This is a genomic window from Deltaproteobacteria bacterium, from assembly GCA_029210625.1.
Taxonomy (GTDB): domain Bacteria; phylum Myxococcota; class Myxococcia; order SLRQ01; family SLRQ01; genus JARGFU01.
In genome coordinates, this window is sequence record JARGFU010000004.1 from 194,876 (window position 1) to 252,278 (window position 57,403).

At 71.3% G+C, this 57,403-nt stretch carries 43 protein-coding genes and 4 pseudogenes; 19 read left to right on the plus strand and 28 right to left on the minus strand.

Translation table 11 applies throughout. The annotated features are described in order from the left end of the window. Positions 1–93: 93 nt before the first annotated feature. Entirely contained in the window at positions 94–1,206 is a 1,113-nt protein-coding gene (locus P1V51_05475; protein ID MDF1562473.1) for a M23 family metallopeptidase, read from the minus strand. Between the two features lie 106 nt (positions 1,207–1,312). Between P1V51_05475 and P1V51_05480 the strand changes: the two genes are divergently transcribed. After that, positions 1,313–1,954: a glutathione S-transferase family protein gene (locus P1V51_05480; GenBank protein ID MDF1562474.1), complete on the plus strand. Its 642-nt coding sequence runs from the start codon at positions 1,313–1,315 to the stop codon at positions 1,952–1,954. A 939-nt stretch (positions 1,955–2,893) separates the two neighbouring features. Further along, positions 2,894–4,237: pseudogene (locus tag P1V51_05485) on the plus strand (RecQ family ATP-dependent DNA helicase). 461 nt (positions 4,238–4,698) lie between these two features. Here P1V51_05485 and P1V51_05490 read toward each other — a convergent pair. The 5 genes and pseudogenes from P1V51_05490 to P1V51_05510 form a co-directional block, all read right to left on the minus strand. Continuing rightward, positions 4,699–4,962 (minus strand): annotated as a pseudogene (locus P1V51_05490) (hypothetical protein). A gap of 18 nt (positions 4,963–4,980) precedes the next feature. Then, complete coding sequence (locus P1V51_05495; GenBank protein MDF1562475.1) at positions 4,981–6,477, minus strand: DUF4340 domain-containing protein; 1,497 nt, start codon at positions 6,475–6,477, stop codon at positions 4,981–4,983. An 11-nt stretch (positions 6,478–6,488) separates the two neighbouring features. Next, positions 6,489–8,132 (minus strand): GldG family protein, encoded by a 1,644-nt coding sequence (locus P1V51_05500; GenBank protein MDF1562476.1) that lies wholly within the window; start codon positions 8,130–8,132, stop codon positions 6,489–6,491. Between the two features lie 15 nt (positions 8,133–8,147). Continuing rightward, positions 8,148–8,870 (minus strand): ABC transporter permease, encoded by a 723-nt coding sequence (locus P1V51_05505; GenBank protein ID MDF1562477.1) that lies wholly within the window; start codon positions 8,868–8,870, stop codon positions 8,148–8,150. A gap of 3 nt (positions 8,871–8,873) precedes the next feature. Continuing rightward, on the minus strand, positions 8,874–9,851 hold the full coding sequence (locus tag P1V51_05510) for an ATP-binding cassette domain-containing protein (protein MDF1562478.1): 978 nt from the start codon (positions 9,849–9,851) through the stop codon (positions 8,874–8,876). Between the two features lie 207 nt (positions 9,852–10,058). Here P1V51_05510 and P1V51_05515 point away from each other — a divergent pair, with 207 nt between their 5' ends. Then, positions 10,059–11,198, plus strand: a complete 1,140-nt coding sequence (locus P1V51_05515) for an iron-containing alcohol dehydrogenase (protein ID MDF1562479.1) — start codon at positions 10,059–10,061, stop codon at positions 11,196–11,198. 8 nt (positions 11,199–11,206) lie between these two features. Here P1V51_05515 and P1V51_05520 read toward each other — a convergent pair whose 3' ends face one another. From P1V51_05520 to P1V51_05530, 3 genes and pseudogenes are all read right to left on the minus strand, one after another. Beyond that, positions 11,207–12,016 (minus strand): hypothetical protein, encoded by an 810-nt coding sequence (locus P1V51_05520; protein ID MDF1562480.1) that lies wholly within the window; start codon positions 12,014–12,016, stop codon positions 11,207–11,209. Positions 12,017–12,022: 6 nt separating this feature from the next. Then, positions 12,023–12,082 (minus strand): annotated as a pseudogene (locus P1V51_05525) (hypothetical protein). A 250-nt stretch (positions 12,083–12,332) separates the two neighbouring features. Then, positions 12,333–12,731 (minus strand): response regulator, encoded by a 399-nt coding sequence (locus P1V51_05530; protein ID MDF1562481.1) that lies wholly within the window; start codon positions 12,729–12,731, stop codon positions 12,333–12,335. Positions 12,732–13,006: 275 nt separating this feature from the next. On the opposite strand from P1V51_05530, the gene P1V51_05535 reads away from it, so the two are divergent. Continuing rightward, the gene (locus tag P1V51_05535; protein ID MDF1562482.1) at positions 13,007–15,004 is read left to right on the plus strand and encodes a hypothetical protein; all 1,998 of its coding nucleotides are present in this window, start codon (positions 13,007–13,009) and stop codon (positions 15,002–15,004) included. A 30-nt stretch (positions 15,005–15,034) separates the two neighbouring features. Here the strand turns inward: P1V51_05535 and P1V51_05540 are convergent, their stop codons facing one another. Continuing rightward, positions 15,035–16,378, minus strand: a complete 1,344-nt coding sequence (locus P1V51_05540; GenBank protein ID MDF1562483.1) for a glutamine synthetase family protein — start codon at positions 16,376–16,378, stop codon at positions 15,035–15,037. A 66-nt stretch (positions 16,379–16,444) separates the two neighbouring features. Between P1V51_05540 and P1V51_05545 the strand changes: the two genes are divergently transcribed. After that, positions 16,445–16,837: a hypothetical protein gene (locus P1V51_05545; protein MDF1562484.1), complete on the plus strand. Its 393-nt coding sequence runs from the start codon at positions 16,445–16,447 to the stop codon at positions 16,835–16,837. Position 16,838: 1 nt separating this feature from the next. On the opposite strand, the gene P1V51_05550 is transcribed toward P1V51_05545, so the two are convergent. Further along, a complete protein-coding gene (locus P1V51_05550; protein ID MDF1562485.1) occupies positions 16,839–19,394 on the minus strand; it encodes a carboxypeptidase regulatory-like domain-containing protein in 2,556 nt (851 codons plus the stop codon). A gap of 396 nt (positions 19,395–19,790) precedes the next feature. Between P1V51_05550 and P1V51_05555 the strand changes: the two genes are divergently transcribed. Continuing rightward, positions 19,791–22,316, plus strand: a complete 2,526-nt coding sequence (locus P1V51_05555; protein ID MDF1562486.1) for a hypothetical protein — start codon at positions 19,791–19,793, stop codon at positions 22,314–22,316. A gap of 1 nt (position 22,317) precedes the next feature. On the opposite strand, the gene P1V51_05560 is transcribed toward P1V51_05555, so the two are convergent. Further along, positions 22,318–23,766 (minus strand): DASS family sodium-coupled anion symporter, encoded by a 1,449-nt coding sequence (locus P1V51_05560; GenBank protein MDF1562487.1) that lies wholly within the window; start codon positions 23,764–23,766, stop codon positions 22,318–22,320. Positions 23,767–24,085: 319 nt separating this feature from the next. Here P1V51_05560 and P1V51_05565 point away from each other — a divergent pair, with 319 nt between their 5' ends. The 3 genes and pseudogenes from P1V51_05565 (at position 24,086) to P1V51_05575 (ending at position 28,174) form a co-directional block, all read left to right on the plus strand. Further along, complete coding sequence (locus P1V51_05565) at positions 24,086–26,404, plus strand: hypothetical protein (protein MDF1562488.1); 2,319 nt, start codon at positions 24,086–24,088, stop codon at positions 26,402–26,404. Positions 26,405–26,454: 50 nt separating this feature from the next. Beyond that, positions 26,455–27,489: a class 1 fructose-bisphosphatase gene (gene fbp / locus P1V51_05570; protein ID MDF1562489.1), complete on the plus strand. Its 1,035-nt coding sequence runs from the start codon at positions 26,455–26,457 to the stop codon at positions 27,487–27,489. Between the two features lie 136 nt (positions 27,490–27,625). Next, positions 27,626–28,174 (plus strand): annotated as a pseudogene (locus P1V51_05575) (ADP-ribosylation factor-like protein). A 421-nt stretch (positions 28,175–28,595) separates the two neighbouring features. Here the strand turns inward: P1V51_05575 and P1V51_05580 are convergent. Continuing rightward, a complete protein-coding gene (locus P1V51_05580) occupies positions 28,596–29,273 on the minus strand; it encodes an LON peptidase substrate-binding domain-containing protein (GenBank protein MDF1562490.1) in 678 nt (225 codons plus the stop codon). Between the two features lie 88 nt (positions 29,274–29,361). Here P1V51_05580 and P1V51_05585 point away from each other — a divergent pair, with 88 nt between their 5' ends. Next, positions 29,362–30,330 carry an ornithine cyclodeaminase family protein gene (locus P1V51_05585; protein MDF1562491.1) on the plus strand — a complete coding sequence of 323 codons (969 nt, stop codon included), beginning with the start codon at positions 29,362–29,364 and terminating at the stop codon, positions 30,328–30,330. Between the two features lie 4 nt (positions 30,331–30,334). Here the strand turns inward: P1V51_05585 and P1V51_05590 are convergent, their stop codons facing one another. From P1V51_05590 to P1V51_05615, 6 genes are all read right to left on the minus strand, one after another. Then, a complete protein-coding gene (locus P1V51_05590) occupies positions 30,335–32,941 on the minus strand; it encodes a fused MFS/spermidine synthase (GenBank protein ID MDF1562492.1) in 2,607 nt (868 codons plus the stop codon). 2 nt (positions 32,942–32,943) lie between these two features. Next, entirely contained in the window at positions 32,944–33,951 is a 1,008-nt protein-coding gene (locus tag P1V51_05595) for a WYL domain-containing protein (GenBank protein ID MDF1562493.1), read from the minus strand. After that, positions 33,948–34,946: a WYL domain-containing protein gene (locus P1V51_05600; GenBank protein MDF1562494.1), complete on the minus strand. Its 999-nt coding sequence runs from the start codon at positions 34,944–34,946 to the stop codon at positions 33,948–33,950. Before P1V51_05600 ends, P1V51_05595 begins: the two co-directional genes overlap by 4 nt. 33 nt (positions 34,947–34,979) lie before the next feature. Next, positions 34,980–35,504: a hypothetical protein gene (locus tag P1V51_05605; GenBank protein ID MDF1562495.1), complete on the minus strand. Its 525-nt coding sequence runs from the start codon at positions 35,502–35,504 to the stop codon at positions 34,980–34,982. A gap of 70 nt (positions 35,505–35,574) precedes the next feature. Then, on the minus strand, positions 35,575–36,108 hold the full coding sequence (locus tag P1V51_05610) for an archaemetzincin family Zn-dependent metalloprotease (GenBank protein ID MDF1562496.1): 534 nt from the start codon (positions 36,106–36,108) through the stop codon (positions 35,575–35,577). A gap of 55 nt (positions 36,109–36,163) precedes the next feature. Then, positions 36,164–38,506, minus strand: a complete 2,343-nt coding sequence (locus P1V51_05615) for a kelch repeat-containing protein (GenBank protein MDF1562497.1) — start codon at positions 38,504–38,506, stop codon at positions 36,164–36,166. Between the two features lie 118 nt (positions 38,507–38,624). Here P1V51_05615 and P1V51_05620 point away from each other — a divergent pair, with 118 nt between their 5' ends. Next, on the plus strand, positions 38,625–38,870 hold the full coding sequence (locus tag P1V51_05620; protein MDF1562498.1) for a hypothetical protein: 246 nt from the start codon (positions 38,625–38,627) through the stop codon (positions 38,868–38,870). A 60-nt stretch (positions 38,871–38,930) separates the two neighbouring features. Here the strand turns inward: P1V51_05620 and P1V51_05625 are convergent, their stop codons facing one another. Beyond that, the gene (locus P1V51_05625) at positions 38,931–39,929 is read right to left on the minus strand and encodes a ketoacyl-ACP synthase III (protein MDF1562499.1); all 999 of its coding nucleotides are present in this window, start codon (positions 39,927–39,929) and stop codon (positions 38,931–38,933) included. Positions 39,930–40,129: 200 nt separating this feature from the next. On the opposite strand from P1V51_05625, the gene P1V51_05630 reads away from it, so the two are divergent. From P1V51_05630 to P1V51_05650, 5 genes are read left to right on the plus strand one after another with little or no spacing between them, the layout of a single operon-like run. Continuing rightward, positions 40,130–40,954: a pilus assembly protein gene (locus P1V51_05630; protein MDF1562500.1), complete on the plus strand. Its 825-nt coding sequence runs from the start codon at positions 40,130–40,132 to the stop codon at positions 40,952–40,954. A gap of 12 nt (positions 40,955–40,966) precedes the next feature. After that, positions 40,967–42,613, plus strand: coding sequence for a pilus assembly protein TadG-related protein (locus P1V51_05635; protein ID MDF1562501.1), 1,647 nt, complete (start codon positions 40,967–40,969; stop codon positions 42,611–42,613). Positions 42,614–42,627: 14 nt separating this feature from the next. After that, complete coding sequence (locus P1V51_05640) at positions 42,628–43,932, plus strand: hypothetical protein (protein ID MDF1562502.1); 1,305 nt, start codon at positions 42,628–42,630, stop codon at positions 43,930–43,932. Positions 43,933–43,935: 3 nt separating this feature from the next. Then, entirely contained in the window at positions 43,936–44,736 is an 801-nt protein-coding gene (locus P1V51_05645; GenBank protein MDF1562503.1) for a hypothetical protein, read from the plus strand. Continuing rightward, complete coding sequence (locus P1V51_05650; protein MDF1562504.1) at positions 44,733–44,936, plus strand: hypothetical protein; 204 nt, start codon at positions 44,733–44,735, stop codon at positions 44,934–44,936. The genes P1V51_05645 and P1V51_05650 overlap by 4 nt, the downstream gene beginning before the upstream one ends. A gap of 60 nt (positions 44,937–44,996) precedes the next feature. On the opposite strand, the gene P1V51_05655 is transcribed toward P1V51_05650, so the two are convergent. After that, on the minus strand, positions 44,997–45,851 hold the full coding sequence (locus P1V51_05655) for a hypothetical protein (GenBank protein ID MDF1562505.1): 855 nt from the start codon (positions 45,849–45,851) through the stop codon (positions 44,997–44,999). Between the two features lie 25 nt (positions 45,852–45,876). Here P1V51_05655 and P1V51_05660 point away from each other — a divergent pair, with 25 nt between their 5' ends. Both P1V51_05660 and P1V51_05665 read left to right on the plus strand, forming a co-directional pair. After that, on the plus strand, positions 45,877–46,641 hold the full coding sequence (locus P1V51_05660; GenBank protein MDF1562506.1) for a hypothetical protein: 765 nt from the start codon (positions 45,877–45,879) through the stop codon (positions 46,639–46,641). A gap of 9 nt (positions 46,642–46,650) precedes the next feature. Then, positions 46,651–47,175 carry a hypothetical protein gene (locus tag P1V51_05665; GenBank protein ID MDF1562507.1) on the plus strand — a complete coding sequence of 175 codons (525 nt, stop codon included), beginning with the start codon at positions 46,651–46,653 and terminating at the stop codon, positions 47,173–47,175. Positions 47,176–47,203: 28 nt separating this feature from the next. On the opposite strand, the gene gyrB is transcribed toward P1V51_05665, so the two are convergent. From gyrB to P1V51_05690, 5 genes are all read right to left on the minus strand, one after another. Further along, complete coding sequence (gene gyrB, locus P1V51_05670) at positions 47,204–49,648, minus strand: DNA topoisomerase (ATP-hydrolyzing) subunit B (GenBank protein ID MDF1562508.1); 2,445 nt, start codon at positions 49,646–49,648, stop codon at positions 47,204–47,206. A 157-nt stretch (positions 49,649–49,805) separates the two neighbouring features. Next, on the minus strand, positions 49,806–50,945 hold the full coding sequence (locus P1V51_05675) for a DNA replication/repair protein RecF (GenBank protein ID MDF1562509.1): 1,140 nt from the start codon (positions 50,943–50,945) through the stop codon (positions 49,806–49,808). Beyond that, on the minus strand, positions 50,942–51,613 hold the full coding sequence (locus P1V51_05680) for a hypothetical protein (protein ID MDF1562510.1): 672 nt from the start codon (positions 51,611–51,613) through the stop codon (positions 50,942–50,944). Before P1V51_05680 ends, P1V51_05675 begins: the two co-directional genes overlap by 4 nt. 34 nt (positions 51,614–51,647) lie before the next feature. Further along, positions 51,648–52,748 (minus strand): DNA polymerase III subunit beta, encoded by a 1,101-nt coding sequence (gene dnaN, locus P1V51_05685; GenBank protein MDF1562511.1) that lies wholly within the window; start codon positions 52,746–52,748, stop codon positions 51,648–51,650. 274 nt (positions 52,749–53,022) lie between these two features. Beyond that, positions 53,023–53,685, minus strand: a complete 663-nt coding sequence (locus P1V51_05690; protein ID MDF1562512.1) for a response regulator transcription factor — start codon at positions 53,683–53,685, stop codon at positions 53,023–53,025. A gap of 143 nt (positions 53,686–53,828) precedes the next feature. On the opposite strand from P1V51_05690, the gene P1V51_05695 reads away from it, so the two are divergent. Beyond that, entirely contained in the window at positions 53,829–54,689 is an 861-nt protein-coding gene (locus tag P1V51_05695; protein MDF1562513.1) for a hypothetical protein, read from the plus strand. 65 nt (positions 54,690–54,754) lie between these two features. Here the strand turns inward: P1V51_05695 and P1V51_05700 are convergent, their stop codons facing one another. Continuing rightward, on the minus strand, positions 54,755–55,225 hold the full coding sequence (locus P1V51_05700; protein ID MDF1562514.1) for a hypothetical protein: 471 nt from the start codon (positions 55,223–55,225) through the stop codon (positions 54,755–54,757). 200 nt (positions 55,226–55,425) lie between these two features. After that, complete coding sequence (gene dnaA / locus P1V51_05705; GenBank protein MDF1562515.1) at positions 55,426–56,766, minus strand: chromosomal replication initiator protein DnaA; 1,341 nt, start codon at positions 56,764–56,766, stop codon at positions 55,426–55,428. Positions 56,767–57,403: the final 637 nt, after the last annotated feature.

The window sequence follows — 57,403 nt, forward strand, 5'->3', positions numbered from 1 at the left end:
CGCCCGGCCGCGGCGCGCACAGCGCCGCAGGGCGCGGTCCCGTGACCCCCGAGCTCGAGCTGGGGGGTTCGGGGGGAGCGGTGCTCCCCCCGACTACTTGGACGCAACTTTGCCGCCGACGCCGATCGAGAGCTGATCGAAGAGCCGCTCGCGCTCCCGCTGGAACGCCGCCTGCTGCGCCTCCGGCAGCCGATCGTGCCGGGTGCGGTGGTGCTCGAAGGGATCGACGATCTTCTTGCCCTTCTGGAGCTGGTAGTGGAGGTGGGGCGCCGTGCTGCGGCCGGTGTTGCCCGAGTAGGCCACCACCTCGCCCTGCTTCACCTTCTGACCCGGGCGGAGGCCCTCGGCCATCCGATCGAGGTGGAGGAAGAGGACGTGGACGCCGTCGGGCCCGGCGAGGTCGAGGCAGTTGCCGTTGCGGCGGGTCGACCAGTTGATGCGGCTGACGGTGACGTCGAAGGGCGCCTTCACCGGCGTGCCGATCGGCGCCTTGAAGTCCACGCCCTGGTGACCCCGGCCGTCCTTCAGCAGCGAGGTGATCTGCTCGTAGGTGTCGATGGGGCTGCCCTCGAGGCGGGCCTCGATCTCGACCCCCTGCCGGTCGAAGTAGCGCAGGGGCCCCTCGGCGTCGGGGCGGAACGCGTAGGCCTCGAAGGTCTGGCCCGCCTTGCCGCTCTTGAAGCGCAGGGCGAGGATCTTCGGCTCGGGCTCCCCCGGGAGGTAGAGGAGCTCGATGGCGTCCCCCGCCCGCAGGTCGCGGGCCGGGTCGAGCCACCAGACCAGCAGCCGCCCGGTGACGGCCGTGAGGGGATCGGCGAGGTCGCGCGGCAGGCGGCCGGCGAAGGTCTGATAGAGCGAGCGGTCGATGGGGCCACCGAAGGCCCGCGGACCGACCGGCTCCCCCGCGGAGCCCGCGGTCTGGGCCGCGGCCTCGGGCGCCGGCGCCGGATCCACCGGGATGGGGCGCGACCCCGCCGCCGCGGCGTGCTCGTCGACCTCCACCGGGGGGAGCGCGGCCTCGGGGGCCGGGGCGGGCTCGGGCTCGGGCTCGGCCACCGCCGGCGCGGGGACGGGCGCCTCGCTCTCGGGCGCGATCACCTCGGCGGGATCGTCGTCCCCGGAGCCGAGGAGCAGGGGGGAATAGGCGACGGCGGCGGTGACCAGCGCGGCGACGATCAAAATCGGCAGGACGATCTTGCTACTCATGGGGCGTCCTTCATAGACGAAGGCGCCGACGGATCCAAAGAGAATGCAATCTTTCCTCGTGGTCCATGGCTGGGATTTTCCGGACGCATGGAGTAGATCGACCCCCATGCGGCTCTACGATCTTCCGCGCTCACCCTGGAGTCAGCAGGTGCGCATCGTCCTGGCCGAGAAGGGCCTGGCTCACGAGCGCCACATCGTCCTGCCGGGGCAGGAGCTGGAGAGCTGGTACCAGGAGCTCAACCCCCTGGCCCGCACCCCCACCCTGGTCGACCGCGACCTGGTGCTGCGGGAGTCGAGCGTGATCGCCGAGTACCTGGAGGAGGCCTACCCGGACCACCCCCTGATGCCCGAGTCTCCGGCCGAGCGCGCGGTGGTGCGGATGGTGGTGAGCTTCGTCGAGCAGTACCTCGGCCCGCCGATGGAGGACCTCGCCCTCGCCCTGGCCGCGGGTGACGAGGTGGACCCCCACGACCTGGAGGAGCTGCGGGCCGACTGCGAGCTGGCCTTCGAGCTCCTCTCCGAGATCCTGGTCGCCGGGCAGACCCACGCCGCCGGTGAGCGCTACTCCCTCGCCGACGTGGCGCTGGCCCCCTTCCTCCTGGGGATGGTCGAGCCCCTCGACCTCGGCGAGACCCTGGCCGCCCAGGAGAACGTCGCGGCCTACTGCACCCGCCTCTCCCAGCGGACCTCCTCCCGGGTCGTCGAGCAGAGCCTCGCCGAGTGGGCGGAGATGATCTCGAACCTCTAGGGTTCGAGACGCGCTCGCGCCGCCCACCCGGACAAAGCCCGCTTGCATCGGCGCGCCCGGCCTGCTACCAATTTCCTCACGAGCAGGACGTGAGCGTACCCCTCGCGGAACTCACCCCTGCTCTCCTTCGCTGGTCCCGCTGTGAGAGGTGAAATCCGCTCACGTCTCGTGGACCTCGCCAGACGTCAATTTGACCGGAGCGCAGCGCAGCCCCGCAGGGCGCGAGAACGTCGCTTCGGGAGGGACCAGTCCAAGCCGATGGGTGAGACTCCTCAGACCGCCTCCAAGGCCAAGGCCGCCAAGACCACCAAGACGGTCCGCAAGGCCAAGACGGCCAAGGCGGTGACCAAGAAGAAGACCAAGAAGGCCGCGGCCGAGGCCGAGGCCTCTGCGCCCGAGCCGGGCCCCGCCCCGGAGGGGGAGGGAGCGCCCGCCCGGAAGGCGGCCAGGAAGGCCACGAAGACCGCGAAGGCCGCCACCGAGAAGACGGTGAAGAAGGCGGCGAAGAAGACGACCCGCAAGACCTCCCGGAAGGCGGCCGAGGAGGCTGCCCCCGAGCCCGCCGTGGCCGCCGAGTCGGCGGCCGAGGCCCCGGCGCCGGTGAAGGCCAACGGCGTCGAGGAGGGCGCCGGCGAGGCGCCGGCGAAGAAGCCGGCCCGCAAGAAGCGCCCGCGCCGGGAGAAGGCCGCCGCGTCCGCGGACGCGGCCGAGGCCGGCACCGAAGCGGTCGCCGCGGAGAGCGCCGCGCCGGCTGGCGAGCCGGCCGCCGGATCACCGGCGGGCGAGGCCGGCGAGGAGGGCGAGCGCCCCCGCAAGCGCAAGCGCCGCCGCCGTCGGGGCGGAGACGCCCTCAAGATCTCCAACGACCTCGAGGGCTGCAAGACCGTCGCCCGCAAGCGCTATGGCATCGACCGGCTGCACCCCGAGCAGGAGGTCGCCATGGCCTCGGTCCTCGAGGGCCGCGACACGGTGGTCGTCCTCCCCACGGGCTTCGGCAAGTCGCTGATCTACCAGGTGCCGGCGATGATGGTGGACCGCCCCACCATCGTCATCTCGCCCCTGATCGCGCTGATGTCCGATCAGGAGAGCGCGCTCAAGCGCCGCGGCATCCCCGTCGTCCGCCTCGACTCCACCCTCAAGGTGGCCGAGCGGCGCGAGGCCCTCGATCGCATCGCCCAGGGGGGGCGGCTGGTGATCCTCACCACGCCCGAGACCCTCGAGTCGATCGCCGCCCGCCCCTACTTCGCCCAGGCCAAGCCCGCGATCCTCTGCATCGACGAGGCCCACTGCATCTCGGAGTGGGGCCACGACTTCCGGCCGGCCTACCTGCGCCTGGGCACCGAGCGGCGCTTCCTGGGCACCCCGGTGGTGCTGGCCCTCACGGCCACCGCGACCCCCAAGGTGCGCGAGGACATCTCTCGCCAGCTGCGCCTCACCGACCCGAAGGTCGTGACGGCGCCGCCCCACCGCCCGAACCTGCGCCTCGGCGTCGAGGTGGTGCCGGGCAACCTCAAGCCCGAGGCCGCAGGCCGCCTGCTCAAGCGCCTGCAGCGGCCTGGCATCGTCTACTGCTCCACCACCGTCGAGGTGGACAACATCTGGGTCGCCCTCAACCGCGCCCGGATCCCGGCGGCCCGCTACCACGGGAAGATGGGCACCGCCGACCGCAACGCAGCGCAGCGGCGCTACATGAAGCCCTCCAAGCGCCTGGTGATGGTGGCGACCAGCGCCTTCGGCATGGGCATCGACAAGCCCAACATCCGCTACATCCTCCACTACCAGGCGCCGGGCTCCCTCGAGCAGTACGTGCAGGAGTTCGGGCGGGCGGGCCGCGACGGCCACCCCTCCCACTGCACCTTCCTCTTCGACGAGGCCGACCTGCGCACCCAGGACCACCTCCAGCGCCAGAGCCGGGCCAACGCCCGCCAGCTGATGCGGGTGGCCCACGCGCTGAAGGCCTGGGCCGAGGACGGGAAGCGGGTGAACGCCTCGGACCTCGCCCTCTCGGCGGAGATCCCGGCCTCGACCTGCCGCTCCCTCTGCGCCCAGCTCGAGGAGGTGGGCCTGGTCGAGCTCGACGAGGAGCGCAACTACTTCCCCCTCTGCGACCCCTCCGAGCTCATCGACGGCGCCAAGGACCTGGCCGGCCGCTTCGAGACGATGCGCACCGAGGACGCCAAGCGCCTCGCCGCGGTCAAGGAGTACGCCCTGACCGAGGAGTGCCGCAGCGTCTTCATCCGGCGCTACTTCGGTGAGGACGATCCCCCCAAGTGCGGCAAGTGCGACCGCTGCCGGGCGGAGCGCCGCCACGACCAGTCGATGGAGCGCTTCTCGCGCGCCGTCGAGGGGGTCGAGCGGGGCGAGCAGCCCCCCGCCGGCACCTCGAAGCGCCGCCGCCGCCGCCGCAAGCGCCGCCGGGGCGGCGAGGGCCGGGAGCAGGAGCAGCGGCAGGAGGCCCACCCCCGCCGGGGCCGGAGGCCCGAGGTGGAGCGGGACGAGGGGCCCTCGATCGACATCGACATGAACGGGCCGCCCGTCTCGCCCCACGACCCGAAGCCGAAGGCCGTGGTCGAGGCCCGGGTGAGGCCGATGGTCCGCAAGCGCAAGGAGAAGGACGCCGGGGGCGCCGCCGCCCAGGCCAGCGCCTCCCCGCAGGGCGGGGCCGCCACCGCGCCGCCCGCCGCGCCCCGGGTGGTGGCCGCCCGCCGGGTCGTCGAGTTCAAGCGGGACGAGGGCCCGCGGGGCTACGTGGCCGGGGGCCAGCGCCCCCGCCCGGCGCCGCAGCAGACCGAGCTCGCCCTGAAGCCCACGCCCGCGCCCGCTCCTGCGCCCGAGGAGAAGGCCGCGCCGGCCGCGAAGAAGAAGGCCGCCAAGAAGGTGGCGAAGAAGGCCACCGCCAAGAAGACGGCCGGCCAGCAGGCCGGCAGCAAGAAGGTGGCGAAGAAGGCCCCGGCCAAGAAGGCGACCAAGAAGACGGCCGCGAAGAAGGCGACCAAGAAGGCCGCCGAATAGCCGGGGCTCCCCGCCTACTCGCCGGCGGGGATCTTCGCCTGGAGCTGTTGCAGCTGCTGCTGCTCCATCATCTTCTTCATCAGCGCCTCGCGGACCTCGGGCGGGAGGTTCTTCAGCGTCTCGGGGTCGAGGCCGCCCATCGGGCCCATGCCCGGCCCGGCCGGCGCCTCGACCTTCTCGAAGCTCTTCCCGCCGCCGGCGAGCGAGCGCCGCAGGAAGGGCGAGAGGCGATAGACGCCGGCGTCGATGTTCCCCCGCGCGGGGATCCACTTCTGCTCCTCGCTCTCCTGCTCGGCGCCGAGGTCCAGCTCGGCCTGCTGGCCGGACTCGAAGGTGAGGACCACCCGCGCCACCGGCTTCTTCAGGGCCTGCTCGGCGGCGGCGAGCTGCTCGCCCTCGGCGAGGCCGAGGGCCCGGGCGTTCTTCAGCGCCGCGAGGCGCTGATCGACCCGGGCCGGATCGAAGACGAAGTCGTCGGCCAGCGCCGGGCGGCTCTCGGTGATCGCCCAGCCCGCCTCGCCCTTCTCGAGCAGGGTGCGCTCGGCGCCGTCGACGATCTCGAGGCTGCGGACGATGGAGGGATCGAAGTCCATCAGGTCGAGGAGGCGCAGGCTCTCCACCGGCGCGAGGAAGGCCTCGGCGTTGGAGGCGTGGAGGAGGTAGAGGGTGTCGCCGCCCTCGACCTGCCCGTAGACGGCGCCGCCCTCCCCGGCGGCCTGGCCGAGGCGCAGGGTGCGGGTCTGCTCGCCGGCGGTGAAGCTCACCCGGGCCGCGCCCTCCCCCAGGCCGGTGACCGCCACGCCGGGATCCTCGGTGACGAGCTCCTTGGCCCGCAGGTTCACGAGGGCCGCCACCCGGCTCTTCGCCGCCGCCGGATCGAAGCGGAAGCCCTCGGGGAGGTCCGGGGCCGGCTCGGCCGCCAGCCGCCAGGCCTCCTCGGCCTTCTCGAGGGCAAAGGGCGCGCCGACCGGGCCGAGGGCGACCCGGGAGAGCGCGTCGATCTTCTCCTCGAAGACCTTCAGCTCGTACCACTGCGGGGTCTTGCGCACGAAGGTGTAGGCGTAGATGCCCGAGACCGAGAAGACCTCGTCGCCCACCCTGACGTGCGTGCCGCCCTCGGCGGCCTTGCCCACCACGAACTCGGCGACGACCTTCCCGCCGGCCGAGGCCTTCACCCGGTTGCCCTTCTCGGCGTCCACCTCGTAGTCGGCGAAGCGCTCGGGGTTGGCGGTGATCAGCGCCGAGGAGGTGATCTTCGGGATCACCGAGAGGGCGGAGTCGACGGCGCTCTTCGAGGCCCGGTGCTTGCCGTCCACCTTCCACCCCTCCCCCGACCGGATCAGGGTGACGGCCTCGGGGCCCTCGACCTCCAGGCGATCGATGGCGTCGGGGTCGACCTTGGCGAAGGAGATCCGGGAGATGCCCTTCTCGGCGGGCTGCTGGTTGACCAGCCAGACGCCGCCGAGGAGGAGGGCGAAGACCGCGATCGCGATGAGGCTCTGCTTGCTCATGATCTGCTCCCCTAGAGGGTGGCCCGGGCGCGGCGCGCCTCACGCAGCCGCCAGCGCACGACCCCGAAGCCCACGAAGAGCAGGGGCAGGCCGAGGATGTTGAGGTACTTGGCCGCCGCGCGCTGACCGCTGCTGACCTTGTCCAGGGGCGCCGCCGAGAGGCCGCGGCTGCGCACGGCCAGGAGGGCGTCGTCCTGGGCCAGCCAGTCGACGAGGTTCAGGGCGAAGACCTGGTTGGAGCGGGAGAGGTAGTCGTCCTTCACGATCAGGTGACCGCCGGAGACGAGCACCCGGGCGTTCGCCGCCCGCGAGAGCGGCGCCGGGGCCGCCGGATCCTGGCTCTGGAGCTCGGCGCCCTCGCCGACGAAGGCGCTCGGGATGGCCCCGGAGAGGGCGACGATCAGGGCCTGCTCGGAGCCCTCGCCCAGGTCCGCCGAGCCCCAGCGCTGCAGCGGGTTGAGGTCGTAGGGGGCGCTGCGCACCCAGCTCTTCTCCGAGCTCTTCACCAGCACCTCGGCCTTCACGCCCTCGGGCAGCCCGGGGAGCACCGAGAGGGGGCTCATGAAGGGGAAGACCACCTGGGCCAGCCCCTGGGTGAGGGGGTGGTCGGGGTCGAGGGCCCGGGGCACGGGGATGAAGGGGTAGCGCACCTGCTGCTGGATCATCATCGCGCCGCGCTGCTGGGCGACCGACATCGGCGCGCACTCGGCGTCGATGACCAGGCCCTTCTCGACGCGCACCCCGTACTTCTCGAGCATGGCGGTGAGGCCGTGATCGAGGGGGTTGGGCTGGAGTTGCTGGAGCTCGGGGTCGACCTCACCGAGGAGGAAGGCCACCGACTTGCCCTGCATGATGAACTGGTCGAGGGCCCGCTGCTCGGCGTCGGAGAGCGGCGTCTTCGGGCCGGCGACGATGATCGCCGCGATGTCCGCCGGGATCTCGGGGGTGGTGGTGAGGTCGAGCTCGGCGAGCTCGTACATCTCGTCGAGGAGCGACGCGAGGCGGGAGAGCCCGGCCGCGGGGGAAGCCCCCTGGTGGCCGCCGAGCAGCGCGATCTTCGGGGCGTCCTTGCGGGCCATCTTGCGGATGAGGGTGGTCAGCTCGTACTCGAGGCCCTCGATCTGGGGGACCTGCGGCAGGACCTCCTTCTGCTCGCCGTAGGAGAGGGCCAGCGCCCGGTAGGCGCGCCGGCTGGAGGGCTCGTCGTTCTCGATGACCGGCACCTCGGTCGCCCGGATGCCCTGGGCCATCAGCTCCTGCTCGACGCTGGTCGCCTCGCGCAAGGCCCGGCCGAAGATGTCGACCTTGACCTCCTTCTTCTTCTCCTTGTCCTCGTCGGTCTCCTGCGCCAGGGGATCGATGAACTCGTAGCGGATCTTCCCCTTCGAGGCGGCGTGGTAGGCGTCGAGGAGGTCCTTCACGTCCCGGTTGAGGTTGTTGGCCGGCGGCGGGAGGTCGGCGGTGAAGTAGGCGCGGATCGTCAGGGGATCCTCGAGGTCGGCGAGGGAGTCGAGGGTGGCCCGGGAGAGGGAGAAGCGCCCCTCACGGGTCAGGTCGAGCCGGCCGAAGATCGAGATGCCCAGGACGTTGAGGAGCACGAGGCTCCCCACCACGAAGGCGCCGAGGACGAAGGGATCGAGGGTCTTCTTCTTCATGATCGTCTCCTTCCTTCAGGCGTGCCGCCGGCCGAGCGAGAGCACCGAGAGGTAGAGGGCGCCGCCGCAGAGGGAGAGGTAGTAGAGGACGTCCCGGCTATCGAGGACGCCCCGGGAGATGCTCTCGAGGTGGGCGCCGAGGCTGATGGCGTCCAGCACCGGGGCCAGCGAGGGGAAGAGGCCGGCCAGCCAGGAGATCACGAAGAGCACCGAGCCGATGATGAAGGCCAGGATGAAGGCCACGATCTGGTTGTCGGTGAGGGTCGAGCAGTAGATGCCGATCGCCACCAGCGCCCCGACGAAGAGCACCAGCCCGACGTAGCCGGCGACGACCGGGCCCCAGTCGAGGTCCCCCAGGAAGCTGACGGTGATCGCGTAGACCACCGTGAGGCCGACCGCGGTGAGCATCAGGCCCATGGCCCCCAGGAACTTGCCCAGGATCACCTGGGTGTCGCTGACCGGCAGGGTGGTCAGGAGCTCGAAGGTGCCCGACTTCCGCTCCTCGGCCACCAGCCGCATCGTCACCGCCGGGGTGAGGATCGCCAGCAGCATCGGCGGCGAGAGGGTGAAGGCCGAGGGCTGGAAGAAGCCCCGGAGGTCGGCCCGGCCGAAGAGGAAGAGGGTCGAGAAGAAGAGGCCGCCGGAGACCAGCAGGTAGACGGCGACCACGATGTAGGCGATGGGCGAGTCGAAGTAGCTCTTCAGCTCGCGGCGGGCGATGGCCAGCACGCTGTTCATGGGTCAGTCCTCCCCCTGGGTGAGCTTGCGGAAGGTGTCCTCGAGGGAGACCTGCTCGCGGTGGAGATCGAGGAGCACCAGGTCGTTCTTCACGGCGGCCTGGAAGATGGCCTCCCGGGGGTCGTCGCTCCCCTGGGTGGTCAGGCGGAAGGCCAGGGCCCCGTTGGGCTCGCCGTTCTCGGCGTCGGCGTGGCGGCGCGCCTCGCGGACGCCGGGCAGCGCGGCCAGCAGGCCCTGGACCGAGCCCGCCTCAGCGGGCGTGCCGTTGACGGCCTTGAGCACCACGGTGACCACCGCGCCGCCCTCGCGGTCGGTGAGCCCGTCCGGGGTGTCGTCGGCGACGAGCTTGCCCTCGTTGATGATCAGCACCCGGGAGCAGGTGGCCTGCACCTCCGGGAGGATGTGGGTGGAGAGGAGGACCGTCTTGTCCTTGCCCAGCTCCCGGATGAGGTCGCGGATCTCGACGATCTGGTTGGGGTCGAGGCCGCTGGTGGGCTCGTCGAGGACCAGCAGGTCCGGGTCGTGGAGCATGGCCTGGGCCAGGCCCACCCGCTGCCGGTAGCCCTTGGAGAGCTTGCCGATGTCCTTGCCCAGCACGCCGAGGATCCCGCAGCGGTCGGCGATCTCCTTGAGGCGCTTCGGGTCGTCCACCCCCCGCATCCGGGAGACGAAGTGGAGGAAGTCGACGACCATCATCTCGTCGTAGAGGGGCGCGGACTCGGGCAGGTAGCCGATCTTCCTGCGGGCCTCGAGGGGCCGCTCACCCACGTCGAGGCCGCCGATCCGGACGCTGCCGCCGCTCGGGGCCAGGAAGCCGGTGAGCATCCGCATGGTGGTGGTCTTCCCGGCGCCGTTGGGGCCCAGGAAGCCGACCACCTCACCTCTCGCCACGGAGAAGGAGATGCCCTGCACGGCCCGGGTGGTGCCGAAGGTCTTCTCGAGCTTCTCGACGCCGATCATGGCGTTGGAGCTATCCGTCATCGCGTTTCCTCCCAGATGCGCTGCTTGGCGGGTCCCGGGGCCTCGTTCAAGGCCGCTGCCCCATCACGGGGTTCGCACAACCCGAAGGCCGGTCTTCTTATTTCGAGTGGGCCCGGGATTTCAAGGGGCCGGCCCGACCCGCCGCGGCGACCGCGTCGATTGCCCGATCCCGGGCCCGGTGCTATCGGATGCGCCATGATCTCGACCATGGATTTCCCCACGCGGGTCCGCATCGGAGAGGGGGCCGTGGGCGCCCTCGTCGAGGAGGTGGCCGATCACCAGCTTCGCCGGGCTCTGGTGGTCTCGGACAAGGGCGTCGTCGAGGCGGGCCTCGTCGCCCGGGTGGCGCGGATCCTGGAGGGGGCCCAGGTCGAGTGGCACCTCTTCGACAAGGTCCAGACCAACCCCGAGGAGGAGGACGTCCTCGCCGGGGTCGAGGCCTACCGCCAGTCCGGCGCCGACCACCTGGTCGCCGTGGGCGGCGGGGCGGCCATCGACACGGCCAAGGGCATCCGCCTGCTGGTGAACCACCCGGGGCCCCTCTCCCGCTACGACGACGCGCTGGGCGGGGGCAAGCACGTCACCGGCGAGCTGCCGCCCCTCTTCGCGGTGCCGACCACCGCCGGGACCGGCAGCGAGGTCGGCCGGGCCTTCGTGGTGACCCTCGAGGGCCGCAAGGCGGTGATCTTCTCCCCCCGCCTGATCCCCACCGCCGCGATCTGCGATCCGGTGCTCACCCTGGGCCTGCCCCCGGAGATCACCGCCGCCACCGGCATGGACGCCCTCTCCCACAACGTCGAGGCCTACCTGGCCCGGGGCTTCCACCCCCTGGCCGACGCCATCGCCATCCGGGGCATCTCCCTGGTGGCCCGCTTCCTGCCCCGGGCGGTGAAGTCCGGCGCCGAGGACCTCGACGCCCGCACGGCCATGATGAGCGCCGCCCTGATGGGCGCCGTCGCCTTCCAGAAGGGGCTGGGGGGCATCCACTCCCTGGCCCACGCCCTGGGCAGCGAGTGCGGCCTCCACCACGGCCTGGCCAACGCCCTGGTGATGCCGACGATGCTGCGCTTCAACGCCGAGGCCGTCCCGGACCGGATGCTCGACGTGGCCACCGCCCTGGGCGCCTCCGGCGCGGGCTACGGCTCCGAGCCCGGCGAGCGGGCCGCCCAGCGGGTGATGAGCCTCTGCAAGGACATCGGCCTGCCGGCGAGCCTCGGCGAGCTGAAGATCGGCCCCGGGATGGCCGAGGCCCTGGTCGACGCCGCCCACGCCGACGGCTGCCATCAGTCGAACCCGCGGCCGGTGACCCGCAGCGACTTCGTGCGCCTCGTCGAGTCGCTCTTCTGAGCCGGGGATCAGGGCACGCAGAGACCGAAGAGGGTCGAGGCGAAGAGATCCGTGCAGGTGTCGGTGGGCGCCGGGCAGTCGGGATGGGAGGTCGTGCCGAGGGCCCCTTGCGAGGTCATGCAGACGAACTCGCAGGTCACGCTCGTCGCGGCGGGCAGCGTCGTGCAGTAGGCGCCAGCTCCGCAGCTCTCACCCTCCGAGAGCCCGGCCGCGCTGCAGCCGTCGTGGGGAGCGAGGATCGCCTGGGGCGTGGGCAGGCAGGGATCGAAGGGGCTGAGGTAGATCTCGCCGGGCTGGCAGAGCTGGCCCGGATCGCTGCAGGCGGCCTCCGGCGCGTGGAAGGAGCAGCTGGGCTCGCAGATCCCGTAGCTCGATCGGGTGCCGTCGGAGAGCCCGAGTGGCGTGCAGCCCTCCCCGGCGACGCAGGCGCCCGGGTCGCCGGGCCCGGAGCCCGAGGCGCAGAGGGTCCGGCAGACCGCATCCACCGCGTTCACCATGATGCAGATCAGCCCCGCACCGCAGTCCTCGCTGCCCGTGCCGCAGGGATCACCCTCCGCGAGGGTGCCCGCCGGCAGGCAATAGTTGGATTGGTTGGGTTGGAAGGCCGGGAAGCACCTGAGCCCCTCGGCGCAGCCCGAATCCGCCGCCGGTCCCCAGGGCAGGCAGCCCCGCGCGCAGACGCTGCCGAAGCAGGTCTCCCCGGCCGCGCAGGCCGGATCGCAGAGGGTGCAGGTCGCCGAGCAGCCGTCTCCGGCGAGCGTGTTGCCATCATCACACTCCTCGACGCAGGAGAGGACGCCGTCGCCGCAGACCTCCACGCCGCAGGCGCTCGAGCAACCCTCGCAGTCCAGGGTGTTCCCGTCGTCGCAGGCCTCGGCGGCCTGCCGGACGCCGTCACCTCAGACCGGGTCGGGGTCGGTCTCGGCCGGGCAGGCGATGGAGCCGACCAGCAGGCCGGCGGCGAGAGCGAGCACGGAGCGAGGGAGCGAGGTCATGGCGTCTCTCCTGGGTGTGGAGTCCTGGTGTGCGCGGCAGCCGCTCCCTGACTTCCGCCCGAGGCGGATCCTACCACGCAGCGCGGCGGCCCCGCGGAAGATCCAGGCCTGCTCGACCTCCTCGAGGGACCCGGGCGGTTCAGGTCTTGGCGAAGCGGAGCAGCGCCAGGAGCTGGGCGAACTGGATCGGCTTGGGCATGTAGTAGGCCGCGCCCGCTCGCAGCAGGCGGTCGGCCAGATCCGGGTCCTGGGAGGCAGACATCACGATCACCGGCACGTTCCGGTGGGCGACCTGCGCGTGGATCTGCTCGAGCAGCTGCCCACCGTGCATCATCGGCATGTTGTAGTCGGTGACGACCATGTCGAAGCGCTCGCGCTCCACGGCGTCGATGGCCTGCAGGGCGTCACTGACCGTGACGACCGTGAGGCCCTCCCGCTCCAGGAAGTCGGTGAGCAGCTTCAGGACGAAGGTGTCGTCGTCCACGAGCAGCACTCGCAGGCCGACCTCGTTGGACGTGTTCTGCTCCGGATCCCACACCCGGACAATCTACCCCACCGCCTCGGGATACCCAGAAGAACGGGGACGGATTTCCTCCCCGCAGGCGGGTGCGGCCTGCAAGCCAGAGGCGATCGGGAATCGTGGGTTCTGGTCTAGGCTCGGGCGAGCCGAAGAGGTAGGCGCGAGCTCGTGATCGTGCCAGTGAGCCGAGGATCGCATCGCCGCGACGGGGTCGATACCAACAGGGGGTGTGCCGGATGGGCTGGTCCAGCAAACTGATCGCGCTGTGCATCGCCGCAGCCACGACGGCCGTCGTGGCCAGGGCGGAGACCCGGCCGCCGGCGGTCGTCGATCACCTCGACCTCGCGGCGGACCACGACCGGGGCCGGGTCTTTCTCGACGGAGAGGACGCGCTGGTGCTCGACGGCAACAACCCCTTCTTCCTGCGGTGGAGGGCCGGCCGCTGGGTGCGCGCCGAGGCCTCGCTGCGGGGTGCCCCCTCCCTGCGGCCCGGCGCCTGGTATGGCGCCCTGGCCCGGGGGCGCGCCCTGCTGGCCGGGAACAACGCGGCCTACGCCGTGGAGGCCCACCAGGGCCGGTGGACCTACGCGGGCCTCGTCGAGCCCCCCGCGGGATGGCGGAGCATCCACGGTGTCGCGTTGTCGCCGGACGGTACCCGGGGGATGATCCTCCACGACCTGGCGCTCAGCGCGCTCGCGCGAACGGCCGAGGGGGCCTGGCGGGCGACCCGGATCGAGCTCGAGGGCAAGGCCCGCGGCGTCGCGCTGAACGACGAGCGCGCGGCCGTGCTCACCGACGACGCGGTCGTGGTCTTCGAGCGAAGCGGGGAGCGGTGGGTACAGCGTCAGGTGCTCACGCTGGTCCCCGATGCGCCGCTGCCCGGCAGGGAGGAGCACCTGCGTCCGACCGGGGTGGCCGCCCTCGACCAGGAGATCCTCGCGGTGGTGGGGTTCGCCCGCTTCAACGTGAGGCAGATCCACGTCTTCGAAGCGGCGCGCGAGGGGTGGCGCCAGACCGCCGTCCTCCACCCCCCGCCGCGCACCACCGGCGAGCCACCGCGTTTCGCCGAGGAGCTCGACCTCGATCGCGGACGCCTGCTCGTCGGCGCGCCCTCCGCGCCCGCGGCGCGCCGCTGCGGCGACGCCTACCTCTACGAGCGGGGGGCGGCCGGCGACTGGACCAGGGTGCACCTGCCCGATCCCTCGGCCTGCACCGCCCACGCCTTCGGCGCCGGGGTCGCCATCGCCGGGGAGCGGGCGCTCGTCTTCGCCCCACAGGCCGGCGGCATCTACCTGGACGGACGCAACCATCCCGGCCGGGCCCGGCGGCTCTATGCCTACGCCTTCGTCGGGCCGGCGCCAGCGCCCTTCGCGAGGCTCGGGGTCGGCGCGGCGGGGCCGGCCGACTGGGTGGGCGAGCTCGTGGGGGAACGGCGCCGCGACGGCCGCCTCGAGCGGGCGAGGCTCGGCGTGTTCCTGCGAATCTCCCGGCGGCCGGACGGGGTCGAGGCGAGCGAGTGCAGCGACGCCGAGTGCAGCCACCCGGTCTCCCTCGGCCGGCTGGAGGAGCCCGCGGATCGAATCTCCCTGACCAGCGCCGGCCTGGCCCGGCGCTTCGCCGGGGGGGGCGCTCCCCTGGGGGTGGCACGGGGCACGCTCTCGAGGAGCGGTGACCGGCTCGTCGCGGACCTGACCTTCGCCACCGGCGAGGCGGAGCTGCCGCGCGCCCGCCTGGAGCTGACGCCTCGCCAGGCGGAGACCGACATCGTGGCCCTGCTGAGCCGGGAGGAGGTCGTCATCCTGGAGCGCGCGCCCGCTCACACCTGGGTCGGCGAGTGGGCCGGCCGGGCGTGGGAGGGCGAAGGCCGGGTCCCGCTGCTGCTGCGCTTCACCGTGGAGGAGGATCGCCTGCGTGGAGAGCTCTGCTGGGAAGCGACGCGCTGCGCGGCCCTGCCGCGGATCGAGGAGGAGCTCGAGGGGCTGGCCCTGCAGCTCCCGCGCACCCCGCGAGCGGGAAGGTGGAGGGCCGGACCGGCGCCGGCCACGCTCCGCCGGGCGGGGCCCACGCTGAGCGGCGAGGTGGCCGGGCAGCCCTGGACGCTCCATCCGATCGGCCAGCGCTCGCCGGCCTCCTTCTTCGAGCTGGAGGCGCGTCGAGGCGATGAGCTGCGCGAGTCGCTGCCGCCCGCGCGCGACTGCGTCTGCGCCTGCTACTGCGGCGCCGCCCAGCCGCCCGACGCCTGCCCGTGGGACCAGTGCGGCTGCGCGCCCTGCCCGGAGGGGATCCCCTGACGCGGGCGCGGGCGCGTCGGGTCCGAAACGTCAGGCCAGCTCGAAGTAGCGCTTCAGCTCCCAGTCGGTGACGGCCTTCTGGGCCTCGCGGACCTCCCACTCCCGGGTGCGCACGAAGTGGTCGACCAGCCCCTCGCCCAGCAGCTGGGGCGCGAGGCGGGAGCCCTTCAGGCGCTCGGTGGCCTTCTGTAGGTTCTCGGGCAGAGGCGGAGCCTCGTCGGCCTCGTAGCCGTTGCCCCTGGTCTCGGGCATCAGCACCGCCTGGGTGCGCACCCCCTGCAGGCCCGAGGCGAGGGAGGCCGAGAGGGCCAGGTAGGGGTTGGTGTCCGAGCCGGGCAGGCGCATCTCGACCCGCATGGCCTTCGGGCCGGGGCCGGTGATCACCCGCGCGGCGCAGGTGCGGTTCTCCAGGCCCCAGGTGACGGAGGTGGGCGCCCAGGTGCCCGGCACCAGGCGCTTGTAGCTGTTGATGTTCGGCGCGTAGAAGACGGTGAGCTCGGGCATCAGCGCCAGCTGGCCGGCCAGGAAGTGCATCATCGTCTTGCTCATGCCGTAGAGCTCGTCGGGGTCGTCTCCGACGAAGGCGTTCTCCCCCTCCCGCCACAGCGACTGGTGGATGTGCCCGCTGCAGCCCGGGTAGGCGTTCGACCACTTGGCCATGAAGCAGGCGGTCACCCCGTGGTGGGAGCAGATCTCCTTCACCGCGGTCTTGAAGAGGGCCGCCTTGTCGGCGGCGGCGAGGGCGTCGTCGGCGCCGATGGCCGCCTCGTAGACCCCGGGCCCGGTCTCGGTGTGGAAGCCCTCGAGGTCGATGTCGAAGGCCTCGAGGCCGTCCATCAGATCGTGCACCAGCTCGGACTGCTGGGAAGAACGCAGCCAGGAGTAGCCGAACATCCCGGGGGTCAGGCTCCGGAGCTCCCGGAAGCCCTTCGCGTGCAGCTCGTGGGGCTGCTCGTCGAAGAGGAAGAACTCGTACTCGAAGCCGACCTTCGGCGTGTAGCCCTCCTTCTCGATCTCGGCGATGACGCGCTTGAGCCCCTGCCGGGGGCAGACCTCGGGGTCGAAGTCGAGCAGGAAGGCCGCGACCCCCTCCTCCCAGGGGACGATCCGCATCGTGTCCAGATCGATGCGGGCGTCGAGGTCGGGGTAGCCCGAGTGCCAGCCGGTGAACTTCGTGTTGTCGTAGAGCTGGTCGTTGCTGTCCCAGCCGAAGATCACGTCGCAGTAGCCCAGGCCCTTCTCGGCCGCCGAGAAGAACTTCTCCGGGCGCACGTACTTCCCTCTGAGGATGCCATCGACGTCGAAGCCACCGAGCTTCACCCGCCGGATGCCCTCGGCCTCGAAGAGCTGTCGGATCTCGTCGATCTTCGTCATGCTCGACCCCCTTGTCGTCGACGGGTGGAGCCTACCACGGCCCCTTGGGATAGAGTGTCGGAGGTCATGACGGGCACACCTCAACGCTGGTCGGGTCTCGCTGCGAGCTTCCTCTCCCTCCTCCTGCTGGGCTCCCTCGCCTGCGGGGGCGAGGCTCCGCGGGTGAGGGTGGACGTCTCGCCGGCGGTGATCGACGCCGACGGGCGCTCGACCGCGCGGGTGACGGTGAACCTCGAGGGCTACGAGGGGTCCGTGCTCCTCTCGACCAGCCGCGGCACCTTCCAGGACAGCGGCGCCGAGCGCTTCCCGACGACGATGTCCGCCGGCCAGGCCGTGGCCGTGCTCGTCGCCTGCGACGAGGCCCTCGATCCCGACTGCCCGGGCAACGCCTCGGTGGTGGCGGACTGCGAGGGCGAGATCGGCTTCGGCATCGCCACCTTCGCCTCGACGAACCCCTAGCTCACTCGGGGAAGGCGGGCTCGACCTCGGTGGTGCGGCCGGCGTCGACGACCAGATCCTGAGCCTCGCGCTCGGCGATCTGCCCGAGGTTGGTGCGCACCGCGCGCAGGTGGTAGCCGCCGGGCTCGACCCCGTCGAAGACCACCGGGCAGGGCCCCGAGCCCAGGCCGTAGGCGGCCGAGGCGTTGGCGCGGGGGTGGGGGCCGTCCATCCGCTGGAGGACCACCCAGCCCTCGCTGCCGGGGGCGCAGAGGTAGCGCACGACGCCCCGGGAGGGGTCGTCGAAGTCGTAGCGCCGCTCCTCGCCCGGCTCGAGGGTGAGGTTGGGGCTGCGCCGCGCGCTGCGGGTGCCGCCGGGCCCGACGAGCTCGAGCTGGAGATCGACCTGCCGGGCCGAGAAGGGGCCGATGCGGTAGCTGCCGTCGGGCCCGGAGCGGGTGCTGTTGCGTCCAGGGCTCCCGACGATGAGCCGGCCGGGGCCGCCCGCCTGGCCGAAGATCCAGGCGCCGGCCACGAGCTTCAGCTCGATCGTCTCGCCGCCGCTGATCTCGCGGGCGACGTCGGCCTCGTTCTCACCGAAGCGGGGGTGGGTGGCGGAGAAGACGTAGTTGCCCGGGGGGAGGATCAGCTGCACCCAGCCCTCGCGGTCGGTGCCGGGGGAGTCCATGACCCTCCCCAGGTGCCCGGGCCCTCCCCGGGCGATCACCCGGGCGCCCACCGCCGGCGCGCCGGTGGGATCGAAGACCCGCACCTGCACCGGCCGGGAGGCGGAGAGGACCACCTCGCCGAGGTCGACGTCGCCCGGGCCGGGGGTCAGCTCGCGCACGACCTCGGCGCGGCCGTAGCCGGCGATCGTCACCCGGTCGGCGGTCACCGGCAGCGCCTCGTCGAAGGCGCCGTCCGAGGACTCGAGGTGCTCGCCGTTCAGGAAGAACTCCATCAGGGGCAGGCGCTTCTCGTCGACCACCCTACCGCGCACCCGGCGGGCGGGCGTCAGCTCGATGACGTGGAGCTCGGCGGGCTCGGGCCCCTCGGGGAAGGCCTGGGTGAAGCGCGGCTGGTAGCCCTCGGCGACGATGCCGAGCATCCGGTCCTCTTCGTCCACGGCCTCGAAGAGGAAGTTCCCCTCGGCGTCGGTGAGGGTGCCGCGCGAGTGGATGTCGGCCTCCTCGAAGCCGACCTCCCAGCGCGCGCGGCCCAGGCGCACCTGCGCGCCGGCGACGGGTCGGCCGCTGCGCTCGTCGATCACCTTGCCGCGCACCCGGCCGGTGCCCGCCGGGAGGATCACCTCGACCTCCTTCTCCTCGCCGGCGGCCAGCTCGAAGGTCGCCAGATCCCGGCGCTCGCTCTGGCGGGCGCCCGCCTCGATCACCCGCCAGGTGCCCGGCATCAGCTCCTCGGCCCGGAAGCGCCCGGGCTGCTCGACCGGATCGACGGGGACGGCCTGGGCGAAGTGCTGCATCCCCGTCGCGGGATCCGAGGAGAGGAGGATCAGGGAGGCCTGACCCACGGGCTCTCCGCCGGGGCGGCGGGCCAGGAGGATCGCGCTGCCGCCCGCGTGGGCGACGATCCGCAGGTCCTCCCGCGGCGGGCCCTGGTACTCGCCCAGGCGGCCCTCCCCGCGCACGTGGAGGGAGACCGGCCGACCCCCGTCGCGCGCCAGGAGGTCGAAGCGCCCGCCGGCGTCGGTGACGAGCTTCTGCGGCAGCGCCGGCAGGACGATCCCCTGGCCGTCGAGGTGCAGGCCCGAGAGGGGGGCGCCCGCCTCGTCGATCACGATCCCCGCCAGCCGCCGGGCGCGCTCCAGGGTGAGGACCACCTCCTGCGAGCTGCCCGCGGTGACGTTGGCCCAGACCGAGGCGGCGCCGTCGGCGGTGGCCGCGACGATCTCGTAGCCGCCTTCCGGAAGATCCCCGAGGTCGAAGGCTCCCCCGGCGCCGCTGACCGTGGGATCGGCGGCGGCCGGGCGCAGGGTGAGCTCGGCCCCGGCCACCGGGGCGCCGTCGGGGCCGAGGACCAGGCCCCGGATCCGGCCGGTGCCCCGCAGCACCAGGGTGAGGACGCCGGTGGGGAGGTTCTGCTCCCGCAGGAAGAAGGCCTCGGCCTTCGCCTCCCCCTTCTCGGCCCAGGCGTCGTGGCGCCGGCCGTCCACCGGGTAGGGGATCGTCACCTCGCCCCGGGCGTCGGTCACCCCGAGGGGCTGATCGTCGAGGAAGACCGTCGCCCCCTCGGCGGGGACCGGCGCGTCGGGGCCGAGCACCCGGATGGTCAGGGGCGTCTCGGGCGCCAGCGCCTCGCCGCCATCCCCCGGGACCTCGGCGCCGCGCTCGGCCTCGGGGGCCGGCGCCGCCGCCCCGCCGGCGATCCCGCGCCAGAGGCGGGTGAGGGTGCCCTCGGGCTTCACCTCGGCCGCCGGCACGGCGGCCGCCGGGCTCCCCGGCCCGGGCGCGGGTGGGGGCGCGGGCGAGAGCAGCGAGCGCAGGCCGAGGAAGGCCAGGGCGAAGAGGGCGAGGATCGCCAGGGGGGCGATGAGGCGCTTCTTGGGGGAGGGTGCCATGCGGGGTGAGGGGTTGCTCTTCAATGAGACCACGAACCGTGGGAGAGGTTCACCCTCGGTCGGGGGATCCAACCCCCGAACCCCCGGCGGATTCCGCGCCCGGTTTTGCCGCGGCCTCTCCGAATGCGGGCCGGAGGGGCTTCGTGTGGTTTCGAGATCGACCTTGATCCGGCACGGCTGACGGCTGACGGCTCATCCATGCATTCAGCGAGCCCGCGATCTGAAACGGCGGGCCCTTTCACCTATGTGGCCCGAACGAGACCTTGCTGTGCCGTGAGCCGTGAGCCGCGAGCCGTGACGGTCATCCGTGAACCATGGAAGTGAGCCGGGTTCCCGGGAGAACCGGCCGCAGGCGCGGTTCGCGCCCGGGCGGCGAGGAGTGCTCTAATGGCGCCCATGAAGAACTGGCCGGGGATCCTGTTCGCGCTCTCTCTCCTCTTCTCCACCGCCTGCCCCCGCGAGGACGAGGGCCCCTGCGAGGCCGGCCGCGAGCTCTGCGGCTCGATCTGCGTCGATCTGCAGACCGACTCCGCCCACTGCGGCGCCTGCGGCGAGGTCTGCTCGGCGCCCGAGACCTGCGGGGCGGGGAGCTGCCAGCGCCTCTGCGCCGGGGACGAGGTGCTCTGCGAGGGCGCCTGCATCGATCCGCTCACCGACCTCGCCCACTGCGGGGCGAGCGGCGACTGCAGCGGCGCGAGCGCCGGCCTCACCTGCGGGGCGGGCGAGCTCTGCGACGGCGCCGGCGCCTGCGCGCCGACCTGCGCCGCCGGAAGGGTGCTCTGCGGCGGGGCCTGCATCGACCCGGCGACAGATCGGGATCACTGCGGCGCCAGCGGCGACTGCAGCGGCGCGAGCGCCGGCCTCACCTGCGCGGCGGGCGAGCTCTGCGACGGCGCCGGCGCCTGCGCCGCCACCTGCCAGGCGGGGATGATCGTCTGCGGCGGCCAGTGCGTCGATCCGGCCGTCGACGAGCGCTACTGCGGCGCCACCAACTGCGCGGGCGGCGTGGGCGGCGTGGCCTGCGCTCCGGGGGAGCGCTGCCTCTCGGGGCTCTGCGAGCCGAGCTGCCCCGCCGGGCAGCTCGCCTGTGACGGCGCCTGCATCGATCCCCTCACCGACCGCACCCACTGCGGCGCCAGCGACTGCGCCGGCGGCGCGGCGGGCGTCGACTGCGCCCCGGACGGGGTCTGCGACGGCACCGGGAGCTGCAGCACGGTCTGCGCCGGTAGCCTCCTGCTCTGCGGCGATCAGTGCATCGACCCCGCCACCGACGAGCGCTACTGCGGCGCCAGCGGCAACTGCCTCGATGTGGCGATGGGCGAGGTCTGCGGAGCGAGCGAGCGCTGCGAGAGCGGCACCTGCACCCCGGTCGGCGCCTGCCCGGCTGGCCAGCTCCTCTGCGGGGGCTTCTGCGTCGATCCCCTCACCGACCGCACCTACTGCGGCGCCACCGACTGCGCGGGCGGCGCGGCGGGCATCACCTGCCCGGCCGGGATGGTCTGCGACGGCACGGGCCTCTGCCGCCTCGAGTGCCGGGTGGACCTCGTCGCCTGCGAGGGCGTCTGCATCGATCCGCTCACCGACCGGGCCCACTGCGGCGCCACCGGCGACTGCCTCGGCGCGAACGCCGGCGCCGCCTGCCCGGCGGGCACGGTCTGCGACGGCACCGGTCAGTGCCTGGCCGTCTGCGCGGGCGGCCGGGTGAGCTGCGGCGGCCAGTGCGTCGATCCCCTCCTCGACGCGCAGTACTGCGGCGCCCTCGGCTCCTGCTCCGGCGCCAGCGCCGGCACCAACTGCTCGGCCCTCGGCGAGGTCTGCGACGGCACCGGCCAGTGCGCCACCACCTGCCAGGGCGGGGCGATCGCCTGCGACGGCACCTGCGTCGACGCCTCGACCGACACCCGCTACTGCGGCGCCAGCGGCGCCTGCGGCCCGGGCGAGCGGGGCGAGGTCTGCGATCCGGGCGAGGTCTGCCAGTCGGGGGTCTGCATCCTCGACTGCCCGGCGGGCCTCGTCGGCTGCGGCGGCAGCTGCATCGACCCCGACCAGGACGAGACCTACTGCGGCGCGACCTTCGACTGCGCCGGCCCCAACGACGGCACCGACTGCGCGGCCCTCGGAGAGATCTGCGACGGCAGAGGCGCCTGCGCGGCGTCCTGCGGCGCGGGCCTCTCGCCCTGCGGCGACCTCTGCGTCGATCACCTGACCGACCCCGACTACTGCGGCGACTGCAGCACGGTCTGCACCGGCGGCGTGGGCGAGGTGGTCTGGTGCGACGGCACCTGCCAGTCCGGCTGCGCCGCCGACTACGACGAGTGCGACGGCGATCCGGCCGTGCCCTGCGAGGCCCACCTCCCCGACGACCCGAACAACTGCGGCGGCTGCAACGTCGTCTGCGACTCGGGCCACTGCATCGCCGGCCAGTGCACCGGCCTCGTCTTCATCACCAGCACCCAGTACACCGGCAACCTCGGCGGGGTGAGCGGCGCCAACCAGAAGTGCCAGCAGCACGCCGTGAACGCCGGCCTCCCGGGCACCTACAAGGCCTGGATCAGCGGCACCGGCTACAGCCCCGGGACCCAGCTGAGGCAGTGGACGGCCCCGATCGTCCTGCGCGACGGCACGGTGGTGGTCAACGACTGGCCCGACCTCCTCGACAGCTCGATCTCCCACGGGATCGACCAGGACGAGCTCGGGAACCCCGGCCCGGCGATGTCGAGCCCGGGCTGCGGCCACGCCTACACCGGCACCTGGCCCAGCGGCGGCGCGGTGAGCGCGACCTGGCGCTGCGCGGAGTGGACCGCCGACACCGGCCAGGCCTCGGTCTGGGGGCGCTCGGACCTGACCAACTTCGGCTGGACCCAGTGGTGCAGCGGCGGCAGCTGCGCCTACCTGGCGAGCCTCTACTGCTTCCTGCAGTGAGCTAGCGGATCAGCAGCGCGGCGAGCAGGGTGATCAGGACGATGCCGATGAGGTTGAGCCAGAGGCCGGCGCGGATCATCTGCTGCAGGGGCACCTTCCCGCTGCCGTAGACGATGGCGTTGGGGGGCGTGGCCACCGGCAGCATGAAGGCGCAGGAGGCCGCGAGCGCCGCGGGGATCACCAGCTCGGCCGGGGCGAGGCCCAGGCCCCCGGCGAGGCCGGCCAGCACCGGCACCAGGGTGGCGGTGGTGGCGGTGTTGGAGGTCAGCTCGGTGAGGAAGATCACCAGCGCGGCGACGACGCCGACGACCAGCCAGCCGGGCAGGCCGGAGAGCCCGGCGGTGAAGGAGCCGATCAGCTCGGTCACCCCGGTCGCGGAGAGGGCGCCGGCCAGGGAGAGGCCCCCGCCGAAGAGCAGGAGGGTGCCCCAGGGCACGCCCCGGGCGGTCTCCCACTCCAGGACGAAGCGGCCGGCGCGAAGATCGACCGGGCTCACGAAGAGGACGAGCGCCGCGCCCATGGCGATGCCGGCGTCGGAGAGGCCCGGCACCCCCAGGTAGGGCCGGCTCACCCACAGGGCGGCCGCCGCGCAGAAGACCCCGAGGGTCACCCACTCGCCCCGGCTCACGGGCCCCAGGCTCTCGCGCTCGTGGCGCAGCAGGTCGGCGATCCCCTCCACCGGCGCCGCGCCCACCGGCAGCAGGCGGCGGGTCAGCAGCCACCAGCAGAGGGGCAGGAAGAGGACGACCAGGGGCAGGCCCACCTTCATCCAGGAGACGAAGTCCATCGGCACCCCGAGCTCCTCGGAGAGGAAGGTCGCGGCGATCAGGTTGGGCGGCGAGCCGATGAGGGTGCCGATGCCGCCGATGGAGCCGGCGTAGGCGACCCCGAGGAGGAGCGCGACCGGGAGGTTCGCCTGCTCACCCTCGAACTCCCCGTCACCGTCGGCGTCGAGCTTGCGGCCGACCAGGGTGAGGACCGAGAGGGCGATGGGCAGCATCATCACCACCGTCGCCGTGTTCGAGACCCACATCGAGAGGGCGGCGGTGACCGCCATGAAGCCGGCGATGACCCGCGTCGGCCGGCTGCCCACCACCGAGAGCACCCGCAGGGCGAAGCGGCGGTGCAGCCCCCAGCGCTGCATCGAGAGCGCCAGGAGGAAGCCGCCGAGGAAGAGGAAGATCAGCGGGTGGGCGTAGGGCGCGCAGGCCTCCGCGAGGGTCCCCGCCCCCCAGAGCGGGATCATCAGCACCGGCAGGAGCGCGGTGACGCTGATGTTCACCGCCTCGGTGAGCCACCAGATCGCCATCCACACGCCGAGGGCCGCCGCGGCGCGGGTGGCGTCGCTGAGCGTCACCAGCTCCCCGGAGGAGGAGACGAAGTCGGCGGGCAGGAGCCAGCCGACGAGCCAGCCCAGGAGGGGGCCGCCGAGGAGGGCCGCGAGGCGCACCCATCCTCTTCCTGCTTTGTTGCTCTCCTCCATCCCGAGGGAAGTCATATTCACGGGGATGGGGTCGCGGCCAGCTTCGTGGGTTCACGTCGGGCGCGATCGTGATCTCGCGGCGGAGAGGTGACCGACACGGCTCGCCGCTCACGGCCCACGGCTCAGCCAGGAAGACGGGCACCAAGAGGTGAAAAAGAGAAAGGGGTCCCCCTCCGGGTTCCATGGGCTCGATCGTTGAGCCGTGAGCCGTGAGCCGTGTCGGAATCCTGGAGATCTCGAAAGACCGACTTGTAGCCTCGGCAAGCACCGCGCTATCGCTGAAGGCGTGAGACGCCTTCTCCTCCTCGTCCTCCTCCTGACCGCCGCCTGCCCGGACCCGGGCACCGACGACCCCGGCTGCCCCGACAACCAGGTGTACCTCGAGGGCGAGTGCCGCTCCCTGGGCTGGACCGACTGCCCCGCGGGCTTCGAGGCGGTCGCGCGAGGCGGCGGCTGCCAGCCGATCCTGCCCCCGGGCGACTGCCCGCCCGGGACGATGGCCGCCGTCGGCCAGGCGGGCTGCGTGGCGATCGGGCACCTCGACTGCGGCGCCGGCTTCGCGCCTTCGCCGGATCACCCCGGCTGCGCCCCGGTGATCCCCGAGACCGCCTGCGCCGGCGCGACCCTCACCCTCCTCGGGGAGACCACCTGCCAGCCCCTCGGTGACTGCGCCGCCCCCTTCCCGCCCTCCGGGGCGACCCGCTTCGTCGACGCGAGCTACACGGCGGCCGAGGTGGACGCGACCCACCATACGAGCCTCTCGGCGGCCCTCGCCGCGGCCGCTCCCGGCGAGCTCATCGCGGTGGAGTCGGGCACCTACGCCGGCAACATCGAGCCGGGCCGGGCGGTGACGGTCGTCGGCCGCTGCGCCGAGGAGGTGCGGATCGAGGCCCAGGGCCTGCGCCGGCCCGGCGTCTACTCGGTGGGCGTCGCCGGGGTGGTGGTGAAGGGCGTCACCCTCGCCGGCCACTTCCAGGGCGTCCGCGCCCAGGAGGGCGGGACCATCGAGATCGAGGACGTGCTCGTCGAGTCCCCCTCCTTCGCCGGCGTGATCGCCTGGCTCCCGGGCAGCAGCGTCACCGGCCAGCGGGTGGTAGTGCGGGACGTGCGGGCCGACGGCGGCTCCTTCGGCTGGAGCGTGAACGCCGACGAGGGCGCCTCGATCACCCTCTCGGAGGCCGAGCTCACCCGCAGCCACGAGGCCGGCGCGATCGCCACCAGCAGCGCCAGCGGCCAGAGCTCCCTCGCGCTCTCCCGCACGGTGATCCGCAGCACCAACCTCCCGGGGGCGAGCCTGGCGGGGCTGGGCGCGGGGGTCTTCTGGGGCGGCAGCCTCACCCTCGACACCGTGGCGATCCTCGACACCCGCCGCACCGGGGTGGCGGCGATGGGCCGCAACGCCCGGCTCGAGGCCACCGGGCTCTTCGTCGGCCACGTCATCGGGGATCAGAGCGGCGAGGCGGCCTCGGCCATCGACGTCAGCGACCGGGCCTCGGCCCGCCTGCAGCAGGTCACCGTGCGGGACGCGGAGGAGGTCGGGCTCTTCGCCGTCGGCCCCGGGGTCGTGGTGGACCTCCTCGACGCGACGATCGTCGAGGGCGTGGCGCCCGCCGACGCCGCCCGGACGGCCGCCGCGGTGGCCCTCGAGCTGGGCGGCACGGTGACGCTCGCCCGGACCGCCCTCCACGGCAACACCCACTACGGCCTGGCCGCCTTCGACCCCGGCTCGAAGATCGTCGCCGCCCAGGTGGCCGTCACCGACACCCGCTCCTCCGGCGGCATCCTCGGGCGCGGCGTGAACCTCGAGGCCGGCGCGGCCATCGAGCTGCGGGGGGTCTCCCTGGAGCGCAACACCGACGAGGCCATCTTCGTGCACGGCCAGGTGCGCACCGGCGAGCGCAGCACCCTCACGGCCTCCGATCTGGTGGTGAAGGACACCCGGGCCCGGGACACCGGCCTGGGCGGCGAGGCGCTGCGGGTGGAGAACGGCGGGCTGGCCGTGCTCGAGCGCGCGGCCCTCCTCGGCAGCCGGGACACCGCGGTGGTGGTGGACGACGACCTCGGCGACGTCGGCGCGCCCGCCGAGGTGCAGCTCAAGGATCTGCTGATCCGGCAGGTCCACCTGGCCCCGGGCGGCACCAACGGCGCCGGCCTGGCGGTGGGGGGCGTGGGGCGCGTGGAGAACGCGCTCATCGAGGAGGTCGGCTCCTTCGGCGCCCTGGTGGGCAACCCCACTGGCAGCCTGGTGATGACGAAGGTCACCGTGCGGGACGTCACCGGCCAGAGCGCCTCCCCCACCTACGGGGAGGCGGTGGTGGTGCTCTTCGGCGCGCGCCTGGTGGGCGAGGGGCTGCTCCTGGAGGACAGCGTCCTGGGGCTGGTGGCCGACGCGGCCCGCGGCTCGGTCGCCGGCTCGGCCATCGTCGGCAACCAGGTGGGGCTCTCGGCCCAGAACGGGACGAGCCTGGTCGTCCTCTCCGCGGCGCCGGTGGAGCTCTCCCCGGGCACCCTGGCGGTCACCGAGGACACCCTCTTCGCCGGGAACGGGACCCGCATCGCCGCCGACACCGTGCCGGTGCCCGAGCCGCCCGCCTCCAGCGACTGAAGACCCGGCCGACGTTTCGCAGCGGTGGCGATGGGAGTAGAACCTTCGGCATGGCGAGCGAACAAGGAAAGGCCTTCGGCCAGCGGATCGTCACCCTCGAGCGGCACATCATCGACTCCCAGCGGGACTTCCCCGGGGCGAGCGGTGCCTTCTCCCAGCTGCTGACCTCCATCGGGCTCGCCGCCAAGGTGATCACCCGGGAGGTGCGGCGCGCGGGCCTCGTGGACATCCTCGGCAAGACCGGGGACACGAACGTGCAGGGCGAGGAGGTCACCAAGCTCGACGTCTACGCCCACCAGCTGATGGTGCGGATGCTCGGCCGCTCCGGCCAGGTCTGCGGCATGGCCTCGGAGGAGGAGGACATCTTCATCTCGATCCCCTCCGGGCAGTCCCGCGGCGCCTACATCGTCTGCTTCGATCCCCTCGACGGCAGCTCGAACATCGACGTGAACGCCACCATCGGCACCATCTTCGGCATCTGGCGGGTGATGCACCGCGAGGCGATGGTGGGCGAGGTGCCGGTGGAAGAGGCCATGCAGCCCGGCCGGGCGCTGGTCGGCGCGGGCTACGTCATCTACGGAAGCTCGACGATCTTCGTCTACACCACCGGCAGCAGCGTCCACGGCTTCACCCTCGACCCCACCATCGGCGAGTTCCTCCTCTCCCACCCGAACATCAGGACGCCGGCGCGGGGCGGCATCTACTCGGTGAACGAGGGCAACGCGAGCAAGTGGGACCCGAGGGTCCGCGAGTACATCGAGACCCTCAAGGGCGACGAGAACGCCCGGGGCAAGCCCTACTCGGCCCGCTACATCGGCTCGCTGGTGGCGGACTTCCACCGCAACCTGCTCAAGGGCGGCATCTTCCTCTACCCGGCCGACGTGAAGAACAAGCAGGGCAAGCTGCGCCTGATGTTCGAGGCCGCGCCCCTGGCCTTCGTCTGCGAGGCCGCCGGCGGCGCCGCCACCGACGGGACGCAGCGGATCCTCGACCTCGAGCCGGAGGACCTGCACCAGCGCGTCCCCCTGATCATCGGCTCCGCCGACGACGTCGCCGAGGCGACGGCCGCCATCGGCGAGCCCTAGGCGCCGGGTAAAAGCCCTGGGGTTTCGGGCACTTTCTTGACCGGCGAGCCGGATCGAGAAGAGAATCGTCTACCCTTGGTCCGCGCCGGGACCAGACTGCGGGCGACGGAAAGAACCTTCGGGAGTCAACGAGCGAGTGCCCACCTACAACTTCAAGGATCGCGAGCTCACCGCGAAGATCGTCTATTACGGGCCCGGGATGTGCGGGAAGACCACCAATCTTCAGCGCGTCCACGAGAAGATGAACCCCGACCTGCGGGGCAAGCTCGTCTCGATCGCCACCGAGACCGACCGGACGATCTACTTCGATCTGCTGCCGATGAACCTCGGCAAGATCGCCGGCATGACCTTCTCGGTGCGGGTCTTCACCGTGCCCGGGCAGATCTACTACGCCGAGACCCGCCGCCTCGTGCTCCAGGGCGCCGACGGCGTCGTCTTCGTCGCCGACAGCGCCAAGGACAAGCTGGCCGAGAACATCGAGTCCCTCAAGGACCTCAAGAAGAACCTCGCCGCCAACAAGCTCGACTACGCGACCATCCCGATGGTCCTGCAGTGGAACAAGCGCGACCTGCCCAACGCCCTGCCGGCGGGGGCCCTGCAGCGCGCGGTCAACGAGCGGAAGGTGCCGGCCTTCGAGGCCACCGCCACCACCGGTGAGGGCGTCCTCGAGACCCTGCGCGGCATCACCGTCGAGGTCTTCAACTACATCAAGGCCGGCATGAAGTCGGGCGACGTGAAGCCGACGGTCACCGGCGGCAAGAAGGCGCCGCCGAAGCCGGCCCCCGCCGCCGCGCGCCCCGCGCCCGCGGGCCCCGGCGCCGCGAGGCGCCCGCCCCCGCCCCCGGCGGCGGCCCACCACGCCTCGACCCCCCTCGACGATCTCGGCGCCGACGATCCCGAGGAGATGCGCAAACAGATCGCCTTCGCCGAGTTCCAGAACCTGGCGGTGATGCACCACAAGCTGGTGGAGCGGGTCAGCCTCCTGGAGAAGGAGGTCTTCCGATTGCGCCGGGACCTCAAGGCGATGGGGGGCGGCACGCGGCCGGCCGCCGCTGCCCGCAAGCCCGCGCCGAAGTGAGCCCCGGGGAGCGCCGCTCCCCCCTTCCTCAATTCAGGTCGCTGTCGGGCGCGCCGCTGCCGGTCAGGCGCAGGAAGATCTCCGCGATCCCCGCCTGGATGCCGTCGATCCGCCGCAGCGGATCCCGCTCCTCGAGCAGGCGCTGACGCACCGCCGGATCGGGGATCAGGCGGGCGGCCAGCTCGCCGGCGAGGCAGGTGCCCGCCTGGCGGTTCTCGAGCAGCTCCGAGAGGGCGGGCCGCGCCTCGGGCACCTCCTGGGCGAGCTGGAGCGCGAGGCTGCGCAGGCAGGCGAGGCGCGGCTCGTCGATCGCGAGCGCGGGCTCGTCGGCCAGCCGCTCCACCCGCGCGAGGCGGAAGGAGCGCTCGGGCGGCAGCTCCTCGATGAGGCGCAGGCGGTCGGTGCCGTGGATCAGGATGTGGTAGCGGCCGTCGGGCTGGCGCTCGTGCTCGAGGACGATGCCCGCCCCCATGATCGAGTGGACCGGCGGCCTCCCCTCGTAGTCGGCCTCGTAGCCCGGCTGCAAGAGCGGCACCGCCAGGGCGCCCTGCCCCTCGGAGAGGGCGTACTCGACCAGGTCGCGGTAGCGCGGCTCGAAGACGTTGAGGGGCAGCCGCGTGCCCGGGAAGAGCACGGTCGAGGGTAGCGGGAAGAGAGGCATCGCCTCGAGTGAGGTCCGCGGCAGCTGGGGAGAGAGGAAGTCCATCGCCTTCGTGCGGGAAGATAGCCCCGTGTCGCGGTCAGGCCAGATCGGGGTCTGACAGGCAGCGCCAGGAGCGACTAAGGTCCGGGGCATGGAAACGCTCCTCCTGACCCGCAAGGACCTCGCCGCCCTCCTGACCATGGACACCTGCCTGCCGGCGGTGGAGGAGGCCTTCGCCTCCTTCGGCCGCGGCGAGGCGCTGATGCCGGCCAAGGTCTACCTGCCCCTCGAGAAGGAGGGCGGGGACTTCCGGGCGATGCCCTCCTACCTCGACGGCGCCGCGGGCCTGAAGTGGGTGAACAGCCACCCCCACAACCCCGAGCGCCACGGCCTGCCGGCGGTGCTCGCCCTCTACATCCTCTCCGATCCCGAGACGGCCGCGCCCCTCGCCGTCATGGACGGCACCCTGCTCACGGCGATCCGCACCGGCGCCGCCGCGGGGATCGCCTCGAGGCACCTGGCCCACCCCGGCGCGAAGAGCCTGGGCTTCATCGGCTGCGGGGTGCAGGCCCGCTACTTCCTGGAGGCTCACCGGGTCGCCCTCGGCGAGGCCTTCGAGGGCCTCGAGCTGCGCATGGCCGACCGGATCCCCACGGCCGCGCGGCTCTTCGCGAAGGAGGCCGGCGGCGAGGCGGTGAGCGTGGAGGTCGCGGCGGGCTGCGACATCGTCTGCACCGCGACCCCCTCCTGCGAGCCGGTGGTGCGCCGCGCCTGGGTCGGCGCCGACGCCCACTACAACGCCATGGGCGCCGACGGACCGGGCAAGCAGGAGCTGGACCCCGAGATCCTCTTCGACGCCCGGGTCTTCATCGACGACGCCCACCAGGCCTTCGCCAGCGGCGAGGTGAACGTGCCCCACGCCGCCGGCGACTTCCCCGAGGAGCGCGTCGCCGGCACCCTCGGCGAGGTGGTCGCGGGGCTGGCGCCGGGGCGCGAGGGCGGCGGCATCACGGTCTTCGACTCGACGGGCCTGGCCGTGCAGGACCTGGCGGTCGCCCGCCTGGCCTACGCCGCCGCGCGCGAGGCGGGGGTCGGCCTCTCCCTCGACCTGGTGGGCTGAGGCTTCAGCGCAGGCGCGCCGCGAGGGCCGCAGAGAGCGGCCGGTGCTGGGCCGGCAGGCGCCGGGCGTAGCCGAGGGTGCGCTCGACCTCCTCGAAGGAGAGGGGGCGCCCCTGGGCCGCCCGCGCCGCGAGGTAGCGATCGAGGAGCAGCTCGGGCGTCGCGCGCCGGCCGGCGAGGAGCGGGTCGAGGCGCTCGAAGAGGGTCGAGCTCTCCTGCTGGAACTGCCGGCGGGGCGCGTCCCACTCCAGCCGCTCGCGGCCGAGGGTGTTGATCGGCCCCTCGGGCAGGAGGGCGGCGAGCTCGCCGGTGGAGAGGCGGTGGTGGGAGAGGAAGGCGAGGAGCCCGGGCAGCTGCATCCGCGCGAGGTCCGCGGCCACCCCCGGCCGGGCGAAGCTCGCCTCGAGCTCGGCGGCGGTCGGGCGCAGCGGCTCCGCCGAGCCGATCACCACCAGGTTCGAGAGGTCGTGGTCCACGAAGACCTCGATCCGGGGGAAGACCGCCGCCAGGGTCCGCAGGACCAGGGCGGCGTTCTCGTCGCTCTGCTCGTAGGTCTGCAGCCAGAGGGCGAAGGCGCCCCCGGGGGCGAGGCGCGCGCGCACCGCCTCGAAGAAGTCCCGGGTGAAGAGCGCCGCCACCCCGGCGACCCAGGGGTTGGTCGGCTCGGAGATCACCAGGTCGTAGCGCTCCTCCCCGAGGCGCAGGTGGCTCTGGGCGTCGTCGATCACCACCCGCACCCGCGGGTCGGAGAGGACCCCGCCGTTGGCTCCGGCGAAGGCCGCGTCCGCCCGGATCACGGCCGGCGAGATCTCGACGATCTCCACCGCCTCCACCGGGTGGAGGAGCGCCGCGCCGGCGGTCACCCCCGAGCCGTGGCCGATCACCATCACCCGCCGGGCGCCCGGGTGGAGGAAGAGGGGGCCGTGCGCGAGCAGGAGCTGGGTGTCGAGGTCGACGTGGCTGGAGGCGTCGGGCTTGGTGTTGAGGAAGAGGGTGCGGTTGCCGGCGCGCTCGCTGACGAGCACCACCTGGTGCGCGTCCTCCTCGAGGAAGACCACGTCCGGCGTGCCGGGGCGCGCCACGAAGTGCTCCCGCCACCGCTCGAAGGAGGTCGAGGGGTGGCGCAGGCGCTCGGCCGCCGGCGCCTTCGGATCGACCGGCTCGGAGAGGCGCAGGTGGCCGCGGGCCAGGCGCAGGGGATCGGCGAAGTCCCGGTCGAGGGCGAGGTGGAGCCCCCCGCCGGCGAGGAGCAGGGCGAGGGCGGCGAGCTTGCCGGGCGTCCCCACCGAGGAGAGGCCGAGGAGCGCGGCGCCGGTGAGCGCCGCCACGACCAGGATCAGGTGGTAGCTGCCGCCGAGGCCCAGGCCGGGCAGCAGGACGAGGGAGCCGAGGGCCACCCCCAGGAGGTTCCCGCCGGTGTTCCAGGCGTAGGCCAGCCCCACGCCCCTCCCCGCACCCTCGACCCGCCGGACCAGGATCCCGCTGACCAGGGGGAAGGTGAGGCCGAGGCAGGCGGTCGGCACGAGGAGGAGGCCGAGGCCGAGGGCGGCCTCGAAGAGCTGGAAGAGCTCGAAGCCCGCGGCGCTCTCGCCCAGGGCGATCCGCGCCAGGCCGCCCCAGTAGCCCAGGCGCGAGACGGCCGGCGCCGCCGCGAGCAGCGAGAGGACGAGGACGAGCTGCCCGATCCCGAAGACGCGAAAGGGATCGCGCACCGCGAGGCGGGTGACGAGGCCCGCGCCCAGGGAGATGCCGGCGACGAAGCACATCAACATCACGGTGAAGGAGAAGGTCGAGGAGCCGAAGGCCAGGGCGAAGATTCGCAGGAAGACGAGCTCGGCGAAGAGGGCGACGAAGCCGCTCGCCCCCAGGGCGAGGAGCGCCGCGCGCCGCCGGCGCGCCTCGAGGGGCGCGGCCGCGGCCGGCGGGGGCTCCTCCTCCTCCCCGCCTCCGGAGGCCGGCTGCTCGCCGCGCAGGCCGAAGACGAGGGCGGCGGCCAGGAGGTTCAGGCCCGCCGTCAGGAAGAGCGCCCCCTGCACTCCCAGCGCCGGCAGCGCCCAGAGCCCGGCCAGGCCGGCGCCCAGCACCGCGCCCAGGGAGTTGAGGGCGTAGAGCCCGCCCACCGTCCGGCGCGTCCCCCCGGCGCTCCCCACCAGGTGGCGGGAGAGGACCGGCAAGGTGCCGCCCATCAGGAAGGTCGGCGGCAGGAGCAGCACCGAGGCCAGCAGGAGGCGGGGCAGCAGGCGCAGGGCGACGGAGGCCTCGGCGATCCCGGCCGCGCCCGCGAGGGCGACGTAGGCCGCGCCGGCCAGGCCGACCAGCAGCGGGAGGAGCAGCGCGTAGAGCGCCACGCCCAGCTCGAGGGCGAGGAAGAGGCGCAGGGGCCGGGCGCTGCGATCGACCCGCCGGCCGAAGAAGACGGCGCCGAGGGCGAGGCCCAGCATGAAGGTGCCGAGGACCACCGCCTGGGCGTGGGCCGAGGCGCCGACCAGGGGCGCGAGGAGCTTCGAGGCGATCACCTCGTGCATCAGGCCGGCGAGCCCGCTGCAGAGCACGGCCAGGAGGATCCGGGCCCGCTGCCCCCCTCCCTCCGGCCGCGCCCTCGCCCCGTCCATCGTCAGCGGTGACGGGCCAGGGCCCGGCGCGCGTCCTCCCGGACCTTCTGCGCCAGCGCCTCGGGGGCGAGCACCCGGGCGTGGGGCGCGAAGGAGAGCACCCAGGCGCTGACCCACTCGGCCGAGGCCAGGGGGAAGACGATCTCCACCGAGCCGTCGTCGGCGAAGGTGCAGCTCTCGGCGGCGACCTGCTCGGCGGCGAAGCGCGCCTTCTGTGGGCCCACCCGGACCCGGGCCACCGCGTCGGCGGCGCTGCGCAGGAGGCCGCGCGAGCGGAGGGAATCGAGGATGCCCTCGGGGACCTCGAAGGCCCCGGCCTCGCCCGCGGGTCGCGCCTCGCCCATGCGGTCGAGGCGGAAGACCTTGTAGGGGTCGTGCTCCTCCCCGGCCCCGGCGGCCGGCGGGGCCTCGGGGTCGCCCGCGACCAGGTACCAGTCGCCCTTCTCCGAGTAGAGGCCGTAGGGGTGCACCACCCGCTCGCGGCGCGCGTCGCGGTGGGCCGAGAAGTAGTCGATGGTCACCGCCTGCCGCGCCATGATCGCCGCGGCGAGGATCGCGTGGAGGTCGCCGCCGGCGCCGTCCATCGCCCCGGCGCGGATCCGCTCGCGGGCCTCGAGGTAGCGCGCGCGCTCGGCGTCGCTCATCGCCGCCTCCAGGCGGGAGAGGGCGCCCTCGACCTGCGCGGCGAACTCCGGGCCGGCGCGGTGCAGCACCGTCTGGGCGCCCACCGCCAGGGCGAGGGCCTCGTCGTGGGTGAGGCGCAGGGGCCGGTCGAGGGAGAGGGAGAGGTCGGCGTGCACCCTCCCCGCCTCGAGGTAGAGATCGAGGAAGTCCGCCGGAGAGAAGGGCGGGCGCCCCACCATCAGGAGGAAGTCGAGCTCCTCGGCCAGCGCCTCGGCCTCGATCCCCAGGCGCCCGGCGAGCTCCTCGATGGGGATGCCCTCCGGCCGCTGCGCCACCAGCGGCACCAGCAGGAGGGCCCGGCGCACCCGCTCCTGGAGCTGGCTCACGTCAGGGCCTCCAGCCGCGCGCGCAGCTCGGCGCGCAGGCTCTCGGGCTCGATCACCGCGACGGCGTCGCGCAGGGAGAGGAGCTGCTCGATCAGCGGCTCGAGGAAGCGCGCCTCGAGCTCGACCTCCACCGCGCCGTCGGCGGCCGGCGTGAGCCTCGCCTCCTCGCCGAAGAGGCGGCGGGCCCGGGGCGCCTGCCGGCGCTCCAGCGCGACGCGGACGGTCTCGGGCTCCCCCTCGCCCCAGCTCCAGGCCCGCTCCCGCGCGAGGCGGGCGAGGTCCAGCGCCGCGGGGGCCTCGAAGTCGGGGCTCTTCGGCTTCGCGTCGTTCACCGAGAGCGCCTCCATCCGATCGAGGAGGAAGGAGCGCGGCTCGCGCCGCAGCAGGCAGTGGGCCCGCAGGGTCCAGGCGCCGTCCCGGCAGTAGAGGCCGTGGGGCTCGACCTCGCGCTGCCGCACCTCGTCCCGGTAGAGGGCGTGGTAGGTGAAGCTCACCCGCTTGCGGCGGGCGATGGCGTCCTGGAGGAGGGCGAAGGCCTGCCCCACCCTCCCGGGCTCCCCCCGGGGGCGCGAGTGCACGGCCAGCCGGCCGGAGAGGGGGCTCTCGGCGCCGGTGCCGGTGGTGGCGAAGCCGATCTTCTCGAGGGCGCGGGTGACCTGGGCCTTCCAGGGGAAGCCCTCCATGTCCTGCGCCGCCGCGCCGGCCACCGAGAGGAAGGAGAGCTCCACCGGCGTCAGCTCGAGCTCGGGCAGGAAGTACTCCTCCCGCGAGAGGAGGTAGCCGCCCTCGTCGTCGGCCTCGGAGGGCTCGTGGTAGCGCAGGGGCAGGCCCAGCTCGAGCAGCTCGGCCTTGTCCCGCTCGAACTTCCGCAGCGCCGAGTCGAGGGCGACCTTCGAGTAGTCCTCGAAGTGGTCGCGCAGCTCGCGGAAGGCGATGGGCTCGCGGCGGGCGAGGAAGAGGGTGATCAGGTCGAGGAGCCGTTCGGCGCGATCCATGACGCTTCCCTTGTTGCCGCCCTCGCCGGGCTCCTAGGGGGCGAGGTTCGCCGGGACGCAGGCCAGCGGCCCGAGGAAGGAGGAGCAGACGTAGCCCTCGCGGCAGTCGTCGTCACCGCCGCAGGCCTTCAGGCAGGCGCCGCCGGTGCCGAAGATCAGCCCGCAGACGCCGCCGGCCGGACACTCGAGGCCGGTGTTCGGCCCGCACTCGGCGGAGCAGTAGCCGCCGACGAAGGTGCCGAAGGTGTCCTCCTCGGTGTAGCAGACGGCGCCCTCGGCCTGCTGGCAGTCGGCGGTGCTCTGGCAGGCGTCGCCGATGGCGCTCGTGCCCGCGTCGAGGCTACCGCCGTCCGGCCCGCCGTCGGGACCACCATCGACCCCGCCGTCGAGGCCGACCTCGGAGGGGAAGACGCACTGGCCCTCGTGGCAGATGCGCTCGCCCTTGCACTGCACGTCGGAGCCGCAGCCCTCACCGGGCAGGTAGAGCACCGGCCCGCCGCAGCCCTCGAGGAGGAGGAGGGCGAGGAGCAGGGAGCCGATGGTCGCGGGGGTCCTCATGCCTGCTACTCCTATCACCTCGGACGCGGCTTCGAAGACCCCGGCCTCGAGCTCCCTCCGGCGCGGCGCGTCAGGAGACGACCGCCCGGCTCCGGCAGCTGTCGCAGAGGCGGGCCTCCTTGCGGTCGGTGTCGGAGAGGGTGTTCGAGATGAACATCGCGCAGCTCTCGTGGTTGCAGCCCGGCAGCCCGAGGACGTGGCCCACCTCGTGGAGGACCTCGCTGGCCAGCCGCCGCATCAGGAGAGAGTGGTCGGGGGGCCGCCCGTACCAGGAGGGCCGCAGGCGCGCCAGGGAGACCACCGCGGCCTTCCCCTCGCGGTCCGAGTCACCGAAGACGAAGTTCACGTCGGGCATGAAGAGGTCGACCTCGCAGAGCCCGACGCCCATCAGGTGCTTGCGCGGCGAGATGGCCTGCCCGACCCGCCGGACGATGGCCGTCGCGTGGAACTGGTCGTTGCCGGCGTTGAAGGCGTACTTCGGCTCACCGAGGCTGATGAGCAGCTCGAAGGGGACGCCCAGCGTCTCTTGGAGATGCGTGCCCACCTCCCGGCAGAGGTTCTTGGGCATCGCACCAATCGGGATGATCGCCAGGGTGCGCTCCATCGCCCGGCCTAGTCATCACAGGTCCGGGGGGCTGTAAAGGCAAAAGGTGCCCCGGTCAGAATGACCAGCCGATGCCTCCGCCGACCAGGAGGGAGTCGTGCAGGTAGGCCTGCACCGAGGTGCCCGCCGAGGTGGCCCAGGAGGTGATCCCGTATTCGTAGGCGAGATCGAAGAAGAGGCGGAAGGGGCGCAGGTCGAGCTCGAAGCCGAGCCCCGCGCGGGTGGAGAGGGAGTCGGAGAAGACCGTCAGGCCACCCTCCAGGTAGGGCAGGAAGCGCCAGAGGCTCACCGGGTGGAAGCGGCCGGCCAGGCGCACGCCCAGGGGCTTGAGCAGGAGGGTGGTGGCGACACCGGCGCGCCCCATCCGCCAGCCCAGCTGCAGGCCCACGCCCACCCCGAGCCCCCAGTTCTCGGCGTCTCCGATCCGGGTCTGGGCCAGCACCTCGAGGTCGAGGCGCGGCGCCAGGAGGAGGCCCTCGGCCGGGGTCTCCCAGAGCGGTGAGATGCGCTCGGGGATCCGGTCGCGGTCGAAGCTCTCGGCGATCTCGAGGTCGCGGGAGATGATCTCGAGGAGCGCCGAGCGCACCTCGTCGAGGAGGCTGTCGAGATCCCGGGCGTGCCGGGCGGTGCGGGCGATGTTGCGCTTGGTGTTGAGGTCCACCAGGGTGAGGTTCAGCACGAAGCGGCTGCCGACCTTGCCCAGGGTGCCCGAGAGGATCCGCTCGGCGTCCAGGGCGCTCGAGACCGCGCCCCCGCAGCCCGCGTCCGAGGCGCAGCCCAGCAGCTGCCGCTGCTCCTCCAGGGAGAGGAGGCCGCTCACCTCCGCGTGGCCCATCACGTCGTAGATGTCGAGGCTGCCCAGCTCCGACTGCACGAACTCCGAGAGCGAGCGGGCGTCGGGGCCGAGGTCCACGTTCGCGCCGCCGCCGGGGGAGAGGCCGAGGAAGGCCAGGCGCATCTTCGGGCGCCCCTGCTCGTCCTCCTCGCGGGCCGCCGCGCCGCCGGGCGCCGCCAGGGCCCCCAGGAGCAAGAGCGCTCCGAGGCGCCGGCCCAGGGCGCGCAGGCGCGCGGGGGTCGAGAGGGCGAAGAGGGCGATCAGGCCGAGGGCGAGGAGGAGCAGCCCTCCGCCGCCGGCGCTGGAGCAGTCGTAGCGCGGCACCGGGTAGGTCGGGCCGCCGTCCGGATCGGCGCCGCCGTCGGCGCCGCCCGCGTCCGGGGCGCTGCCGTCCGGGGTCCCGCTGTCCGGCGCGCTCCCGTCGGGGGTGCCGCCGTCCACCGGCGCGGGCCCCGGCCGCTCGTAGAGGTAGGTGTCGTTGAGGGGGGTCATCGCGCCGCCCCCCGGCCGTCCGCGGCCGCCGAAGAGGAGGAGGCCGTCGGCGGTGGCGACCATGTCCGCGTCCCCGCGCGCCATGGGCGGGCTGCCGGCGGGGGTGATCTCGACCCAGGCCGCCTCGGTGACCTCCCAGGTGTCGCCCAGGGGATCCACCAGGGTGGCGTCCATCCCGCCGAAGGCGACCAGGACGTCACCGTAGGCGGCCAGGCTGGTGCCATAGCGGCGGGGCGGATCGACCTGGGGCACGGTCACCGGCGAGACGTCGGTGCAGTTCACGCCCCGGTCCATCCTCCACAGGTCGTTCATCACGCCCATCGTGTTGAAGGAGCGCCCGGCGAAGACGTAGACGGCGTCGGCCTGCGGCCAGTAGGCCATGGCGTGGCCGTAGCGGTCGGGCAGGGTCGCGTCCCCGAGGCTGGTCCAGGAGGCGGTGGGGATCCCGCCGCCGTCGGTCACGCTCAACACCCAGAGGTCGGACTGGGTGTTGTTGTTCACGCTCCCGCCGAGCATCCAGATCAGGGGTCCGCCCGAGCCCACCGGGTCGTGGACCATGGTGTGGTTGTGGCGGATGGCCGGCGGGGTGGTGCCGCTCTGGTCCACGCCGCGCCAGGCGCCGTTCTTCCAGATCCACACGTCGTTGAGCCACGCGGTGTAGGAGTGCCCGCCGAAGAGGACCACCCCCTGGAGGGTCGGGTCGTAGACCATCGCGTGGCCGTGCCGCTTCGGGGGGCAGGAGGTGGGCGTGCAGGTCACCGGGCCCACCTCGGTCCAGCTGCGGTTCGCCAGGGACCACTCCCAGGTGTCCTGCAGCTCGAAGTCCCCGGTGCCGCTGTCGACGGTGCCGCCGAAGAGGACGACCACCTCGCGGTCGGAGTCGTAGGCCATCGCGTGATCGAAGCGCGCCGGGGGCTTCTGCCCGACCAGGTTCAGGGCCGTCCAGGTCGGCTCGGTGACCAGCGCCTGGCGGTGGGTCCCGTAGGGCTCGGGATCGCTCCCGCAGCCACAGATCGTGAGCCCGCAGAGGCTCCCCAGGGAGATCGTCACGACGAGAGCTCGAAGGTGCATGAGGACGACTTTAGGCGGCCCGCGCGCCCGGCCACAAGCGAGGGCCAGATCCTTCCCTCCCCTCGTCCGTAAAGAGAGGAAGGCACCGGTGTGTCCTCACCTTCCCGGAGGAAGAAAGATGCGTGTTCTCGCCGCCCTGGCCCTCTTCGCCCTGCTCGCCTCCCCCGCCCTCGCGGCGGCCCAGCCCGCGCCGCAGCCGCCCCCGGTCCAGAACGTCATCTTCGACGGGGATGTTCTCGAGGGAGGCCTCGACACGCCCGAGGGCTCGATCATGACGACCCGGCCGCCCACGCGCTTCGGCTCGCTCATCGAGCTCCGCCGCGACTTCGCCGCCGAGCTGATGGCCTCGGTCTCCGAGCTCTAGGACTCAAGAGGAAAGGCCGTGGACGTGCACGTGAACGTACACGGCTTTTCCCGGGCGCCCCTAATAGCGCATGAGGGCGGCGCCCCAGGTGAAGCCCGCCCCGAACGACGCCATCGCCAGCAGCTCGCCCCGCTCGAGGCGCCCCTGCTCCACCGCCTCGTCGAGGCAGAGGGGGATGCTGGCGGCGGTGGTGTTGCCGTACTTCTGGATGTTGTTGAAGACCTGATCCTCGGAGAGCCCGAGGATGCCCTGCACCGCCTCGGAGATCCGCAGGTTCGCCTGGTGGGGGATGAAGAGGCGCAGGTCCTTGGGCGTCACCTGCTGGCGCTCCATCACCTCCTGCAGGGCCCGGGGCATCTTCACCACGGCGTTCTTGAAGACCTTCTGCCCCTGCATCGAGGGGAACTGCCGCCGCTCCTCGACCACGGAGGGGTCGAACTGGGGCATGTTCTTGGAGGAGGGGAACTCGATCCACAGGTCGCGGGCGTGGCGGCCGTCGGCCCCCAGGGTGATGTCGAGGAGGCCCCGGTCGGGATCGTCGGTGGGGCCCAGGATCGCGACGGCGGCGGCGTCCCCGAAGATGCAGGCCACGTCGCGCCCCTCGGTGGAGACGTCGAGGCCGGTGGAGTGCACCTCGGCGCCCACCAGGAGGATGCGCCGGTAGGTGCCGGTGCGGATCCAGGCGTCGGCCACCGAGAGGCCGTAGAGGAAGCCCGAGCACTGGTTGCGCACGTCGATCGCCGGCACGTTCTTGAGGCCCAGCTTCTCCTGGAGGAAGCAGCCGGAGCCCGGGAAGAAGTGATCCGGCGAGAGGGTGCAGTAGATGATCATCTCGATCTCGGAGACGTCCATCCCGGCCTTCTCGCAGGCGTTCCTCGTGGCCTCGACGGCGAGATCGGAGCCGCCGATGCCCTTCCCCTCCTCGACCCAGCGCCGCTCCTGGATCCCGGTGCGCTGCCGGATCCACTCGTCGGAGGTGTCCATCCTGGACTCCAGGTCGGCGTTGGTGACGACGCGCTCGGGGAGGTAGCGACCGGTGGCGATGATCTCGGTTCTCATTCCTTGCTCCTGAAGAAGAGAAATGGGGTCTTGCCCGAAAAAACGCGGGCCATCCTGCCGGAGGAGGCGGCCTCGCGCCAAGTCGAGGAGCGTCATGAAGGGGCGATCAGTGATTTCAGGCACTTAGGCCTCCTGGGGACCCCCTCGTCCGTCCAGGTGACCGATACCCCCCCTTTCCTTTGCACACCTAGTCTTACACCATGCACGACCGGCGCGTTCTTGGAGGAGGCGAGCAGGGTCAGGTGATCGTCGAGCAGGCGATCATCCTGCCCATGATGGTCTTCCTGATCCTGGGCATCGTCCAGCTCTCGATGCTGCAGCATGCCCGGATCGCGACGGAGTACGCGGCCTACAACGCCGCGCGCTCCGGGATCGTCTACAACGGCGACGTCGACAAGATGGAGCGCGCCGCCTTCTTCTCCGTCCTGCCCACCCTCGGCCGCTCCGACAACTGGGGCGACCTCTTCCAGACGGTCTTCTCCAAGGCCCTGCTGGCCCAGTTCGGGGCCGATCTGGCCGACATGATCGGCTTCGACATCCTCGGCAGCATGAAGATGGTCCAGGTCGAGATCCTGGATCACCCGGACCCCAACATCGGCGACCGCCTCGGCATCGTCGATCAGCAGCAGCACCTCAACCAGCAGCAGATCGACTTCGACGACTTCCGCACCCAGCCGGCCATCGCGAACCAGCTGACGGTGCAGGTGAAGTACTTCTACAAGATGCGGATCCCCTTCGCGAACTGGATGCTCCACTACATGTGGATGGCCTCCCGCGCGGACGCGATGGCCGCCTACGGCACGGTCGCCTTCGCGAACCCCGAGCGCACCATCCTCGGGCGCCGCACGGGGATCGGCTCGCACACCGAGATCCTGGCCCGCGCCGCGGCCAAGTCCGGGGACGACGACGACCTGCGGGTGGTCCTCCAGTACCGGGTCGCGGGCGAGTACCGGATCCCGATCAACACCCACTACACGATGCGGATGCAGTCCAACCTGTACCGCACCTACCTCGAGGGGAACTGACCGATGCTTCTGATGATCCATCGGCTTCGCCGAGACGAGGAGGGCCAGACCCTGGTCCTGGGCGCCGTCTCCATGCTGGTCCTGGCCCTGGCCGTGATGACCACGATCAGCATCGGTGAGGCGGCCTACGAGAAGATCAAGCTGCAGAACACCGCCGACGCGGCGGCCTACTCGCTGGCGGCCACCCAGGCGCGCGCGTTCAACTTCTTCGCCTACACCAACCGGGCGATGATCGCGCACTACAACACCGCGCTGACGATGGTGGCCTACCTCTCCTTCTGCATCTACGTGAACAACACGCTGGGGAGGCTGGCGGGGCTCCTCAAATACATACCCATACCCGTGTTCTCACAGGTGATGACCTTCATCGAGAAGGCGCTGGAGATCGTCACCAAGGCCTTGCGGATCGTGGTGGCGGTCGTCTTGCCCATCGTGAACATCGTCAACGGGGCCTACTTCCTCTTCCAGATGGGCATGCTGGGGGTGCTGGCAGCGCAGCTGCTCCAGAACTCGGGCATCGTCTACGAGAACGACCCCGACGCCGTCTCGGGGGTCGACCTGGGCAACCTGAACGCCGGCTCGGTCTTCCAGGTGCTCATCAAGGGCTTCAACGGCATGGCCGTCTACAACGCCTTCGACTTCAAGTCGACGATGGCCCTGGTCCCGGTCTACGGAGCCAACCGCAACTTCGACAACGTCAAGAACACCAACGGTCCCCAGATCAAGAACGCCGCCGGTCAGGACCGCGGCAACGAGGGGCGGTTGATCATGAACGAGCTGATCAACGCCGGCCGCCATCCCTGGGTGACCATCTCGAAGAACGGCACGCCCTTCCTCGGCCGGAAGTGGCGGATCAACATCGGCATCCTGGGCTTCGGCATCGAGTTCAAGAAGAGCGCCCGGACCGAGCACAACGCCACCACCGGCATGGGGTCCCGCAGCAACTCGCGGCACGACATGATCTTCTCGGTGGACCAGTTCTACATCCGGCTCTACGCGCCCTCGTACTGGTTCAAGATCACCTACAACTCCTTCGTGCTGGCCGACTACAAGAAGGGCGGCGAGCTCGAGCAGCTGCAGGTGAAGGACAAGAAGTGCGGCAAGTGGAACTGGCGCTGCAAGCTGGGCAAGGCCATCACCGCCCCGGTGCGCGAGATCCTCAAGGCGGCCTTCAAGGCCTTCCCGGGCCTCAACCGCCTCAAGGAGAAGAAGTACTACTGGTTCGGCATCACGCCCTTCATGAAGTTCAACCCCTCGCCGAAGTGGCGGGAGGTCTTCCACCAGCCGCAGTTCATGATGCTGGTGAGCAAGCCGGACGAGAAGCTCAACAAGCTCCAGGACACGGCCCACCGCAGCTACGGGATGGACACCAAGGTCGAGGTGGGCTCGGGGGCCTGGCAGAACCGCCGGGGCAGCAACAAGTCGCTGAACCTGGAGGTGGACGTCACCGACGAGTCCTCCTTCATCTCCAGCCTGATGCCGGGCTTCAACGCCCTCTCGGTGGCGCGCTCCTACTACCACCGCCCCGGTGAGTGGAAGGAGCACCCGAACTTCTTCAACCCCTTCTGGGCCGCCAAGCTCGACCCGGTGGCGCACCACGCCATGATCGGCGAGATCCCCCACCTGGCGAACTTCGGCGACGAGATCATCCTGCACTGATGGAGGCGAGAGTCATGACGACCCGGATTTTCCAGCGCCTCCTGCGGGAGGAAGAGGGCTCGGGGCTCACCGAGTTCGCGATCATGGTCCCCTCGATCATGATCATCTTCCTCTACAGCATCTTCTTCACCGACATGATCGAGGTGAAGCTGAAGACGCTCGAGGCCTCCCGCTTCATGACCTGGGAGTCGACCGTCTACCGGGACGGCAACTCCATCAAGCAGGACATGGAGACGCGGTTTGCGAACCTGCGCTCGACCGACATCGAGGCGGCCGAGACCCTGCACATGATCGGCATCGAGAACGTGCGGATCACGAACACCTACACCGACGCCCTCGAGGTCGACATGACCGGCGGCGTCCCGGACGACGACAGCACCAGCGAGATCGGCGGCATCGACGCCACCATCAACTCGGTCCTCGCCTGGATGAACCTGCCGACCCGCGGCAAGGCGCGCTCGGAGGTCACCTTCCAGGTCGACAACAAGATCGTGCCCGACTTCATGATGTTCAACACCGAGGTGCGGGCGCAGGAGGGCGAGAGCGAGGGCTTCTCCGGCGACAACGGCTTCTCGATCGCCAGCCACCACGTGATGATCTACGACACCTGGAAGGGCTGGCCGAACAAGAACCGCCGGGTGGGCAGCCGCGCCGGGCAGACCGCCAACCCGATGCAGACCTACGACATCGCCGAGTCGGCCCTGGAGGCCCAGCTGCGGCCGGTCGCCTACTTCAAGCTGACCAACACCGGCATCATGGACGCCCTGGGTGAGGTCTTCGCCTTCTTCGGCCTCCCCGAGCCCATCACCGTGAAGCGGGCCACCACCGGCCCGACCACCATGCGGGCGCCGGCGAAGTCCGGCCACGGCATCCAGGGCTTCTCGCCCACCAGCAGCCAGAGCCAGATCACGCGCTTCGGCCACCGCTGGGGCCAGAACATCTTCCTGGGCGACAACCCGAACCCGGGCATCGACCACAGCCGCTGGTCCCTGCCCTACTCCATCTCCAAGGGCAGCTACGGCGGCCGGACCGTCACCTGGTGGCACCAGCGCGCCGGCGGCATGGTCAGCCTCTCGCGGCCCTGGTCGATGTCGGAGTACCCGCCCAACACCAAGCTCTACAACCACCAGTACGAGAACGACTACTTCCTCTCCTACGGCTGCCGCGGTCACTACTACGACGGCTACGTCCAGGAAGACGGCGAGCCCGGGGACTATCGCAACTACGACGGCTGCGGTGACGGCGTCGATGCCGTTCAGGGCGGGATCCAGGATCTCCTGAACACCTTCGGCGGCGGCTTCCAGCTTCCGGGGTTCTAGGCCATGCGTAAGCTCATCCTGAAGTCCCTGGCCCTCGTCCTCTGCGGCGGCGCCGCTGCCCTGGGCCTGGCCCTCGACCCGGGCACCATCGCCTCCTCGAGCGCCATCGCCCCCCGGGCCGTCACGCCCCTCCTCCACGGGGACCTCCCCGCCTACCCCGGCGTCGCCGAGACCCGGGTCGGCCGGGGGCTCTCGATCAACGGGCAGCGCGTCGACATGCACCAGTTCTTCACCGACGACGCCCCCGAGGTGGTCGCCGACCACTACGAGCAGGTGCTCTCCGCGGCCGTCGGCGGCGAGGTCCACCGCTACCAGGTGGGCAACGCCGACTACGTGGGCGTGATGAACGACGAGGGGCGCTTCGTGCAGGTGATGATCCTCGCCGACGGTGAGGGCTCGCTGGTGATCCCCAACGTCGCCGACGGCCCCCTGCGCCCCGGCCGCGAGGTCTCGAGCCTGAAGGTGCCGCTGCCGCCCGACGCCTCCAACCTCTCCACCTTCCGCTCCCAGGACGGAGGCAAGGTCGCCACCTCGGCCCAGTTCCTCACCGAGCTCGACATGCTGGGCATGTCCGAGTTCTACCGGGCGAAGATGCCGGCCCTGGGCTTCCGCCAGCTCGAGGGCGCCGTGGTCCCCGAGTCCCTCGGCGAGAACGGCCTGATGCGCTTCGCGGGCCCCGAGGGCGACATCGTGAGCATCGGCGTGCAGTCGGTGGCCGAGCGCCGCGGCTGCCTCGTCTACCTCCTCCACGAGGTGCCCATCGATCCGGACGCGCCCGAGGCGGCGCCGGAGGCAGCGCGATGAAGACGATCCGGAAGCTGCTCTCCCGCCTCTCCTCGGAGCGCGGCCAGGCCGCCACCGAGTACGCCATCATGTCGGCCTACCTGCTGGCCGCCGGGCTGGTCGCGTCGCCCTTCGTGATGCGCTTCATGCCGGAGATGCTGAACGCCTTCCAGATCTACGTGGACGGCTTCTACTTCGTCTTCAGCCTGCCGATTCCCTGACGCTCGCGTACGCTCGCGTCGGCTATCAGCTGACAGCTGATAGCTGCGAGCGAAGCGAGCTCAGTTGCCCACGGGCAGGTAGGGCAGATCCGACTTCGCCCCCTCGCCCTTGGCCTTCAGCTCCATCACCGTGTCCTGCTCGGTGGCGCGAACCACCCGCAGCACTGGCACGATGCCCACGACGTCGAACCAGATCTCCGAGCTGTAGGCCTTGCCGTCGGGGCGCTTGCCGTCGAAGCGGTAGTGCCAGGTCTCGAACTTTCCGGCGGGCACCTCGATGGTCTTCTTCCCCAGGTACTTCACCTTCGGCAGGTGGGTGTCCGAGACCTCCACGTTGATGGAGAAGGCGTCCTGGAACTTCTGCTCCGGGTCGTTGCCGATGGGCAGCACCAGGGGCGGCATCCCGGCGGGCTTCATGATCATGCCCCGGGCGTTGCGCAGGTCGGAGGAGGCCTTCTGGAAGGCGATCTTCACGTAGGTCTTGTCGCCGGTTCCGTCGATGGAGAGGATCTCGAGGATGCGCCAACTCGGACCCGGCAGCCCGTCCTGGGGCACCACCGAGAGGCGCATCGAGCCGAGGTTGAACTGGGGGTGGGTGATCTCGTACTCGGCCCAGCCGCCGACCTTCATCTTCGGCATGCCGGTCTTCAGCTTCTTCCACTGCGCGTCGGGCAGGAAGAGGCCGACGTTGCCGAGGTCGAGCTTGTTGTCCATCTGGTAGGTCTCGACGTCGTTGTCCTCGCCCGGATCGCCGGTCACCGTGGCCGGGGCCTCGTCGTCACCGGCGACCCGGGTCGCCGGGAGGTTCTTCTTGATGGGCGGCTTCGCCGGGGTCTCCTTCGCCTCCTGGGCACGGGCGGGGGTGGACCCACCGAGGAGGGCGCAGAGGGAGAGAAGGAGGACCGTTCGCATCATGGCTATCTGGTAGGCTAGCGGCTCCATGGCTGTCAATCGGACCTCCGGTAGGACGCCCTCGCGCAAGCTGGCATTCATCAACGCCGGCCTCTATCTGGGCTGCGTCGCCGTGGGCGGCCTGGTGGTCGCCTCGTCGGCCCGCGCGCTCCTGCTCTTCTATCGCGAGCCGGTCACCTACCTCCCCGGCCTGCCGCGCGACTTCTGGCTGGTGGGCCTCGAACTCCTCCTCGCCCTCCTCGGCGCCCTCGCCCTCGGGCGGGCCCTCGCCGGGGAGCGCCCCTCCTTCGCGCTCTCTGCCGGCGTCTGGGGCCTCATGAGCGCGCTCCTGGCCTACTGGATGGTGGGCAACCCCGGGGCGCGCGAGATCTCGGCGCTCCACCCCCGGGCAGAGGTGGTCGGCCACCTGAACACCCTGGCAGTCCTGCTGAAGGATCGCTACCGGCAGGAGGGGCGCTACCCCGAGAGCCTCGAGGTCCTCGCCGGGAGGACGGGCTTCCCCGAGGGCCCCACGCCCTGGACCGGACGCGGGCGGCGCCTCACCTACCAGCACGTGAGCGAACGGGGCCTCGGGGCACGCCTGGCCGGCCGCGACGGTGACCTGGCCGGGACCTTCTACTACGTCGTCTCACCGACCCGGGACCACTACTGGTTGACGGCGGTGATCCTCGACGGCGCCCCCACCGGCAACCTCGCGTTTCTCCGTGACACCTCCGGCCATCCGATGATTATCTCGTCGCGCTCCTCGTCGAAGGTGGACGAGACTCAGCCCATTTTTCCCGGAGGTCGCTAGATGAACCGGATGATCAGGCCCTTGCTCGCCCTCTCCCTGCTGCTGCCGGCGCTCGCCACGGCCGAGCCCTTCGCGCCCACGCCCACCCTGCCCGCGGGCTACGGTGACCAGCTCTACACGGCCATCGTCAAGCAGATGAAGAAGGACATGCCCGACGCCTCGAAGGTCCCGGCGCCCCTCTGCCCGGGCTGCGTGGCCATGCAGCTCGGCCCGGGGATGGAGGGGGCCCTCCCGGCGGTGCAGCTGCTCTCTCCCGCCTCCAAGAAGGAGGTCGTCGCCTTCTACAGCGAGAAGCTGAAGGGCTGGAACAAGACCGAGGAGCACGGCTTCCAGTGGGTCTTCTGGAAGGGCGGCCAGAGCCAGCTGAACTCGATGATGCCGACGGTCCCCCACGTCGTGGTCTTCGACGCCCTCGCGGCCGGCCTCGACAAGAAGCTCTTCGCCAAGATGAAGACCCAGGTCGTCGTCTACTTCCCCGGCGAGCCGGGCAAGGCGCCGCCCGCCCCTCCCGAGGAGGAGGACGAGGAGGAGTAGCCGAGGACGTGCAGCTCCCTAGCGGGAGCTACACATCCAGGTTGGCGACGTCGAGCGCGTTGCGCTCGATGAACTCGCGCCGGGGCTCGACCTGATCGCCCATCAGGACGCTGAAGATCGAGTCGGCCTCGACCGAGTCGTCCACCCGCACCTGCAGGAGGGTGCGGGTCTCTGGATCCATGGTGGTCTCCCAGAGCTGGTCGGGGTTCATCTCGCCCAGGCCCTTGTAGCGCTGGACCGAGAGGCCCTTCTTCGAGCCCTCGAGGATGGTGTCGACCGCGGCGTCGAGGGTCTCGGCCTCGCTCGCGTCATTCGAGCCGCCGAAGAGGACCCGGAAGGGCCCCTCCCCGTGCACCCGGAAGGCGTTGGCCAGCTGGCGCAGCTCCTTGAACTCGGGTGAGCCGAGGAACTCCCAGGAGAGCACGGTCTCGCGCTCGACGCCGGCCATGCGGGTGAGCACGCTGATCTGCTTGCGGTCGTGCTCGGCGTCGTGGCTCTGGCTCACCAGGGCCCGGGCGTCCGGATAGCGGCGCTCGAGATACCCTTCGGCCTCGGTGATGGCCTTGCTCACGGCCGCGCTGTCGGAGAGGACCTCGCCGTCGAGGTCCGTGGCTCGCAGGAAGGCGTCGACGATCCGTCCGTCCCTCCGCTTGCCCACCCGATCGAGGATCTTGCGGTAGGTCAGCACCGACTCGAGGAGGTCCTGCAGCGCCGCCCCCTCGACGGTGGAGGACCCGCCGTCGGCGCCCCGCTCCAGGTGGGCGCTCTCGCCGGCCAGGCGCAGGAGGTAGTCCTGCAGGGCCTCGTCGTCCTTGAGGTAGTCGGTCCTCTTCTTGCGGGCGACCCGGTAGAGGGGCGGCTGGGCGATGTAGAGGTAGCCCTTTTCCACCACCTCGGGCATCTGCCGGAAGAAGAAGGTGAGCAGCAGGGTGCGGATGTGGCTGCCGTCGACGTCTGCGTCGGTCATCACGATGATCCGGTGGTAGCGGATCTTCTCGATGTCGAAGTCGTCGTGCCCGATGCCCGTGCCCAGCGCGGTGATCAGCGTGGTGATCTCGTTGCTGGAGAGCATCTTGTCGAAGCGGGCCTTCTCCACGTTGAGGATCTTGCCGCGCAGCGGGAGGATCGCCTGCGAGCGGCGGTCGCGCCCCTGCTTGGCGGACCCACCTGCCGAGTCACCCTCGACGATGTAGAGCTCGGAGTCGCTGGGGTCCTTGGACTGGCAGTCGGCGAGCTTGCCCGGCAGCGAGCTGGAGTCGAGGGCTCCCTTGCGGCGCACGGTCTCCCGCGCCTTGCGCGCGGCGACCCGGGCCCGGCAGGCGTCGACCACCTTGCCGACGATCTTCTTCGCCTCGGGGGGGTGCTCCTCGAGCCAGTCGCCGAAGCGCTCGTTCACGATGGACTCGACGACGCCCTTGATCTCGGAGTTGCCGAGCTTTCCCTTGGTCTGCCCCTCGAACTGGGGCCGGGGGAGCTTCACGCTCACCACCGCCGCGAGGCCCTCCCGGATGTCCTCACCGGAGGGGTTGTCCTTGAGGTTCTTCAGCAGGTTGTTCTTGGTGGCGTAGGCGTTGATGGTCCGGGTGAGCGCGGCCCGGAAGCCCACCAGGTGGGTGCCGCCGTCGACGGTGCGGATGTTGTTGGCGAAGGTGTAGATCCGCTCGTCGTAGGCGTCGTTCCAGGCCATGGCGATCTCGACGATGACGTCGTCCTCGGTCTCGGCCTGGAGGTGGATCGGATCCTTCATCAGCCCGACGCGCTTCTCGTTGAGGTGCTCGACGAAGGAGCTGATGCCACCCTCGTAGAGGAAGGAGGCCTCCTTGCCCGAGCGCTCGTCGCTGATCTTGATGTTCAGGCCGGCGTTGAGGAAGGCGAGCTCGCGCAGGCGGCCGGCGAGGGTGTCGAAGCTGTACTCGAGGACCTCGAAGATCTCGTGGTCGGGCTTGAAGGTGACCTTGGTGCCGGTGTGGTTGGTCTCGCCCATCATCTTCAGCGGGGCCTTGGGGACCCCCCGCTGATAGACCTGGTGCCAGACCCGGCCGTCGCGGTGGATCTCCACCTCGAGGAGGACGGAGAGCGCGTTCACGCAGGAGACGCCGACGCCGTGCAGGCCGCCGGAGACCTTGTAGGCCGAGTTCTCGAACTTGCCGCCGGCGTGGAGCTTGGTCAGGACGACCTGCGCCGCGCTGACCTTCTCGGTGGGGTGCATGTCCACCGGGATGCCGCGGCCCCGATCGACGACGGTGATCGAGTTGTCGACGTGGATGCAGATGTCGATCGTGGTGCCCTGCCCGGCGAGGTGCTCGTCGACCGCGTTGTCGACGACCTCGTACACGAGGTGGTGGAGGCCCGGCGCACCGGTGGAGCCGATGTACATCGCGGGCCGCTTGCGGACCGCCTCGAGGCCCTCGAGGATCTTGATGGAAGAGGCACCGTACTGCTCGACCTCGGCCTTTGGCTTGACGGACTCCAAGCTCTTGTTCCCTTCCACGATCCGGCTGCCCCCACGCTCGCGGATCGTTTGAAATTCCGGGTACTTAGCTACCCGTTCGGCGGGGCGTATCCTAGCACCGGACCCCCCTTTCCTCAAGCGCGGAGGGGTCCCGGAGCATGGTTCCAACCCCTTGGAATCAGGAAGGATTCCCGCCTTCGGCCCGCGGCTCCACCCTCCCCTCCTCGACCTGGAAGATCCGGGCGCCGGAAAGTCGCGCGGGGGAGAGGTGGGAGAGATCCGTCGTGGTGAGCAGGGCCTGGCCGGGGAAGCGCTGGAGGTAGTCGAGGAGGTGGGCGTTGCGCTCCGGATCGAGCTCGCTGGAGATGTCGTCGAGGAGGAGGAGGGGCGTGACGCCGGCGCGCTCCTGGAGGTTCTCGATCTCGGCGATCTTCAGGGCGAGCACCACGCTGCGCTGCTGGCCCTGGCTGCCGTAGGTGCGCAGCGGCCGGCCGTGCAGGGAGAGTTCGATCTCGTCGACGTGCGGACCCACGCAGGTGCGGCGGCGCGCGCGATCCTCGGCGCGGTGGCGGCGCAGCGCCTCCATCAGGCGTCCCTCGAGCTCGGCGGCGGCGCGGCTGGGCTCCTGCCCCTCCTCGGCGGTGGAGCGGTAGACCATCGCCGCCTCGACCTTCGTGCCCACGATGGTCTCGAGGATGCGCACCATCGGGAGGGTGAGCTCGTCGGTGACCTGGCGGCGGCCCTGGATCACCTCGGCCCCGGCCTGCGCCACCACCGGATCGAAGCTGGCGAGCGCGTGCTCGAGGCCTGGCTTCGCGTCGCGCAGGAGCCGGTTGCGCGAGGCGACCGCGCGCCGGTAGCGACGGATGGCCTCGAGGTGACTCGGCCGGCGGGCGAAGACCGCGCGATCGAGCCACTGCCTTCGCTCGGCGGGTCCTCCCTTGGCCACCGCGAGATCGTCCGGGGTGAAGGCGATCACCGGCAGGAGCGAGGACCAGCGCGAGAGGGAGCGCTCGGCCTTCTCTCCGATGAGCGCCTGACGGCGGCCCGCCTGCACCTTCAGCGTGAGGTGCGAGGTGAGCTCGCCGACGACCTTCGCCTGGATCTCGGAGCGCTCCGCGCCGATGCGCACCAGCTCGACGAGGCGAGAGCCGCGCAGCGCCCGCTGGGTGGAGAGGAAGTAGATCGACTCGAGGAAGCTGGTCTTCCCCTGGCCGTTCGCGCCGAGGAGCACGTTGAGCCCCTCGCAGAGCTCGACCTCGACCCGGGCGAGGTTGCGGAAGTCCCGGACGCGGTGCTCGAGCAGCCTCCCGCTCACTTCGCGTCCGTCGCGGCCGGAGGATCGACGACGACCGGCGCGAGGGGATGCTGGCTCGGATCGCTGGGGGTCTCACCCGGGAGGGGACCCTCCTTCAGGAGCGCGGGCTTGAGCTTCGCCGGGAGGATCTCGCGAGCGAGGACGCCCGGCGGCACGCAGACCTCACCCTCGGGGTAGGTGAAGGTCCAGATCTTCTCCCGGCCGCTCTCCTGCTCCTGCCAAACCCAGGAGAGGGCGCCGAGGGAGTCCCGCTGCACCCGGCTCTTCTCGCGCCCCTTCCCCACCGCCGCCTCGAGGGCCTCGCCGTAGACGACGAGCTTCGGGTCGAGGGTCGCTCCGGCCTCTGCCGAGCGATAGAGGGGCGGGGTCTGCACCAGGCTGCCGCCCTCGGCGAAGGTGTAGCTGGCGCGCACGTAGCAGTGGCCGCGGACGAAGCGCTCGAAGATGCCGGTGTGGGGCTTCATCCCCTCCCACTCGATCAGGAGCACCTGGTAGCTGCTCATGCCCACGGGGACCTGCGCCTCGACGGCCGAGAAGAGCACCGGCGTGGCCTCCACCGGCGCGGCGATGGGCTCGGCCTCGCCGAGACCCTCCTCCGCCTGCGGCGGACAGGCCGCGAGGCAGAGGACGAGGACGAGGAGTGAAGACCACTTCCCTGCGAGCCTCATGAGGGCCTCCCGCTCGGTTTGGATCGCTGCGACTTCAGATCCGCATGGGCATCACCACCGCGGTGAAGCCCGGATCGTCCTCGGCCTTGACGAGGCCCGGCGAGAGCTCGTCGGCGACCTCGAGGATCACCCGCTCGCTCCCGAGCACGCCGAGGACCTCGATGAGGTACTTGGCGTTGAAGCCCACCTTCACCTCGGGGCCGTCGTAGCCCACCTCGAGGGCCTCGGAGGCCTCGCCGAGGTCGGGGTTCTCGGAGATCACGGTGAGGGTGGACTTGCCCAGCTCGAGCTTCACCGAGGGCGCCCGGTCGGGAGAGACCAGGGAGACGCGCTTGAGGGTGGAGAGCAGGGCCTCGCGGTCCACGGTCAGCGGGTGCTTGCCCGAGTCGGGGATGACCTGCTGGTAGTCGGGGAACTGACCGTCGACCAGGCGCATGACGAGGTAGAGGCCCTCGCTGCGGAAGACGGCGTTGCTGCCCGAGAAGCCCAGGCTGACGGTGCCCGGCTTCTCGCCGAGGAGGCGCCGCATCTCGGAGAGGCCCTTGCGGGGGATGATCACTCCCTTGGAGAGGAAGAGCTTTCCACCGAGCTCCCGCTCGACCATCGAGAGGCGGTGGCCGTCGGTGGCGACCATCCGGGCGGTGGCGCCCTGGGCCTCGATGAAGACACCGTTGAGGTTGTAGCGGGTCTCGTCGGTGCTGACCGCGAAGTGGGTCTTCTCGATCATCTCCGAGAGGGCCTCGGCCTCGACGTTCACGAAGGAGACGTCCTCGACGCCCGGCAGGTCCGGGAAGTCGGCCGGATCGGCGCCCACCAGCCGCGAGCGGTAGCGCCCCGAGACGATCTCGACCCAGTTGTTCTGCTTGCGGGTGAGGGTGACGGTCTTCTCGGGGAGGCTGCGAACGATGTCGAGGAGCGAGCGGGCCGGGACGGTGATCTTCCCGGGCTTGCCCACCTCCACCGGATGCTCTCCCTTCAGGCCGAGCTCGAGGTCGGTCGCGCTGATGGCGAGCAGCCCCTCGCTGGCCTCGAGGAGAACGTTGGCCAGGATCGGCATGGTGGCCTTCCGGTCGACGATTCCTTGCGCACGATAGAGCCCCTTGGCGAGCTCCTCGGCGCTCATCTGAATCTGCATCGTTCGTTCTTCCTCTGTTGAGACAAGAAAGAGAGAAGGATCTTAGGATCTAGTAGGGATCGTAGGGGCTGTGGACACGAGGGACAGACCCTCAAGTCCTCGGAATCACGACCGAACGATCGAGAAGTGTCTGTGGAGAGATCGTAGATCCAGGAAGGGTGCGGCTTGTGTAGCACTGGGCTCAGATCACCGTCAACAGATGGGACCCTCCCCTTCGAACAGGGTTTTCCCGTGGCTTTTCCTCAAGGTAGCAGTCTGCTCGGGCGTCCAGTGATCAGCCCCGGCTCCGGACCGAGGGAGAGCCCGGCAGGAGACCCTCGGCGAGGGCCAGGGTGGCGGCCTCGGTCTTCGTGCTGACGTCCAGCTTCCGGTAGATGTTCTTCACGTGGCTCTGGACCGTGCCGAGGCCGATCCCCAGGATCTCCCCGGTCTCGGCGTAGGTCTGGCCGGCCGCCAGCTGGGAGAGGACCTCGAGCTCCCGGGGGGTGAGCTGCTCGGGGCGCTCGGTGCGAGGGATCCGGGCGGGCTCGAGCACCCAGCCCACGAGGTGGCGCGCCAGCGCCGGGGAGAAGCTGGCGCCCCCGGCGAGGACGGCCTCCAGGGCGCCCAGGAGCCGCTCGGGGCCCTCTCCACGCAGGATGAGGCTCTTGCCCCCGGCGCGCAGGAAGGCCATCAGCAGCTCCGGGGGGCAGGCCTCGCAGAGGCCGACCACGGGGCGCTCGAGGGAGGTCAGGAGCTTCAGGCCCTCGAGGCCGGTCGTCGTGGTGGGATCGAGGACCACCACGTCGAAGGCGAGGCCCTGATCGATCAGGAGCTGGATCTCGGTGGGGTGGGAGCAGGCGGCCGCGAGCCCGAAGGTCGGTTGCTTCCAGCCGATGAGCTGGCCGAGGGCGTCGCGCAGGTGGCTGCGCTCCTCCAGCACGAGTACCGAGATCACGATCTTTCCTCCCGGGACATCCCCAGAGTCCGTTCGCCTCTCTCCCTATCCCATCCGTGGGAGGCTGGCGAGAGAGGAAGCGATGCGGCGGCGGCTCCGCGGTGGGTTTCGAGCGGGGGCTCCTTCGGCTATCAAGCCTGGCCATGACGAGCCTGCGTCGCCCTCCCCTCCCCTCCCTGGTCTCTCTCCTCGCCCTGGCGCTCCTCCTCGGGGCCTGCTCGAGCGTGGATCTGATCGTGCGTCAGGGACCGCCGAGCGACTTCGAGGTCCAGCGCATCGCCGTCGCGCCGCCGGTCGTGCTCGCCCGCTTCGTCGAGGCCGCCGCGCCCCCCGGCATCGACGCCGAGGCGCCCCCCATCGATCACCCCGTCTTCGAGGCCGGCTACTACGTGGGTCACCTGCACATGGCGGGCGGCTACGTGGTCGTGGAGAGCGAGCGGGGCATGCAGTACCGCTCCAAGACCATCGCCTTCAACGACGAGGCCCGCTACCGCGGCCTGGCCACCGAGTGGCTCGAGCGCGCGGTCGACGACGCGCTGATCTGGAAGCGGATCAATCACCTCGGGATCGAGCCGCTGCCGGACGAGGCGGTGCCCCTGCCGAGGAAGCGAGAGGTGCGCGGCTCGCGGCCGCTGGACCTGCGGGACAACCAGAACCTGCCGGCCTTCGACCTCGAGCCCGGCGAGCTCGACGAGGCCCGCCGCGCGGCCCTGCCGGATCTGAAGGGCGCCCCGCTCCTCCTCATCCCCTTCCTGACCCACTACTACAGCCACAACGGCGGCTGGTTCGTCGGCCAGACCTACGGGACCGGCGCCGGCGTGCGCCTCCGGATCTTCTGGGCCCTCTACGACGTCTCCACCGGCCGCACCCTGCGCTGGGGTGAGATCCAGGGCCGCCACATCGAGCCCTACGTGAACTCTCCCAACAGCACCCAGATCGACGACTACCTCCTCGAGGCCGAGGCGGAGGTCTCGAAGGAGCTGCGGCGGCGCCTGCTGCGCTAAACCAAAGAGAAAGGGCCGCCTCCCTCGCGGGGGACGGCCCTCTCTTCTTTCGGCTTCGTCAGCGACTACTGGAGCTGGGAGGCCGGGATCGGCTTCTCACCGATGCGCACGCCGCGGGCGTCCACGATGGAGCAGCGGGTGCCGAAGATCGGCATGCTGCCGAAGAGGAGGCCGTTGGCCGAGGTGTGGACCCGCGGCGAGAGGAGGTGGGTGGCCTCGGGGATCTTGTCGAGGGCCATGTAGAGGGCGCGGCTACCCTCGGCGGACATGCCACCACCGAGCAGAGCGCCGATGATGGCGAAGGGGCTGCTGGACTGACCGGCGGTGATGCTGGCGGCCTCGTTGGAGAAGAGGTGGGCCCAGTCGATCCCGAAGATGTAGGTACCGCACTCCTCGGCGTTCACGTTCGCCAGCACGGTGTAGTCGGCCTTGGCGAAGGGGATGGCGGCGCCGGGGATGCCCACGTGACGACGGCTGCAGCCGGCGGCGAGGGTCAGGGTGGAGACGGCGAGAAGGGCGATGAGAATGCGCTTCATGGAAGGTGTCCTCTTGGAGAGTGCTACTTCGGTAGGAAGGCGCGAGTGGCCTGAACCTGGTGAAAGGAAGAGAGCGATGGATGGGTACCACCCCAGGCGGACCCGGATGCATCCCACGTCCATGGGATCCCTACCAAGTGCCTACCAAGTGCCTGGCACCTATCAGGCAGGCGGTGGGGAAGCGGAGCTCCCCCCACCTCTCAAACGTTGATGCTCTTCTCGAGGCTCGCGACCGCCTGCTGCAGCGCGATGTCCTCGTCGAGGAGCCGCTCGATCTTCTTGCAGGCGCTCATCACCGTCGAGTGATCCTTGCCGCCGAAGCTCTTGCCGATGTCGGGGAAGGAGAGGTCGGTGAGCTTGCGGGTCAGGTACATCGCGACCTGCCGCGGCTGGGCGATCTGCTTGTGCCGGCGGTGGGAGCGCAGGTCGGAGACCCGCACGTTGTAGAAGCTCGCCACCGTTCTGAGGATGGTCTCGGCGTCGGGGCGCCGGCTGCGCAGGGCCAGGACGTCCTTGAGGACCTCGCCGGCCAGCTCGATGGAGAGCTCCTGCCCGGTCAGGGAGGCGAAGGCCTCGATGCGGATGAGCGAGCCCTCGAGCTCCCGGACGTTGGACTTGATGTGGGTGGCCAGGAACATCGCCACGTCGGAGGGCAGCGCGATGCCGTCGGCGGCGGCCTTCTTCTCGAGGATGGCGACCCGGGTCTCGAGCTCGGGGGGCTGGATGTCGGCGATGAGGCCCCACTGGAAGCGCGACGAGAGGCGCTCCTCGAGCTCGGGGATCTCGTTGGGCAGCTTGTCGGAGGTCACCACGATCTGGCGGTGGGTCTCGTGCAGGCTGTTGAAGGTGTGGAAGAACTCCTCCTGGGTGCGGTCCTTGCCGGCGAGGAACTGGATGTCGTCCATCAGGAGGACGTCGCAGCGCTCGCGGAACTTCTGCCGCAGCATCTCCATGCGGTTCTCGCGGATGGAGACGATGACCTCGTTGGTGAAGCTCTCGGCGGAGAGGAGGAGGATGTTCCAGTCCGGGTGCTTGCGCCGGATCTCCAGGCCGATGGCGTTGAGGAGGTGGGTCTTGCCCAGGCCCACCCCGCCGAAGAGGAAGAGCGGGTTGTAGTTGGTCGCCGGCACGTCGGCGACGGCCTTGCACGCCGCCGAGGCGAACTGGTTGGAGGCGCCACAGACGAAGGTGTCGAAGGAGTACTTCTCGTTGAGCTCGCGCACGCCCGGCGCGGTGCGGGCCGGCCCGGCCCGGGGAGTGCGGGGCTGGGGAAGGTCGGGGTTCGCCGCCGGGGTCTCGGGGCGCTCCTCGACGGTGATCTCGAGCTCCATGGGCCGCCCGGCGATGCCCTGGACCTCGGTGCGGATGAAGTCGAGGTAGTTGTCGATGACCCAGTCCCGGATGAACTTGTTGGGCAGCGCGAGGACGATGCGCTCCTCCTCCTCCGCCACGCAGTGGATGGGGGCGAAGTAGGTCTTGAAGACGTGGTCGTTGAGCCGGCTCTCGATGCTCTCGAGGGTCCGCTCCCAGGTGCTCGTCATGGTCTTGAGTGCTCCGCCAGGATCGCGAACTGGTTCAGGTGGATTCCCGCAGGTTGTCCACAGCTGTGGAAAGCCTTGAACCATGGTGTAAGTTATTGAAAATACGTAGACGTGTAGATAGAGCTATCGCAGGGGTTCGCGGACTGTCCCCAGGCCGCGTCCGGCGCAATCGTGGGAGATCCGGCGCCGGTGGGGTGCGCGCAACGAAAGGAAGAACCGGCCGGGCCGGTCTTCAGGAGCCCATCAACTCCTCACCCCGTCGAAGGGCCATGTCTATCGGGCGCTCAAAGAGCGATCAAGATCAATTTCCGAGGATCTCGGATCCCTCCACGATCGTTGAAGGATCTCGTCCCGCGATCTCGGGCCGCGGGCGCCGCTTCGCGGCAGCCTGTGGAGAGGGGTCTCTAACTCCACGTCACACAAGGGAAATCTCGTCGGAGGGTGATTTCGCTCCAAGCCGGGGCCGAAACTCCCCGGGAAACAACGGGAAGTGGGCCCTCCGGTGGCGGCGGGGCGGCCGGGGAGGCGGTCCGGGGGCTCTCCGGGCCCCGGCCCTCCCCTCCCCCCCCGGGCGTCAGAATCGGGTCCTTGACTTCGCCTGCGCCGCGTGGATACTTGCCCCCCTTTTTCGCGCCCC

What these genes read in the sequence shown, in the direction of transcription:
- dnaN (MDF1562511.1), bottom strand. Translation starts at nt 52,748, where the DNA reads ATGCAGATTCAGATGAGCGCCGAGGAGCTCGCCAAGGGGCTCTATCGT.
- P1V51_05650 (MDF1562504.1), top strand. Translation starts at nt 44,733, where the DNA reads ATGAAGACGATCCGGAAGCTGCTCTCCCGCCTCTCCTCGGAGCGCGGC.
- P1V51_05500 (MDF1562476.1), bottom strand. Translation starts at nt 8,132, where the DNA reads ATGAAGAAGAAGACCCTCGATCCCTTCGTCCTCGGCGCCTTCGTGGTG.
- P1V51_05630 (MDF1562500.1), top strand. Translation starts at nt 40,130, where the DNA reads ATGCACGACCGGCGCGTTCTTGGAGGAGGCGAGCAGGGTCAGGTGATC.
- P1V51_05600 (MDF1562494.1), bottom strand. Translation starts at nt 34,946, where the DNA reads ATGGATCGCGCCGAACGGCTCCTCGACCTGATCACCCTCTTCCTCGCC.
- P1V51_05645 (MDF1562503.1), top strand. Translation starts at nt 43,936, where the DNA reads ATGCGTAAGCTCATCCTGAAGTCCCTGGCCCTCGTCCTCTGCGGCGGC.
- P1V51_05700 (MDF1562514.1), bottom strand. Translation starts at nt 55,225, where the DNA reads ATGAAGCGCATTCTCATCGCCCTTCTCGCCGTCTCCACCCTGACCCTC.
- P1V51_05625 (MDF1562499.1), bottom strand. Translation starts at nt 39,929, where the DNA reads ATGAGAACCGAGATCATCGCCACCGGTCGCTACCTCCCCGAGCGCGTC.
- P1V51_05635 (MDF1562501.1), top strand. Translation starts at nt 40,967, where the DNA reads ATGATCCATCGGCTTCGCCGAGACGAGGAGGGCCAGACCCTGGTCCTG.
- P1V51_05680 (MDF1562510.1), bottom strand. Translation starts at nt 51,613, where the DNA reads ATGAGGCTCGCAGGGAAGTGGTCTTCACTCCTCGTCCTCGTCCTCTGC.
- P1V51_05545 (MDF1562484.1), top strand. Translation starts at nt 16,445, where the DNA reads ATGACGGGCACACCTCAACGCTGGTCGGGTCTCGCTGCGAGCTTCCTC.
- P1V51_05555 (MDF1562486.1), top strand. Translation starts at nt 19,791, where the DNA reads ATGAAGAACTGGCCGGGGATCCTGTTCGCGCTCTCTCTCCTCTTCTCC.
- P1V51_05580 (MDF1562490.1), bottom strand. Translation starts at nt 29,273, where the DNA reads ATGGACTTCCTCTCTCCCCAGCTGCCGCGGACCTCACTCGAGGCGATG.
- P1V51_05480 (MDF1562474.1), top strand. Translation starts at nt 1,313, where the DNA reads ATGCGGCTCTACGATCTTCCGCGCTCACCCTGGAGTCAGCAGGTGCGC.
- P1V51_05640 (MDF1562502.1), top strand. Translation starts at nt 42,628, where the DNA reads ATGACGACCCGGATTTTCCAGCGCCTCCTGCGGGAGGAAGAGGGCTCG.
- P1V51_05540 (MDF1562483.1), bottom strand. Translation starts at nt 16,378, where the DNA reads ATGACGAAGATCGACGAGATCCGACAGCTCTTCGAGGCCGAGGGCATC.
- P1V51_05605 (MDF1562495.1), bottom strand. Translation starts at nt 35,504, where the DNA reads ATGAGGACCCCCGCGACCATCGGCTCCCTGCTCCTCGCCCTCCTCCTC.
- P1V51_05655 (MDF1562505.1), bottom strand. Translation starts at nt 45,851, where the DNA reads ATGATGCGAACGGTCCTCCTTCTCTCCCTCTGCGCCCTCCTCGGTGGG.
- P1V51_05515 (MDF1562479.1), top strand. Translation starts at nt 10,059, where the DNA reads ATGGATTTCCCCACGCGGGTCCGCATCGGAGAGGGGGCCGTGGGCGCC.
- P1V51_05510 (MDF1562478.1), bottom strand. Translation starts at nt 9,851, where the DNA reads ATGACGGATAGCTCCAACGCCATGATCGGCGTCGAGAAGCTCGAGAAG.
- P1V51_05550 (MDF1562485.1), bottom strand. Translation starts at nt 19,394, where the DNA reads ATGGCACCCTCCCCCAAGAAGCGCCTCATCGCCCCCCTGGCGATCCTC.
- P1V51_05615 (MDF1562497.1), bottom strand. Translation starts at nt 38,506, where the DNA reads ATGCACCTTCGAGCTCTCGTCGTGACGATCTCCCTGGGGAGCCTCTGC.
- P1V51_05505 (MDF1562477.1), bottom strand. Translation starts at nt 8,870, where the DNA reads ATGAACAGCGTGCTGGCCATCGCCCGCCGCGAGCTGAAGAGCTACTTC.
- P1V51_05475 (MDF1562473.1), bottom strand. Translation starts at nt 1,206, where the DNA reads ATGAGTAGCAAGATCGTCCTGCCGATTTTGATCGTCGCCGCGCTGGTC.
- P1V51_05585 (MDF1562491.1), top strand. Translation starts at nt 29,362, where the DNA reads ATGGAAACGCTCCTCCTGACCCGCAAGGACCTCGCCGCCCTCCTGACC.
- P1V51_05590 (MDF1562492.1), bottom strand. Translation starts at nt 32,941, where the DNA reads ATGGACGGGGCGAGGGCGCGGCCGGAGGGAGGGGGGCAGCGGGCCCGG.
- P1V51_05495 (MDF1562475.1), bottom strand. Translation starts at nt 6,477, where the DNA reads ATGAGCAAGCAGAGCCTCATCGCGATCGCGGTCTTCGCCCTCCTCCTC.
- P1V51_05660 (MDF1562506.1), top strand. Translation starts at nt 45,877, where the DNA reads ATGGCTGTCAATCGGACCTCCGGTAGGACGCCCTCGCGCAAGCTGGCA.
- fbp (MDF1562489.1), top strand. Translation starts at nt 26,455, where the DNA reads ATGGCGAGCGAACAAGGAAAGGCCTTCGGCCAGCGGATCGTCACCCTC.
- P1V51_05620 (MDF1562498.1), top strand. Translation starts at nt 38,625, where the DNA reads ATGCGTGTTCTCGCCGCCCTGGCCCTCTTCGCCCTGCTCGCCTCCCCC.
- dnaA (MDF1562515.1), bottom strand. Translation starts at nt 56,766, where the DNA reads ATGACGAGCACCTGGGAGCGGACCCTCGAGAGCATCGAGAGCCGGCTC.
- P1V51_05665 (MDF1562507.1), top strand. Translation starts at nt 46,651, where the DNA reads ATGATCAGGCCCTTGCTCGCCCTCTCCCTGCTGCTGCCGGCGCTCGCC.
- P1V51_05695 (MDF1562513.1), top strand. Translation starts at nt 53,829, where the DNA reads ATGACGAGCCTGCGTCGCCCTCCCCTCCCCTCCCTGGTCTCTCTCCTC.
- P1V51_05610 (MDF1562496.1), bottom strand. Translation starts at nt 36,108, where the DNA reads ATGGAGCGCACCCTGGCGATCATCCCGATTGGTGCGATGCCCAAGAAC.